This is a genomic window from Thermodesulfobacteriota bacterium (genome assembly GCA_035559815.1).
In the GTDB taxonomy this organism is placed as follows: Bacteria; Desulfobacterota_D; UBA1144; order Nemesobacterales; family CSP1-2; genus DATMAT01.
Genome location: DATMAT010000010.1, coordinates 1 through 57,671 on the forward strand (window position 1 = coordinate 1; position 57,671 = coordinate 57,671).

General features: G+C 45.6%; 58 protein-coding genes (1 of these 58 running past the window's edge). 38 read left to right on the forward strand and 20 right to left on the reverse strand.

Going from position 1 to position 57,671, the window contains the following annotated elements; translation table 11 throughout:
- Positions 1-146: 146 nt before the first annotated feature.
- The 3 genes from VNN20_01890 to VNN20_01900 all read left to right on the forward strand — a co-directional run bounded on the left by VNN20_01890 (position 147) and on the right by VNN20_01900 (position 3,360).
- The gene (locus VNN20_01890) at positions 147-1,691 is read left to right on the forward strand and encodes a DUF262 domain-containing protein (GenBank protein HWP90935.1); all 1,545 of its coding nucleotides are present in this window, start codon (positions 147-149) and stop codon (positions 1,689-1,691) included.
- 343 nt (positions 1,692-2,034) lie between these two features.
- Positions 2,035-2,301 (forward strand): hypothetical protein, encoded by a 267-nt coding sequence (locus VNN20_01895; GenBank protein ID HWP90936.1) that lies wholly within the window; start codon positions 2,035-2,037, stop codon positions 2,299-2,301.
- Positions 2,302-2,715: 414 nt separating this feature from the next.
- Positions 2,716-3,360, forward strand: coding sequence for a CAP domain-containing protein (locus tag VNN20_01900; protein HWP90937.1), 645 nt, complete (start codon positions 2,716-2,718; stop codon positions 3,358-3,360).
- A 338-nt stretch (positions 3,361-3,698) separates the two neighbouring features.
- On the opposite strand, the gene VNN20_01905 is transcribed toward VNN20_01900, so the two are convergent.
- On the reverse strand, positions 3,699-3,959 hold the full coding sequence (locus tag VNN20_01905) for a hypothetical protein (GenBank protein HWP90938.1): 261 nt from the start codon (positions 3,957-3,959) through the stop codon (positions 3,699-3,701).
- 110 nt (positions 3,960-4,069) lie between these two features.
- On the opposite strand from VNN20_01905, the gene VNN20_01910 reads away from it, so the two are divergent.
- The 7 genes from VNN20_01910 to VNN20_01940 all read left to right on the forward strand — a co-directional run bounded on the left by VNN20_01910 (position 4,070) and on the right by VNN20_01940 (position 9,351).
- Positions 4,070-4,456 (forward strand): hypothetical protein, encoded by a 387-nt coding sequence (locus VNN20_01910; GenBank protein ID HWP90939.1) that lies wholly within the window; start codon positions 4,070-4,072, stop codon positions 4,454-4,456.
- A 203-nt stretch (positions 4,457-4,659) separates the two neighbouring features.
- Entirely contained in the window at positions 4,660-4,896 is a 237-nt protein-coding gene (locus VNN20_01915; protein ID HWP90940.1) for a ribbon-helix-helix domain-containing protein, read from the forward strand.
- Complete coding sequence (locus VNN20_01920) at positions 4,896-5,234, forward strand: type II toxin-antitoxin system PemK/MazF family toxin (GenBank protein ID HWP90941.1); 339 nt, start codon at positions 4,896-4,898, stop codon at positions 5,232-5,234. The genes VNN20_01915 and VNN20_01920 overlap by 1 nt, the downstream gene beginning before the upstream one ends.
- A gap of 96 nt (positions 5,235-5,330) precedes the next feature.
- Positions 5,331-6,104, forward strand: coding sequence for an ADP-ribosylglycohydrolase family protein (locus VNN20_01925; GenBank protein ID HWP90942.1), 774 nt, complete (start codon positions 5,331-5,333; stop codon positions 6,102-6,104).
- Positions 6,105-6,217: 113 nt separating this feature from the next.
- Positions 6,218-8,284: a TonB-dependent receptor gene (locus VNN20_01930; protein HWP90943.1), complete on the forward strand. Its 2,067-nt coding sequence runs from the start codon at positions 6,218-6,220 to the stop codon at positions 8,282-8,284.
- An 83-nt stretch (positions 8,285-8,367) separates the two neighbouring features.
- The gene (locus VNN20_01935; protein ID HWP90944.1) at positions 8,368-8,994 is read left to right on the forward strand and encodes a class I SAM-dependent methyltransferase; all 627 of its coding nucleotides are present in this window, start codon (positions 8,368-8,370) and stop codon (positions 8,992-8,994) included.
- 75 nt (positions 8,995-9,069) lie between these two features.
- Positions 9,070-9,351, forward strand: coding sequence for a hypothetical protein (locus VNN20_01940; protein ID HWP90945.1), 282 nt, complete (start codon positions 9,070-9,072; stop codon positions 9,349-9,351).
- Between the two features lie 402 nt (positions 9,352-9,753).
- Here VNN20_01940 and VNN20_01945 read toward each other — a convergent pair whose 3' ends face one another.
- Complete coding sequence (locus tag VNN20_01945) at positions 9,754-10,377, reverse strand: DUF924 family protein (GenBank protein HWP90946.1); 624 nt, start codon at positions 10,375-10,377, stop codon at positions 9,754-9,756.
- 327 nt (positions 10,378-10,704) lie between these two features.
- Between VNN20_01945 and VNN20_01950 the strand changes: the two genes are divergently transcribed.
- Positions 10,705-11,151 carry a hypothetical protein gene (locus VNN20_01950; GenBank protein ID HWP90947.1) on the forward strand — a complete coding sequence of 149 codons (447 nt, stop codon included), beginning with the start codon at positions 10,705-10,707 and terminating at the stop codon, positions 11,149-11,151.
- A gap of 33 nt (positions 11,152-11,184) precedes the next feature.
- Here VNN20_01950 and VNN20_01955 read toward each other — a convergent pair whose 3' ends face one another.
- The 4 genes from VNN20_01955 to VNN20_01970 all read right to left on the reverse strand — a co-directional run bounded on the left by VNN20_01955 (position 11,185) and on the right by VNN20_01970 (position 14,272).
- The gene (locus VNN20_01955) at positions 11,185-11,961 is read right to left on the reverse strand and encodes an ABC transporter permease (GenBank protein HWP90948.1); all 777 of its coding nucleotides are present in this window, start codon (positions 11,959-11,961) and stop codon (positions 11,185-11,187) included.
- Positions 11,962-11,967: 6 nt separating this feature from the next.
- Positions 11,968-12,513: a hypothetical protein gene (locus VNN20_01960; protein ID HWP90949.1), complete on the reverse strand. Its 546-nt coding sequence runs from the start codon at positions 12,511-12,513 to the stop codon at positions 11,968-11,970.
- A 153-nt stretch (positions 12,514-12,666) separates the two neighbouring features.
- Positions 12,667-13,656 carry an inorganic phosphate transporter gene (locus tag VNN20_01965; GenBank protein HWP90950.1) on the reverse strand — a complete coding sequence of 330 codons (990 nt, stop codon included), beginning with the start codon at positions 13,654-13,656 and terminating at the stop codon, positions 12,667-12,669.
- Entirely contained in the window at positions 13,649-14,272 is a 624-nt protein-coding gene (locus VNN20_01970; protein HWP90951.1) for a DUF47 family protein, read from the reverse strand. Before VNN20_01970 ends, VNN20_01965 begins: the two co-directional genes overlap by 8 nt.
- Positions 14,273-14,403: 131 nt before the next feature.
- Here VNN20_01970 and VNN20_01975 point away from each other — a divergent pair, with 131 nt between their 5' ends.
- On the forward strand, positions 14,404-14,655 hold the full coding sequence (locus VNN20_01975; GenBank protein HWP90952.1) for a glutaredoxin domain-containing protein: 252 nt from the start codon (positions 14,404-14,406) through the stop codon (positions 14,653-14,655).
- A 111-nt stretch (positions 14,656-14,766) separates the two neighbouring features.
- Positions 14,767-16,167, forward strand: coding sequence for a glutamate--tRNA ligase (gene gltX / locus VNN20_01980; GenBank protein HWP90953.1), 1,401 nt, complete (start codon positions 14,767-14,769; stop codon positions 16,165-16,167).
- A gap of 73 nt (positions 16,168-16,240) precedes the next feature.
- On the opposite strand, the gene VNN20_01985 is transcribed toward gltX, so the two are convergent.
- The 3 genes from VNN20_01985 to VNN20_01995 all read right to left on the reverse strand — a co-directional run bounded on the left by VNN20_01985 (position 16,241) and on the right by VNN20_01995 (position 19,500).
- Positions 16,241-17,251, reverse strand: a complete 1,011-nt coding sequence (locus tag VNN20_01985) for a tetratricopeptide repeat protein (GenBank protein HWP90954.1) — start codon at positions 17,249-17,251, stop codon at positions 16,241-16,243.
- A gap of 250 nt (positions 17,252-17,501) precedes the next feature.
- Positions 17,502-18,344 (reverse strand): 3-hydroxybutyryl-CoA dehydrogenase, encoded by an 843-nt coding sequence (locus tag VNN20_01990; protein ID HWP90955.1) that lies wholly within the window; start codon positions 18,342-18,344, stop codon positions 17,502-17,504.
- 529 nt (positions 18,345-18,873) lie between these two features.
- Positions 18,874-19,500: a hypothetical protein gene (locus VNN20_01995; GenBank protein HWP90956.1), complete on the reverse strand. Its 627-nt coding sequence runs from the start codon at positions 19,498-19,500 to the stop codon at positions 18,874-18,876.
- Between the two features lie 259 nt (positions 19,501-19,759).
- On the opposite strand from VNN20_01995, the gene coaE reads away from it, so the two are divergent.
- The 5 genes from coaE to VNN20_02020 all read left to right on the forward strand — a co-directional run bounded on the left by coaE (position 19,760) and on the right by VNN20_02020 (position 25,577).
- Complete coding sequence (gene coaE / locus VNN20_02000) at positions 19,760-20,356, forward strand: dephospho-CoA kinase (GenBank protein ID HWP90957.1); 597 nt, start codon at positions 19,760-19,762, stop codon at positions 20,354-20,356.
- A 414-nt stretch (positions 20,357-20,770) separates the two neighbouring features.
- Positions 20,771-22,315: a carboxyl transferase domain-containing protein gene (locus VNN20_02005; GenBank protein ID HWP90958.1), complete on the forward strand. Its 1,545-nt coding sequence runs from the start codon at positions 20,771-20,773 to the stop codon at positions 22,313-22,315.
- Positions 22,316-22,489: 174 nt separating this feature from the next.
- Positions 22,490-23,986 carry an acetyl-CoA carboxylase biotin carboxylase subunit gene (gene accC, locus VNN20_02010; GenBank protein HWP90959.1) on the forward strand — a complete coding sequence of 499 codons (1,497 nt, stop codon included), beginning with the start codon at positions 22,490-22,492 and terminating at the stop codon, positions 23,984-23,986.
- Entirely contained in the window at positions 23,983-24,474 is a 492-nt protein-coding gene (locus VNN20_02015) for a biotin/lipoyl-containing protein (protein ID HWP90960.1), read from the forward strand. Before accC ends, VNN20_02015 begins: the two co-directional genes overlap by 4 nt.
- Before the next feature lie 401 nt (positions 24,475-24,875).
- A complete protein-coding gene (locus tag VNN20_02020) occupies positions 24,876-25,577 on the forward strand; it encodes a hypothetical protein (protein HWP90961.1) in 702 nt (233 codons plus the stop codon).
- Here VNN20_02020 and VNN20_02025 read toward each other — a convergent pair.
- Entirely contained in the window at positions 25,574-26,248 is a 675-nt protein-coding gene (locus VNN20_02025) for a nitroreductase family protein (protein ID HWP90962.1), read from the reverse strand. The genes VNN20_02020 and VNN20_02025 overlap by 4 nt on opposite strands.
- Positions 26,249-26,323: 75 nt before the next feature.
- Between VNN20_02025 and VNN20_02030 the strand changes: the two genes are divergently transcribed.
- From VNN20_02030 to VNN20_02040, 3 genes are all read left to right on the forward strand, one after another.
- On the forward strand, positions 26,324-26,593 hold the full coding sequence (locus VNN20_02030; GenBank protein HWP90963.1) for a DUF2191 domain-containing protein: 270 nt from the start codon (positions 26,324-26,326) through the stop codon (positions 26,591-26,593).
- Positions 26,590-27,021: a type II toxin-antitoxin system VapC family toxin gene (locus VNN20_02035; GenBank protein ID HWP90964.1), complete on the forward strand. Its 432-nt coding sequence runs from the start codon at positions 26,590-26,592 to the stop codon at positions 27,019-27,021. The genes VNN20_02030 and VNN20_02035 overlap by 4 nt, the downstream gene beginning before the upstream one ends.
- Before the next feature lie 188 nt (positions 27,022-27,209).
- The gene (locus tag VNN20_02040) at positions 27,210-28,676 is read left to right on the forward strand and encodes an NAD(P)/FAD-dependent oxidoreductase (protein ID HWP90965.1); all 1,467 of its coding nucleotides are present in this window, start codon (positions 27,210-27,212) and stop codon (positions 28,674-28,676) included.
- A gap of 591 nt (positions 28,677-29,267) precedes the next feature.
- On the opposite strand, the gene rraA is transcribed toward VNN20_02040, so the two are convergent.
- Positions 29,268-29,756 (reverse strand): ribonuclease E activity regulator RraA, encoded by a 489-nt coding sequence (gene rraA / locus VNN20_02045; GenBank protein ID HWP90966.1) that lies wholly within the window; start codon positions 29,754-29,756, stop codon positions 29,268-29,270.
- A 476-nt stretch (positions 29,757-30,232) separates the two neighbouring features.
- Between rraA and VNN20_02050 the strand changes: the two genes are divergently transcribed.
- The 3 genes from VNN20_02050 (at position 30,233) to VNN20_02060 (ending at position 31,688) form a co-directional block, all read left to right on the forward strand.
- Positions 30,233-30,706 (forward strand): hypothetical protein, encoded by a 474-nt coding sequence (locus VNN20_02050; GenBank protein ID HWP90967.1) that lies wholly within the window; start codon positions 30,233-30,235, stop codon positions 30,704-30,706.
- Entirely contained in the window at positions 30,685-31,101 is a 417-nt protein-coding gene (locus tag VNN20_02055; GenBank protein ID HWP90968.1) for a hypothetical protein, read from the forward strand. The genes VNN20_02050 and VNN20_02055 overlap by 22 nt, the downstream gene beginning before the upstream one ends.
- Positions 31,102-31,478: 377 nt before the next feature.
- Positions 31,479-31,688: a cold-shock protein gene (locus VNN20_02060; GenBank protein HWP90969.1), complete on the forward strand. Its 210-nt coding sequence runs from the start codon at positions 31,479-31,481 to the stop codon at positions 31,686-31,688.
- Between the two features lie 137 nt (positions 31,689-31,825).
- Here VNN20_02060 and VNN20_02065 read toward each other — a convergent pair whose 3' ends face one another.
- Positions 31,826-32,104 carry a 4a-hydroxytetrahydrobiopterin dehydratase gene (locus VNN20_02065; protein HWP90970.1) on the reverse strand — a complete coding sequence of 93 codons (279 nt, stop codon included), beginning with the start codon at positions 32,102-32,104 and terminating at the stop codon, positions 31,826-31,828.
- Positions 32,105-32,383: 279 nt separating this feature from the next.
- Between VNN20_02065 and folK the strand changes: the two genes are divergently transcribed.
- Positions 32,384-32,884, forward strand: a complete 501-nt coding sequence (gene folK / locus VNN20_02070; protein ID HWP90971.1) for a 2-amino-4-hydroxy-6-hydroxymethyldihydropteridine diphosphokinase — start codon at positions 32,384-32,386, stop codon at positions 32,882-32,884.
- 567 nt (positions 32,885-33,451) lie between these two features.
- On the opposite strand, the gene VNN20_02075 is transcribed toward folK, so the two are convergent.
- Positions 33,452-35,278 (reverse strand): hypothetical protein, encoded by a 1,827-nt coding sequence (locus tag VNN20_02075; GenBank protein ID HWP90972.1) that lies wholly within the window; start codon positions 35,276-35,278, stop codon positions 33,452-33,454.
- A gap of 224 nt (positions 35,279-35,502) precedes the next feature.
- On the opposite strand from VNN20_02075, the gene VNN20_02080 reads away from it, so the two are divergent.
- The 6 genes from VNN20_02080 (at position 35,503) to VNN20_02105 (ending at position 41,969) form a co-directional block, all read left to right on the forward strand.
- On the forward strand, positions 35,503-36,021 hold the full coding sequence (locus tag VNN20_02080; protein HWP90973.1) for a hypothetical protein: 519 nt from the start codon (positions 35,503-35,505) through the stop codon (positions 36,019-36,021).
- A 427-nt stretch (positions 36,022-36,448) separates the two neighbouring features.
- Positions 36,449-37,936, forward strand: a complete 1,488-nt coding sequence (locus tag VNN20_02085; protein ID HWP90974.1) for an FAD-linked oxidase C-terminal domain-containing protein — start codon at positions 36,449-36,451, stop codon at positions 37,934-37,936.
- 376 nt (positions 37,937-38,312) lie between these two features.
- On the forward strand, positions 38,313-39,098 hold the full coding sequence (locus VNN20_02090; GenBank protein ID HWP90975.1) for a glucose 1-dehydrogenase: 786 nt from the start codon (positions 38,313-38,315) through the stop codon (positions 39,096-39,098).
- A gap of 36 nt (positions 39,099-39,134) precedes the next feature.
- Entirely contained in the window at positions 39,135-40,463 is a 1,329-nt protein-coding gene (locus tag VNN20_02095) for an FAD-binding oxidoreductase (GenBank protein HWP90976.1), read from the forward strand.
- Between the two features lie 11 nt (positions 40,464-40,474).
- Entirely contained in the window at positions 40,475-41,245 is a 771-nt protein-coding gene (locus VNN20_02100) for a DUF3891 family protein (GenBank protein ID HWP90977.1), read from the forward strand.
- 502 nt (positions 41,246-41,747) lie between these two features.
- Entirely contained in the window at positions 41,748-41,969 is a 222-nt protein-coding gene (locus tag VNN20_02105) for a type II toxin-antitoxin system HicB family antitoxin (GenBank protein HWP90978.1), read from the forward strand.
- Between the two features lie 269 nt (positions 41,970-42,238).
- On the opposite strand, the gene VNN20_02110 is transcribed toward VNN20_02105, so the two are convergent.
- A complete protein-coding gene (locus VNN20_02110) occupies positions 42,239-43,312 on the reverse strand; it encodes a glycosyltransferase family protein (GenBank protein ID HWP90979.1) in 1,074 nt (357 codons plus the stop codon).
- A gap of 9 nt (positions 43,313-43,321) precedes the next feature.
- On the reverse strand, positions 43,322-43,999 hold the full coding sequence (locus VNN20_02115) for a UDP-2,3-diacylglucosamine diphosphatase (GenBank protein ID HWP90980.1): 678 nt from the start codon (positions 43,997-43,999) through the stop codon (positions 43,322-43,324).
- A gap of 255 nt (positions 44,000-44,254) precedes the next feature.
- Here VNN20_02115 and VNN20_02120 point away from each other — a divergent pair, with 255 nt between their 5' ends.
- The 7 genes from VNN20_02120 (at position 44,255) to VNN20_02150 (ending at position 52,853) form a co-directional block, all read left to right on the forward strand.
- Positions 44,255-45,115 carry a GNAT family N-acyltransferase gene (locus VNN20_02120; protein HWP90981.1) on the forward strand — a complete coding sequence of 287 codons (861 nt, stop codon included), beginning with the start codon at positions 44,255-44,257 and terminating at the stop codon, positions 45,113-45,115.
- Positions 45,108-45,878: a lysophospholipid acyltransferase family protein gene (locus VNN20_02125; protein HWP90982.1), complete on the forward strand. Its 771-nt coding sequence runs from the start codon at positions 45,108-45,110 to the stop codon at positions 45,876-45,878. Before VNN20_02120 ends, VNN20_02125 begins: the two co-directional genes overlap by 8 nt.
- 736 nt (positions 45,879-46,614) lie before the next feature.
- Complete coding sequence (locus VNN20_02130) at positions 46,615-47,781, forward strand: LL-diaminopimelate aminotransferase (GenBank protein ID HWP90983.1); 1,167 nt, start codon at positions 46,615-46,617, stop codon at positions 47,779-47,781.
- A 47-nt stretch (positions 47,782-47,828) separates the two neighbouring features.
- Complete coding sequence (locus VNN20_02135) at positions 47,829-49,358, forward strand: cellulose synthase family protein (GenBank protein HWP90984.1); 1,530 nt, start codon at positions 47,829-47,831, stop codon at positions 49,356-49,358.
- 539 nt (positions 49,359-49,897) lie between these two features.
- A complete protein-coding gene (locus VNN20_02140) occupies positions 49,898-50,587 on the forward strand; it encodes a TetR/AcrR family transcriptional regulator (protein ID HWP90985.1) in 690 nt (229 codons plus the stop codon).
- Between the two features lie 31 nt (positions 50,588-50,618).
- On the forward strand, positions 50,619-51,800 hold the full coding sequence (locus VNN20_02145) for a pyridoxal phosphate-dependent aminotransferase (protein ID HWP90986.1): 1,182 nt from the start codon (positions 50,619-50,621) through the stop codon (positions 51,798-51,800).
- A 165-nt stretch (positions 51,801-51,965) separates the two neighbouring features.
- Positions 51,966-52,853, forward strand: a complete 888-nt coding sequence (locus VNN20_02150; protein ID HWP90987.1) for a M48 family metallopeptidase — start codon at positions 51,966-51,968, stop codon at positions 52,851-52,853.
- A gap of 742 nt (positions 52,854-53,595) precedes the next feature.
- On the opposite strand, the gene phoU is transcribed toward VNN20_02150, so the two are convergent.
- From phoU to VNN20_02175, 5 genes are all read right to left on the reverse strand, one after another.
- Complete coding sequence (gene phoU, locus VNN20_02155) at positions 53,596-54,264, reverse strand: phosphate signaling complex protein PhoU (GenBank protein HWP90988.1); 669 nt, start codon at positions 54,262-54,264, stop codon at positions 53,596-53,598.
- A 57-nt stretch (positions 54,265-54,321) separates the two neighbouring features.
- Positions 54,322-55,101 (reverse strand): phosphate ABC transporter ATP-binding protein PstB, encoded by a 780-nt coding sequence (gene pstB, locus VNN20_02160; GenBank protein HWP90989.1) that lies wholly within the window; start codon positions 55,099-55,101, stop codon positions 54,322-54,324.
- Between the two features lie 86 nt (positions 55,102-55,187).
- Positions 55,188-56,078: a phosphate ABC transporter permease PstA gene (gene pstA / locus VNN20_02165; protein HWP90990.1), complete on the reverse strand. Its 891-nt coding sequence runs from the start codon at positions 56,076-56,078 to the stop codon at positions 55,188-55,190.
- A 51-nt stretch (positions 56,079-56,129) separates the two neighbouring features.
- A complete protein-coding gene (gene pstC, locus VNN20_02170; protein HWP90991.1) occupies positions 56,130-57,026 on the reverse strand; it encodes a phosphate ABC transporter permease subunit PstC in 897 nt (298 codons plus the stop codon).
- Between the two features lie 23 nt (positions 57,027-57,049).
- Positions 57,050-57,671, reverse strand: partial view of a PstS family phosphate ABC transporter substrate-binding protein gene (locus VNN20_02175; protein ID HWP90992.1) — the 3' portion only. It continues 344 nt past the right edge of the window; 622 of the gene's 966 nt are visible here — the last part of the coding sequence; the start codon falls outside the window, past its right edge — the gene reads right to left on this strand; the stop codon is at positions 57,050-57,052.

Sequence of the window (57,671 nt, forward strand, 5' to 3'; positions counted from 1 at the left end):
TTATTCGTAACATTTGACCAAAAATACTGCTATACTTGTTCACGGGATGCCTCCTTCAGGTGGTTGTTTTGTTGTTGCAAATAAATCAATTCTACCTGTTGGAGCTCCCTTCCCTTAAAACCTATTTTGGACAGATATGAGGTTCAATAGTAGTTTATAAAGATAAGAATGACACTTTTGGAATCGTTGATGGACAGCAACGCCTAACAACCATCACCATGATGCTATGTGCTTTAAGAAATATTTTAAGAAAGGAAGGTTTTGAGGATCTTGCTCAAGGGATACACAATCGAATAGAAAGGCGAGATATTAATAATAAGGCACAATTTGTTCTTCAGTCAGAAACCTCTTATCCATATTTACAGGAACACATTCAGAAATTTGGACCACCAGAAGTCGAACCCGATGTGGGACAAGAGGAAGCTGACTTAAAGAATGCGTATGAATTTATAAACGAAAGCATCCAAAGTGCAGTTAATGCCATACATACTGACCGTTCCATCTCCAAAGAAAAGGCAAAGACAAAAATTCATGACAAATTATTAGATATTCGTGATCGTATTCTTCAATTAAAGCTTATCTTTATCGAACTTGATGACGAAGATGATGCTTACTTCATATTTGAAACCCTCAACACACGTGGAAAGGATTTGAGAGTGTCAGACTTGGTTAAAAACCACCTGACGAAATTACTGAAACCAAAGAATGCGAATGTAGATCTAACAAAAGAAAATTGGAATAAAACCGTAGATCTGATTGAACAATCAGATGAGACCCTCTCAATGGATAGTTTTCTGCATCATCTATGGCTTTCACAGTATGAGTACATAACAGCCAAGAAACTCTTCAAAGCAATCAAGCGACAAGTGAATAGGAATAACGCAAAACAGTTCCTTGAAGCTTTGATTACAGATGCCCGGATTTATAGAGAAATTCATGAAACATCGTTCAGAAAATGGACCAGACAGGAGATTAAAATAAAACAATCTATCGATGCTCTAAACATTTTCCGGGTCAAACAAGATTTACCTATGATCATCTCCGCTATGCGTGAATATAGAGAAAAAAAACTTAAGAATAAGCATGTTCAGAAAATTTTGACAGCTATTGAAAACTTTCACTTTATGTTTACAGCCATCACATCACAGCGTTCATCGGGTGGCATATCTCTTATGTATGCCTCTCATGCTAGAGAGTTGCATACCGCTCAAACTCTTGAGAATAAACTAGAAGTAATAAATGAACTTATAAAGAAACTGCGAAATAAGCGTCCCTCTTACCCAGAGTTTGAAGCTAATTTTTTAGAAATTTTGTATTCTAAGAAGTACACGAAACATAAGAATCTGGTTCGGTACATTTTAGAGAAGATTGATCAGTCCCATCGGCAAAGAGGGGTTTCTATTGATTATAATCAGATGACAATAGAACATATTGCATCTCAAAATCCCCACACTCAAAACGCTATGTCTGATAATCTCATAGCCCAAATTGGGAATCTCATTTTGGTCAATGAGAATCTTAACAACAAGTTAGCAAACAAGGAATTCAACGAAAAGAAATCGATACTTTTAAACTCCGGCGTATGGCTAGATGATGTTCTGAGAAACGCTTCTAGTTGGGGTCAACAACAAATTGAATCAAGATCAAAGGCTCTCGCCAAACTTGCCTATGACAAAGTTTGGAGAATATAAGAATTGATAAATATTGGTTCTTACCTTTGATTAAAACATTTCACTACACTAAAATACCGTCAGATCTTCTAACAACTACCGTTACAACTTTTGCCAAAAACTGTTCAAGAAGAACCAAAACCATAATTTCTTTATTTTCTCCAACTAGGTTGTGACTTTATACTTGTTAAGATGGCTTAATTTGTGACGTGAAAATAAAACTCAGGATTGTATGAGGAATCCCTCTGATAATTGGAGTGGTTTGGAGAAACCCTTTTGATTGTACTCTCCAAGTAGCGTATGCTTTCAAAAGTAATGGGGCTTAAGTTAGGGGGTATCGCCCCACTTAAAAAGGAGAGGAGAAATGCAGATAGTAAAGATTGAAGATTGTGAAGTAAGGGAAAATCCTAACTTTGAGAAAATGAATGAGGGTAAAGAATATGTTAGTGTGGTTTTTAGAACAGATGATGACAATCGTATTCTTGTTGATGTAGCTTATACTATGAACGGGACAATAAAAATTCACGTCTTGCCACTTCCCAATGAGAACACAAAGACTTACGATAAGACAGTTGAAATTAAATTGAGCGACGGCACCACGGTTTTGGATGACCTGCAGGCGCTTGATTAAGCCACAGCAAACACTCAATAACCCATCCTTCGACCAGGATCCAGGATGATGCTTCGACAAGCTCAGCATGAGCGGATACATATATCCACTAAAATGATTAATGGAATAAAAACCGTTCATTCTGAGCATAGTCGAAAAATGAACACCTCAAGAGATTCCATCTTTCGATTGACAATTGGATAAACTTAGAGCAAGCTCAGAGCCTGTCCTCAGTGCATTCGTGGAGCCTGAACTGAGAGATGGGAATAGACTCTGCCAGGACTCTATGCACTTTTTTCTGTCATTCTATCCCTCTTTCTAACCATCCCGATAAACTACTCTCGGCTTAGTGCTCTGAATAAATCGGTATAATTTTGATTATATCTTCTGGCCAGCTTGTGACCTTATGCTCTTTAAGATGGTTTAATTAACAGCGTGAAAATATATCTCGGAATTCTATTGGCTATCTGTCTTATTGTGGTTGCTGGTTGCGGAAAGCTGCTTTCTCCGTTCACCGGGGATGGGCGCATGTCTTCCTTGGAAGACGATATAGTGCGGGAGATGAACCTGGCCAGGACGAACCCCCGTATGTACGCTTCATTCCTGGAAGAAAGGAAGAGATATTACGACGGAAAACTATACTATCGCTCGTATGATACCGTTGTCAGGACAAGGGAAGGTGTGAGTGCGGTGAACGAAGCTGTAAGCTTTCTATATTCGGTGAACCCATTACCACCCTTGAGCGTTTCGAGGGGTATGTCTTTAGCGGCTAAGGACCATGCCAGCGATATTGGTCCCAGAGGGGCTATGAGACATGAAGGGCGAGATAGAAGCACCCCCGGTATCCGGCTTAGTCGGTACGGCACCTGGCAAGGGGAGGTAGCAGAAAACATTTACTACAGCGGTGAGAATGCTCGCGACATCGTTATAGGGTTGATCGTTGATGATGGGGTTTACAGTCGGGGGCATAGAAAAAACATCTTCAACCCGGGTTTCCGGGTGGTTGGTGTTGGCTGTGACCGCCACGCAACATACCGGATTGTGTGCGTTACCACATTCGCCATGGGTTATGTGGAGTAGGATAGCAACCGAGATTTGCTCACATATTATCTTAGTCAGATCAGACGGAACTCAATTTAACCTTTTTCACACTGTTGTCCAAAATAATTAGAAACCAGCGGTTCACACTCGTAAGAAAAGGCCTTTAGATAGATAAAAACGTCCTTTTAAAATCAGGTTCCCTTTTTTATGTCTGCTGTGCAACGCCATCCTAACTATTCGTTCAAATAATCTTTCTACTACCTCTGTGTCTACTCCTGCTTCTACTTAGCTCAGTAAGACCCTTCGACCATGCTGGGCAGGCTTGCTGAGAGGTATGAAACAGGAGTTGCATTCCCTTTCTCTTGTTTAATTTCCTCTCACTTCCTCACTGCTTCTATGGCGTTCGTGATGAATCCTGAGCTTGCCGAAGGATCGAACCATAAACACCCTTCGACTGGCCTGCCCTGAGCCTGCCGCTCTCCTTCGACGGGCTCAGGATGAGCGGCAGAGTAGAACCCTGTCCTGAACGGGCCGAAAAGCTTGCTCTGAGCAACGTCGAAGGGGCTCAGGGCGAATGGATTTCCATCAGTTCTCCTTTCCGTGAAGTGGAGAAAGGGAAAATCTTTATATGCCGCCATTGCTAGCCCCCTTCTTTTAGCAACGAAGCAATCTCTTGTTTTGGACAAGTTTGCCTTTTTGAGCAATTTACCACTTGCTCTGTCATTTGGTATAATGAAAGATTAGCAAGTTGAAAAACAAGGACACCGCAAGAAAATCATTAGAAAGGATGGCGCGAAAGCGCTTTCGCGGTTATCCAATCGCTACAGTCGCATACTATGGCCCGGATAATAAAGTGGCCTCGAAAGTAGCTGTGGGTATTGTCATAAAAAGGGATGAACCCCCTGAGTTTTTAAAAAGGTGGTTTTCAACAGACTCCGATGTCCGCTCTGATGAATTGATTAACGGAAAGATATTGGAGTTTATCAGGTACCACAAGGCTTTATCCGTGATTATTACTGATAAAATTATTGGCTGCCCTCATGAAGAGGGAATAGACTACCCAATCGGGGAAAGCTGTCCCAAGTGTCCATATTGGGCTAAAAGAGACAGGTGGGCAGGGAAAATCATCTACTGAGCAAAGAATGCTGGGCGCAATTGCCGGAGACGTTATCGGTTCCTTTTTGAATGCAGTCTAAAAATCAAACTTAATTTACCCTCTTTAGCCGTCGCCCAAGGTTTGTTGATGTTAAGATTCCAACCGTTGCAGCAGTTTATTATTTCCTGCAACAACACATAATTTTATTGACATTGGTATAACCATGGTTATACTTTATAACCATGAAGACAGCAATATCTATCCCCGACCCAATCTTCGAAGCCGCGGAAAAACTTTCACAACGTTTAGGTATATCCCGGAGCGAGTTGTACGCAAAAGCCATCTCTTCCTATGTTCAAAAACACCGTGAAGAAGGTATTACTGAAGCCTTGAACAAGGTGTATGATAAGGAGGAATCTTCTCTTGATCCGGTCATCGAGAATTTGCAGTTCAACTCTTTAAAGAGGAATGAGTGGTAGTGCTCCGAGGAGAAATTTGGTGGGCTTCTTTACCTGATCCTGCCGGGTCGGGACCAGGCTTTCGTCGACCTCTGGTCATAATCCAATCTGATGCCTTTAACCGCAGCCGAATCAACACGGTCATAGTTGCCGTAATAACATCTAATCTCAAGCTTGCCGAAGCACCGGGAAACGTATTTTTACCATTCAAAACGACTGGGTTGCCGAAAGATTCGGTTATAAACGTCTCTCAATTGGTCACTTTAGATAAATCGTTTTTTACCGAAAAGATAGGCAAGTTAGCAGGCAAACAGATGCGGCAACTGGAAGAAGGTCTACGCCTGGTGCTCTCACTCTAAGCCTAATATTTTATCCTCGGACCTAATTTTTTAAGATAATCTGTTTTATCAATCAAAAGTAGAATGATAGCCAAACCGTGCTAACATAGTTTTATAATGCTGGGTGCGATTGCCGGAGACGTTATCGGTTCCGTTTTTGAAAGCAGTCCAATCAAATCAACCGACTTTCCCCTTTTCAGCCTACACTCCAGGTTTACCGATGATACCGTTCTCACCGTAGCAGTGGCCTACTCTATCTTGAAGGGAGTCGATTATGCATCCTCTTTCAAGATATTCGGGAGAAAATATCCAAATGCCGGCTACGGACTTTCCTTCTATAATTGGATTTTCTCACCGGAAAGAAAGCCTTATGGCAGTTGGGGAAACGGCTCTGCCATGAGGGTAAGCCCAATCGGGTTTGCTTTTGACACGGTCGAGGATGTACTCAAAGAAGCTAAAAAGAGCGCGGAGGTTACCCACAATCACCCGGAGGGCATAAAGGGGGCGCAGGCTACCGCCTTGGCGGTATTTCTGGCCAGCCGGGGAAAGAGTAAAGAAGAAATAAAAGCAGAAATTAGCAAGCGCTTTGGTTACAACCTTGACCGAACCGTGGATGAAATAAGGCCGTCTTACCGGTTTGACGTATCGTGCCAGGGCTCGGTACCCGAGGCCATAATTTCCTTTCTGGAGTCTCAAAACTTTGAAGATGCCGTAAGGAAGGGGATCTCGCTCGGCGGGGATAGCGACACTATAGCATGCATAGCCGGCGCCATAGCCCATTCGTTTTATAAAGACCTGCCCAGAGAGATCGTCTCAAACGTCAAAGATAGATTGCCCGAAGAATTCCTTTCCATTATCGAAGAGTTTAAATCCAGATACAGCTTGGAATAGGATATGGATACGCCGGAGTTAATCATTTGCTCTTGCCACCTACACGAGTATAATTCGGGCTAAAACATAATAGTATTATTTCCTATATCATTCCCCGGTCGGAAAAGTCAAAATTGCAGAGAATCTTCCTGGCTTTATTCATCTTTTTCTACTCGAATATTCCCCATCTGTCCTCTCAAGAAATGGATGAAGAGGATGAACTAATATTACTCGAACCGGTAGAGGTTACCGCACCACGGGTGGAAAAACTTCTTAACAAGGTCCCGTTTTCCGTCGGTGTTTTAGAGGAAGAAGACATACAACTGGGAAGGCCTATGATTGGGCTCGATGAATCCCTTAACGAAATACCCGGCGTCTATGCCCAGAACCGATACAACTTTGCTCAGGACACCCGCATATCCATAAGGGGTTTTGGCGCCAGGGCGGCGTTCGGAGTTAGAGGCATAAAGATTTTGGTAGATGGAATACCGTTAACCCTTCCCGACGGCCAGAGCCAGATAGACAGCGTTGACCTAGGTTCTACGGAAAGGATCGAGGTGATACGCGGCCCGGTCTCTGCCCTCTATGGAAACGCCTCCGGGGGAGTGATAAGCATAATCACCGAGGATGGGCCGGAAGAGCCCTTTATCGGGGCGAGGATGGTCCTGGGTTCCTTCGGTTTACAAAAATATCAGGCTAAAGCGGGCGGGCAGGTAAAAAACCTTAACTATCTTTTAAACCTGTCCCGACTCGATCTAGACGGATTCAGAGAGCAAAGTGAAACCGAGAATGTTTTATTCAACAGCAAGCTTCGCTACACCATAAATGAGAACTCCGATTTGACCATTCTACTTAATTATCTTGATGCGCCCGTTGCCGAGGACCCCGGGGCGCTGACCAAAGAAGAGCTTGAGCAAGATAGAGAACAGGCCGCTCCCGCAAATCTTCTGCGTGATGCGGGCGAGTCCGTAAAGGAAGGCCGGTCGGGGATTGTCTACCGTAATTACCTTTCCCAAAACCAGGAGGTTAATTTAAGCGTCTACGGGTCGGTCAGGGATTTCAGTCAGAGGCTTCCTTTTGGAATAGTCTCTTTTGATAGGTTGGTCTTGGGAGGAGGGGCAAAATACGTTTGGGACAGCTCCCTTTGGAGTAGAGCTAACCGCCTGATTGCCGGGGTCGATGTGGAATACCAAAACGACGACAGGAAGAATTTTGATTACGCGGATGGAAAGGAAAGGGGCGAGCTGACCCTTGACCAAAAAGAGGAGGTGGCTAATATCGGGGTATTTGTGCAGAATGAATTTCAAATCTTAGATAACCTGGAGCTTACCCTGGGACTACGCTACGACTACATCCGTTTCTCCGTGGATGATTCCTTCACCATTGAAGACGACCCAGACGATTCCGGCTCCATTACTTTTAAGGAGCTAAGCCCCAAAGTCGGCCTGTTGTATAGCCCGTTATCTTTTCTTAACATTTATGGAAACTTTTCCACCTCCTTTGAAACCCCCACCACCACCGAGCTTGCCAATAGCCCGAGCGAGGCGGGCGGGTTTAACCCGGACCTCAAGCCCCAGAAAGCAATCAGTTACGAGGCAGGTTTAAAGGGGTTGATCTGGAATCGTCTGACCTATGACCTGGCCGTTTTTTATGCGGACGTAAAGGATGAGCTAATTCCGTTTCAGGTGCCCGATGTTCCGGGGAGGGAATTCTTCAGGAACGCCGGAAAGTCCAGGCACTACGGACTGGAGCTTGGTCTCAGCCTGGAAGTTATAGATGGTTTAAAGCTCACCGTTGCCTATACCTACCTTAACTTCAAGTTCAAGGACTTTGAAACCGAGGAGGGAAATTTTGACGGCAACCGTGTGCCCGGGATTCCACCCAATCAACTATATGCCGAGGTCTTCTATAATAGTCCCTACGGTTTTTATGGCGGAGCTGAGTTATTCTATGTCGACGGTTACTTCGTCAACGATTCCAACACGGAAAAAAATGGCAGCTATGTGGTAACCAGCATAAGATTGGGATATCAAAAGAGGTTATTCCGTCACTGGGAGGTTTCTCCTTTTCTCGGCTTTAATAATATCTTTGATGAAAAATATAACTCCTCGGTAAGGGTGAATGCGGTAGCAGGAAGGTTCTTCGAACCCGCTCCCGGGTTTAATGTTTACGGCGGCGCATCGCTGTCCTACGTGTTTTGAGCTGAGGAGTAACAACCACTCCGCTTTTGATTGCGTGCTCTGACCTGCGTATAATTTTTTATCACTCAGGTTTACAGGATGCTATGTCCTCCACGGAACACAAATCACATTGGGAAAAGGTCTATGCCCAAAAGCTCCCCACCGAGGTGAGCTGGTACCAGGATCACCTTCAGATGTCCCTTCAATTTATCCAGCGGACGGGGGTCGGTAAATTGGCATCGATAATCGATGTCGGCGGCGGGGCTTCTACACTTGTTGATGACCTATTAGCCAGGGGCTTCGAGCGCCTGACGGTCCTTGACATTTCTTCTAAGGCTATTGACCTTGCACAATCGAGGCTCGGTTTCAATGCAGGTAAGATAACATGGATTGAAGCCGATATTACCAAAGTATCGCTGCCGGAGAATCATTATGACCTCTGGCATGACCGTGCGGTATTTCATTTTCTTACCGGTACCGAGGATCGCCAAAAATATGTGGAACTGGTGAAGGATTCATTGAAGCCAGGTGGCCACGTTATTATCGCTGCCTTTGCCCTTGATGGCCCGCCCCGGTGCAGCGGTTTGGATGTTGTAAGATACAGTCCGGACAGCCTCCTCGAAGAGTTTGGCAATGATTTCGAGTTGATCGAAAGCGCCGGAGAAGAACACCTTACACCCTCCGGAGTAAAACAAAGGTTTATTTACTGCTATTTGAGAAAGGTTGAATGAGGTATGCATGAGAGTTCACCGCTGCCTTAATGCTTTTAAAGCTATAAATACAATTAAAATTTGGGAGAAAGCATTATGACCGACATGGAGGTTGCAGACCAACTTGAAGAGCTATTTCGTAAAGCCGGAAGCGAGCACCACAAGGCATTCATAAAAACAAATGGAGAGGATTCTGACTGGCCCATATGGTATGCGGATTATCTGCTAGAGAAACTAAAGAAATTGCTCAAGTCCGATTTTACAAAGAGCGAATTGATATATTTGATGGTTATGGTGGAAAAAGAAAGAGCGATGATGGCACCCGGATCTGATTGGGCCAGATATTATGCCAATTTCTTCATCGAGCGGTATCTATAGTTTGTTAAGCTGACGCTGGTGTAATTAATTCAGTAAGACCTGCGATTTATTTACAATGTAGCGACCTTACGGTTGCCACTACACCGGATTTATTACCATTCGTCATTCCCGCATGTGGTTAGCGGGAATCCAATCTTTAATTATAGATTCCCGATTAAAAGATTTCGGGAATGACAAGGGGGGATAGACCCTATTAAGCTTGTTCCCGACCATGATCGGGATTGGGATTCCCCCGACCGGTCATTCCTGCGCAAGCGGGAATCCAGTTTTTCAACAGATGAATCCCCGATTAATGCATTCGGGGATGACATGCGGTGTGGATCCTCGATTGATCCTCCGGTTTAACCGGGGATGGGCATGACGGTGCTAGATGGATGCAGACTTTAGACCCATATCTGTAACCTAAAACGAAGAACCGGGTTGTTTTAAAAATTCAACCTCCTCCGGTGTGGACTTACGCCCCAGCACTTGGTTTCGGTGGGGGAATCTGCCGAATCTCTCGATAATGACGTAGTGCATATCCGCATATTTCTTGAATTCCGATACCATGTATGACAGATTATGAGGAGAGGGAAATAGTTCTTCCATCATGGAAAAAAGCTCAACCGATTTCTTCTGCATCTCCAGGTCTTCCGAATGTTCCAAGGGCATGTAGAAGAATAGCCTTTCTACCGGATGGAGTTTCATATCAAACCCTTTTTCAATCCCTTTCAGGCAAAGTTCGAGCGCTAAATGGTCCTGAGTAAATGCCCTCGGCAAACCTCGATATATATTTCGAGAAAACTGGTCGAGCAGTATTATCAGTGCCAATGCGCCACGGGGCGCCTCCTCCCAGCTCCTTAAGTGGCCATCTATAGCCCGCTGCAGGTCACTTTCAAAGTTTGTCTTTATGAAATGGTCGACCCGCTCATCTTTTGCAAACCACTTTTTATAATATTCGTTCGAAGGCCCTTCGTTTTCCTTCAACTGGCCAAACCAGTAATTTAAAATGTCCTCCTGTCTACGGCTTTCGGGTTTTGCAGTCATTGGGTGTTCACCACTTGAACTTATCCTATCACAACCTACAAGTCAAAAAAGAGTATCACGAACTATTTATCGGCAGGAGATGTGCAATTTCCTTCCCCCGGATTGCAAATTTTGACACTATAGCCTTTTAATGTCGCAACAATATTCAATGATTCCAGATAATTATGTTTCGAGCATCAATGGCATGTACATTGCTAAAATACATGCAGAGCCTTTATTATTATGAACTTCGAGTACTAAAAGAGTTCTTTGTATGATGCCTGCTTACTTCTATTTCACCTCTCTATTATAAATAAAGGTTTTGATTTTTAGGCAGGAGGGGAAATAATGGAAACAGTTGGAAAGATATTAAGCTTAACCCTTTTCGCCATATTTGGCGCGGCGGGCACAGTTATCTACTTTACCGACCACAATCCCCATACACCGATAATATCTATATCTCGAAATCAAGAAGTTCAGTCTGAAAGCAATATAGATTATTCAGCCTATAGAAAGAAGCTTAGAAAGAGTTATGTTCAGTCTGAAACACCGATCAAAACAACCCTCGAATCCCCGGAAGCTAAATCGCTATGGACAAACAGCTATCATTATCCTTCAGAAACAGCAAAAAGACTAGCGGAAGCAAATTCACTAGCTGAGCTTCGTGATAAGATGAACTTCTGGAATAGCCAGTATCATAAGGCCCTACAATCCGGAAACACCCAGCAAGCAAACGAAGCCTACATCAAGTATAAAGACTATAAAGAGGCTCTAGATATCAAGGGAGTTTTCTGATAGGGAAGATGTTTCGTCCGGTCCCGCCCGGTATCAAAGCATCAAAAAAAGCTTAGTGAGAAAGAAATCCCCGATTATTATCAACACCAGTGAAACTACTACGGTAAGCGTTGTAGCCCTTCCTACCCCTTGCGTTCCACCCTCTGTGTTCATACCGACATAGCAACCGATTATTGCCACAATAGAGCCAAAAAAGACAGTCTTTAAAATTCCGCTAAGCAGGTCGGAGATGAAAACCAAACCAACCATCCCGGAAATAAAAAGCCTGGGCGTTACTCCGAGCTCGATCTCCGCCATGATTATAGCGCCGACGATGCCCGAAAGGTTGGCAATTATGGTGAGAAATGGAAAACAAATTACTGCCGCAATAAACCTGGGCACGACCAGCTTCTTTATGGGGTCGGCACCAAGGGTTCTCAACGCATCTATCTGTTCGGTTACCTTCATCGACCCTATTTCCGCGGTGATCCCGGAACCGACCCTGCCCCCGACCAGGAGGGAAGCGAGCACCGGCCCCAGTTCTCTCACTATTGCCAGTGAAACGACCGAGCCCACCAGGCTTTTAGCGCCAAACCGGCCGAATCCGTAGGCAAGTTGAACCACCATGACCATCCCTATGGCCATAGCAGAAATAATGACTATGGGAACCGATTTAAAGCCTATTTCATCTATTTGCTCTAAAATCAGGCGGAAATTAAATGGTGGCCTTAAACAGCCATATATGGTCCTGTAAAGGAGAATCCCTAGCTCGCCTACGTGTTCCAGGAGGGAGATGCTTAATGTGCCAAGCTGAATGATAAAATTTTTCATCTTCCCCTATATTACCTTGAACTGCAAGACAAACTCCCTGAATTCAAAGATTCCGGCCTCGAAACTATCCGGCGAAGAGGCATAGCTGAGGTCATAAAAGCAACTACCTTTTTTGAGGACGACAGTGCCTATTTTAACCGAGGTCTTATCCAACTTTCCCCGGTATACGCTCTCCAGGGCATTTTCCCCGCCCACCACTATTTCTTCTCTATGAATTAGCTCTTTATCGCTAATACCCAAAATAAGGGAGTCGGAAAGTGCCTTCAAGCTGTACTTAACCTCTTTATTATCTTTATTGCAGGTTGAATTAACCGTTATCGTTGACCCCAGCTTCTCATTCCAGAATGCTAGGTCTCCCCCCTTTATGTTTATCCTCTTCCATCCGTCTGCCAGCTCCCCGATCTCGTAGCTGGTGCGGTCGGTTTGATATATGCGCCCTTTAAGTACCCCTTTCGAGGAGTCGGCCGCGGCATAGTAACGGGCAAATTTTACCACCGAGCAGGAGTTAAAAAAAAAGGTAAATAGAAGTGATACAAGAAAAAGCCTCTTCATATTCAGCCGGAATATAACGATGCAAGATGTACGACAAATAAATGATGCATGATTCATGATGCATGATAAAAAAATAAATCGTGCATCTTGTATCTAGATTAATTTTATTCGTTAATACTTCACTGCAACTTGATGTCACAGGTTACTTCATGATTATATTAAACCAATCAACTGAAAGAGCAATCCAGCTACGATAGCACATACCGGGAGGGTAAAAATCCAGGCTAATATGATATCCCTAGCGATTCCCCACCTAACCGCAGAAAATCTTATGGAAGAGCCTACGCCCATTATCGAGGATGCAATCACGTGTGTCGTGCTCACCGGCATTCCCAGTGATGCGGCCCCTAGAAGCACGATCGATGCCGAAGTCTCCGCGGCAAAGCCGTGAATGGGCTTCAGTTTCAGGAGGTTGACTCCAAGGGTTCTTATCACCTTCCACCCGCCTAAAGCGGTTCCCAGAGCCATCACCGTGGCACATGCGGTTATTACCCAGAATGGCACCTCTATCTTATCGAGAAAACCCCCGCTCACCAGGGCTATAGTTATCACTCCCATAACCTTTTGTGCATCGTTAGTGCCGTGGCTTAACGCCATGAATCCGGCAGAAACCAACTGGAGCTTTCCGAAATATCTATTGATCTTGTATGGAGAGGAGCGGTGGAAAAGCCAGGTAAGACAATACATCAAGAAAGCCCCCACCAAAAAACCGAGGACAGGAGAGATAATAAGAGCAAGGAGTATTTTGAAGACACCGTCAAGTTTAAGTGCCGCAAAACCTTTTGCTGAGACGGTAGCCCCGATGATCCCGCCGATCAACGAATGAGATGCGCTGATCGGAAGCCCCAGCCTAGTCATAAGCGCCGTCCACCCGGCAGCAGTGATCATGGCAGTTAAAACTGCGGTTTGAGTGATGGTAGCGGGGTCGGTGATATCACCGCCTATTGTTTTTGCCACCCTGGTGCTCAAGTATGCACCTAAAAAGTTCAAAACCGCGGCGAACATCACCGCTTGAAAGGGGGAAAGAACCCTCGTCGATACCACCGTGGCAATTGCATTAGCCGAGTCGTTCCAACCGTTTGTGAAGTCAAATAAAAGGGCGACTGCTACAACCAATGCAGTCAATAAAAGCACATCAGGCATGCTCAAGCACTATTCCTTCCAGTATGTTTGCCACATCTTCGCAGATGTCTATGGCATCTTCGAGCGTCTCGTAGATATCCTTCCATTTGATTATCTCTATAGGTTCGGAGGTTGAATTAAATAAAATTGATAGCGCATTCCTGAAGGTTCTATCCCCCTCGTTTTCGAGCCGGTTGATTTCTATACAGATGTCCAGGATGGTGCGGGGGTTTTTTATATTCCGTAGTTCGCCCACTCCTTTTGCCACCTGTGCTATAGCCCTCTCTAGTATGCCAATTAAAGCCAAAGCTTCCGGTGTAGAGCTCTTTATCTTGTAGAGGAAAACCCTCTCACAGGCAGAATCGATCAGATCAAGAATATCGTCTAGCCTGGTTATAAGGTTGTAAATGGACTCGCGGTCGATAGGAGTGACAAACGTGGTGTGTAATTTGGACACGGTCTCATGGGTTATATGATCCGCTTCGTGCTCAACGTCTTTTATAGCCCTGGCCTTTTCTTCGGCATGAGATAAATCCTGCATCATATTTTTAAAAAGCCCTACTCCATTCACTATCTTTTCCGATGCCTGGTCGAAATAGTCGAAGAACTTCTCCTCTTTTGGGAAAAATCTAACCATAATGACCCCTTAGCATGTTTTTTTAGAGATATAGTGGACTAAGTTGAACGGGTTTCAATCTTACTTGAAACCACAGCCAAAAACAAGCATGATAACTTTAACTTCAGAGCTAACGTTGGAGTCAGTAGAAATTGAGCAGAGTTCGAGTTTTTACGACAGCCTATTGTTCCTTTTGCTATGCGGCAAAAGCCCTTCTCGACCGTAAGGGAATAAGATATGAAGAAATTGACGTCTCGAAAGACCCAGCCATGAAAAGAAAAGTGATGGATGAAATAGGCTGGAAGACAGTGCCGATCATTCTTATTGACGGCAAACTAATCGGCGGCTTTCAAGACCTGAAGGCCCTGGATATAGAGAAAAAACTGGATGAAATGCTTAAATAATTAAGTGGTCCGTGTTCTGGGTTTCGGGTTTAAAGTTTTTAACTCGGAACTCGAAACTCTAAACTGTAATTAAGTTTGACTCACTATTGACTCTAATTTAACCTAACTCCCATGGAAGTAAGAGCAAGATTTGCCCCGAGCCCCACCGGGGCGCTTCATATCGGCGGTGCCCGGACGGCCATATTCAACTGGCTCTTTGCCAGGCATTATCAGGGGAAATTCATCCTCAGGATAGAAGATACCGACCGCACCCGCTCTACTGAAGAGTCCATCGCCGAAATACTGGACGCCATGACCTGGCTTGGTCTTGACTGGGATGAGGGGCCGTTCAGGCAATCGGATAGGTTATCCATTTATCAAGGCTACGTTAATGAGCTTCTTCAGTCGGGTAAAGCCTACAGATGTTATTGCACCCCGGAGGAGCTTGAAGCCAGGAGAAAAGAGGCACAGAGCCAGGGAAGGGTATATAGGTACGAGGGAAAATGTAGGGGTCTAGAGTCCCATCCTTCCGACAAGCCATTCGCCATTCGACTCCTAGTACCGGAAGAAGGAATTATAAAAGTAGAAGATTTAATAAGAGGCACTATTACCTTCGATGCCAAAGAGATTGACGATTTCGTCATCCAAAAAACGGACGGGTTTCCCACCTATAATTTCGCCGTGGTCATCGATGACGTAACCATGAAAATAACCCATGTCCTACGGGGAGACGACCACATAGCCAATACCCCGAAGCAGATTCTTATCTACCAGGCTCTTGGTTATGAAGCTCCTAAGTTTGCCCACGTCTCTATGATTCTCGGGCCAGATAAAACCAAACTGAGCAAAAGGCACGGTGCTACTTCGACCATTGCCTATAGAGAAATGGGGTATCTTCCGGAGGCACTGGTGAATTATTTAGCCCGCCTCGGCTGGTCCCACGGAGACCAGGAAATTTTTTCTAAAGAGGAGTTAGTCGAGAAATTCACGCTTGAAAATGTGGGGAAATCCCCAGCAGTTTTTAACCCGGAGAAACTCCTCTGGCTGAACGGTTGGTACATAAGAAATAAACCCGCAGAGGAGATTGCTAAGCTGGTTATTCCTTTCCTCGATAAGAAGGGATTTAAGGTCACACAAGATAAAAAGCTTATAAAAATCGTGGAGAGCTTAAGGGAAAGAGCTAAGACCCTCGTCGACCTGGCCGACTCTGCAGACTACTTCTTCTTAGAGGAAGTTAAATACGAGGAAGCAGCCAGGAAGAAGTTTCTCACGCCTGAAGTAATTCCGCTTTTTGAAATCCTGATAGATAAACTCTCTTCTCTCAACGACTTTACCGCTCCCGAATTACAAAAGATATTTGGAGAGATTATCGAAAAGAAAGAACTAAAGATGGTTCAGCTTGCCCAGCCGGTAAGGGTCGCCCTAACCGGAGGAACGGTAAGTCCCGGAATATTTGAAGTCATGGAGATTCTGGGGAAAGAGAAGGTCATAGGAAGATTAAAAAGCGCCGTCCAGGCTATTTCCCGTTGCTGAGCCTGTAACAGCATCATTAGCCCCACAGGACAAAATGATTTATATAGCGCTGATGAATTAAACAACCAGCAGGCTATGACTTAAGCCTTTTAATGATTTCTTGCACCTGCTGATAACCCTCCTCATTACCCTCTTTCTTATACAGGATTGCTGCTATTTCCAGGTCATCGAAACCGGATGAATCTTTATTGGCAAGGCGGGCCACACCCCGGTAACGATAAGCCACTGCATTATCCGGTTCCATAAGGATGACCTGGCTGTAATCCTGTATGGCTCCGTTAAGATCACCAAGCTCAAATCTGGTGTAACCTCTAATCAGATATGTGTTTACCAGCTTGGGATTGATGAGAAGGGCTTCATTCAGGTCCTCAAGAGCTCCTTTAAAATCACCTTTTGAGTAGCGAAAAGCCCCACGGGCGGAGTAGGCATTGGCAAGCTTGTCCAGGGTGAGATTGTAGTTATCTATATCGCCTTTTTCTAAATAAACTTCCGCTTGTTTACTGTATTCTTCCACTTTGTCCGCTTCCCCGAAGATGGTGGTTTGCTTTCCTTCTTTTCTTTTCGGGGCTGTAGGCGCATAGATTTCAAACGAGCCGGTTGCGACCTGTGCACCCTCGATGTATAAATCCACCCGGTAAGTACCGGTGGACCATTTCCCGGGCTCTTTCCAGCCATAGCCATGATAGAGATAAGACCCGGACCAGCCCGGTTCTACGAAACTATTGAAATTCTGTGTGGTGATGACTTTGTTGTCAGGTCCATACCAAACCTCCACTATGGTAAAGTTGATGCGTCGGCTAGGAGGGGGCGTGTGTTCGAGAGCGAGTTCCCAGAATATGTATCTGGTCTTCGATTTTTCGAAGAGGTTTTCATAAACCCTTTGTCCTTGTGGAAGCGAAGTATAAGGCCCTTCAAAGAAACGGAATGACGTCACCTTTGCATTGAGCGAAGGTATGTAGACGGACGAGTTCTGAGCTTTAGCCTCCGGGTGGGAAAGCGGAATTGTCAGGATTATCAGAGAACTGGCAAGCACTTTTGGTAAAAATGACATTTTATTCATAAGTAATCTTGGAAAAGTTATCATTCTCGTTCCTCCAAAATTAGGATTTCCTTTTATCTCATCGAAAAAACTCATTCGATATTAAACCCATGCATTCTTTTAAGAAACTAATATAACCGATTAAAGGGTGAGCAATATCAAGGCCGACAGCATACTCGGTAAACGAGTCAATACCGACTGCGGGCAAAACCCTCAATGGTTGAATCCAGCTTATATCTGCTGAAGTCTTTATGTTTAAGCTAAGACAGGTTCGATTTGCCTATGAGTTACAAGCTCAGTATTTATAGAACCCTCTACCCGTCTTCCTTCCCAGCCATCCGGCGCGAACCATCTGGCGTAAAAGGGGAGCGGCGCGGAACTTCGGGTCCCGGAACTCCTTGTATAAAACGTCTATCACATCCAGTGTTACATCGAGCCCGATGAGGTCGATGAGCGCAAGCGGACCGAGCGGTTGATTTGTCCCGAGCTTCATAGCCTTATCTATATCTTCGGCACTGCCCACCCCGTCCTGAAGGGCAAACACGGCCTCGTTGAGCATAGGCATGAGAACCCGGTTTACGATGAACCCGGGTACGTCCTTGGTCTTAACTGATTCCTTCCCCAGGGATTTTGCAAACTCGCAAGCAAACTCGAAAGTCTCGTCGGATGTGGTGAGGGCTTTTATTACCTCTACCAGCTTCATAACAGGCGCAGGATTAAAGAAGTGCATCCCTACTACTTTATCCGGTCTTTTGGTGCTTACCGCTATCTCCACTATAGAAAGCGAGGAGGTATTGGTAGCCAGGACAATCTCCGGCCGGGTAGAGGCGTCCAGACTGGTAAAGGTCTCTTTCTTTATCTCCAAGTTCTCAAAAATAGCCTCTATTACCAAATCCACATCGGATAAATCGCTATACATCTTGGTAACGTAAATCCTGGAGAGAATAGACTTGCTGTCCTCTTCGCTCATCTCACCCTTTTTTACGAACCTGGCCATGCTGTTCTTTATGGCGGTCATTCCCCGGTCGAGCGCGGAATCGGAAACGTCCAATAAAACGACCTCCCTGCCGGACGAAGCCACCACCTGAGCGATTCCAGAACCCATTGTTCCTGCTCCGACGACGCCAACCCTTTTCACATCCTCAACCTTTAAAACCATGACTACCTCCTTTAACTTGAGAATTCCCTGTGGCTTGCCCATACAATTCTCCTCCCCCCTTGCGGGGGAGGATTAAAGGTGGGGGGAGCTTAAAATTACCTTATTCACCCTCCCCTTCATCCCTCCCATCAAGAAAGGGGAAATTTTCGGATACCCTGCAGCTCACTGCAGGGTGGTTCATTCTCAATATCGATTTTAAAAAGGTATTATACCCAACAAATACATGATTACTTGCCACAAAGACATAAAGATGGAATATGGAATACGGAAGTCAGGAGTCAGAATACAGAATTCGGAGGAAAACTAATCCGCTGACTCTTGACTCCTAAATTCCTTCTTCGCGTCTTTGTGCCTTAGTGGTGATTGACACCTCAGGACCAAGCCCGTCCTGAGCGGAGTCAAAGGGCCTCTACGGATTAAAAAAACGAATGGCGCTTCTACATCGTTGATTGTATCGAATGGGTGCCACTATAGAGTAAGCTTTAAACCTAATTCCCTCGTTTAACAATCAAGGAACGATAAGATTTTGTACCCTGATGAAATCAACGGGTTGGTCTATTCTTGGCACGGAAACAATATGGAACGGAAAACCGGGAGCCGGCGGGGGTGGGTCGCTCTCATCATCTCTTACGATAACAGCCAATTCCGAATCAAATTCAAGAACAGCCTCTATTTCCGTTCCTAAAGCGTCTATATCCTGCATGGAAACCATTACCATCTGAGTTGAGAAATCTATATCGGGTAAAGGAGTTCCTGTTTCAGAGGAATAAACAGAGAAAAAGCAGCTGTCCCTAAATCTATCCCAATCTTCCTCGGTTTTGATAACTATTTGGTTCACTCCCCAAGCTTCTATGCATTTATCGCTCAAAGAATCGGGAGGAATCCCCACAAAAGCTCTATCCATAACAATATTTGTTATCTCTAACTCTCCTACAAAATCATCCCGGCTTTCTTGCTCGCTTATGACCTCGTCAACCGTTTGATCCGTAACAGTAGTTGTACTCCCGCCCACATTAAGGTCGAAACAGGGATTGGATGACATTTCGGAGAAGCAGATATTTATGGTTCCCCCACCGTCGTCGTTACAGCTTAGAATAAAAATGAACAAAGGAATCAAGATAAGCCACTTTCTCATTATATTGCCTCCTAAGATGATTCTCAGAATTTAAAACTACAATTAAGGACATTATCTGAAGAGAAAACCAATTCTACAGCTTGCTTTATTACCCATACTCGGGATTAGTGATAACTTATTTTATCAAAAAATGTCAATAGGTTATTTTAACTTCACATTATATTTGCATTCGCATGATTCAGGGGCACATGGATAAGCCCCATTAATGGCTCAATTCGCTGGTTGAAAGCAATTAGCGGACAAATTAAAATACCCAAGAATGAAAGTGATAGGGCTTACCGGGAATATTGCCTGCGGGAAGAGCGTCGTAGCTAGAATGTTCGAGGAGCTTGGAGCCAAAATCATCGATGCCGACCGGATAGCCCGGTTGGTTGTCGAGCCGGGCGAACCTGCCTGGAAAGAAATAGTGGAGAAATTTGGGGAAGGAATTCTAAATACCGACAGAACTATCGACCGGAACAAGCTCGGAGAAATCGTCTTTAATGACGATGAAAAAAGAGAAGAGCTTAACCGGATTACCCATCCTAGGATCATTGAAAGAATAAAGGGAAAAATAGAAGAATACAGAGGAGAAAAGGCCAAGGTGGTGATGATTGAAGCGGCGCTGATAGTGGAAAAAGGGGGCATGAAGCCGCTTATTAGTGACCTAATAGTGGTTACCGCGGACGAGGAGACACAGATAAAGAGGTTAACCGAAAGGAGCGGGCTTTCCAGAGAAGAGGCGCTTTCGCGAATCAGGTCTCAGATGCCCATATCGGAGAAGGTAAAGCATGCAACCTACGTGATCGACAATTCAGGCAGTTTGGAGCATACCAGGCAACAGGTCGAAGCGATCTGGAAAAGGATAAAACCGTAATTTTATTGCCACTAAGGCACCAAGGCACGAAGTAGTAGAGACGCAAAACTTTGCGTCTCTACCATTTCTTGGCTTCTGAATTCCGGATTCTAAATTCCTGGTCTTAAATCTGTATTAACCTCTTCTTATTATTCCTTCGTGTCTTAGTGTCTTTGTGGTTAATTAATTGTGTTTTGATTAGGATTTATTTGTCTGGTATAGTTCACACCATTTTTATGGATGAAATTCAAGGGGTTAACCCCTCTGGTCTTCTAAAACCTTTGTGTTAATCTAAGCTGTCTCAAATGGATAAGATAACACTATGGCAAGCACTGGGAATTCTCAAGTTAATGGAGCCTTAAGACATGGCTGGTCATGTTTAGGGTTCAAGAGTACATATTCGTCGAGCCTAAACAGAGGGAAGGAGTATAGAACATGAAGGACAAAATAGCACTTCTTGAGGAAAAAGAGAGGGAAGCGGAGTTAGGCGGAGGAGAAGAGAGAATCAAGAAGCAGCACGAGATGGGCAAACTCACGGCCAGGGAGCGGATAGACCTCCTTCTCGATAAGGGCACGTTTGTAGAGCTGGATAAGTTCGTGGTTCACCGCTGCACCGACTTTGATATGCACAAGAAGAAATACCTTGGCGACGGTGTAGTAACCGGGTATGGCAAGATCGACGGGCGTCAGGTGTTTGTCTTCGCTCAGGATTTTACCGTTTTTGGTGGTTCCCTGGGAATAGCCTACGCAAAGAAGATATCCAAGATCATGGACCTGGCCATGGAAGTGGGCGCCCCGGTAATCGGACTCAACGATTCCGGTGGCGCAAGGATACAAGAAGGCGTGGAAAGCCTGGCCGGGTATGCCGATATATTCTTAAGAAACGTCCTCAGCTCCGGTGTAGTTCCTCAAATCTCGGCTATCCTCGGCCCATGCGCCGGGGGAGCGGTCTATTCTCCGGCTATGACTGACTTCATTCTAATGGTTAAGGATACGAGCTATATGTTCATCACCGGGCCCGACGTTATCAAAGCGGTTACCCACGAAGAGGTAAGCAGGGAAGAACTAGGCGGGGCAATGGTTCACAATTCCACGAGCGGCGTAGCCCACTTTGCAGCAACGGACGACCGAGAGTGCCTTCTGCTGATTCGGGAGCTTTTGAGCTTCCTCCCCTCGAACAACATGGAAGACCCACCCAGAATCCGAAGCGACGACCCGGCGGACAGGCGTGATACCCGGCTTAGGGGGATAGTCCCCGAAAATCCGAACAAGCCCTATGACATCAAGGAGCTAATTAGAGGTGTAGTTGACGACGGATTCTTTTTTGAGATTCAAGAGCACTTCGCCCAAAACATAGTGATCGGCTTTGCCAGAATGGGCGGCCGGGTGGTGGGAATCGTGGGAAACCAGCCTAACGTGCTGGCCGGTTGTCTCGATATAAACGCCTCCATAAAGGGCGCCCGGTTCGTTAGATTTTGCGATTGCTTCAACATCCCCCTGCTCACCTTTGTCGACGTTCCCGGTTTTCTCCCGGGCACGGCCCAGGAATGGGGCGGGATCATCAAGCACGGCGCAAAGATTCTCTATGCCTACTGCGAAGCCACCGTGCCCAAGGTTACGGTCATAACCAGGAAGGCTTATGGCGGGGCTTACGACGTGATGTCGTCGAAACATTTAAGGGGTGATATCAACTTTGCTTATCCCACGGCGGAGATCGCCGTGATGGGCCCCGAAGGCGCGGTCAACATAATCGCCAGAAGAGAGATCGAGCAGGCTGAAGACCCTGCCGCGGAAAGGGCAAGACTGGCCGCGGAGTACAGAGAAACCTTCGCTAATCCTTATAGAGCGGCTGAACTGGGATATATCGACGAGATTATAAGGCCGGAGGATACAAGACCGCGGGTAATAGCGGCTTTAGAGATGCTTGAGGGGAAAAGGCAAACCAATCCCCCGAAAAAGCACGGGAATATACCGTTGTAAATTAGAGCAGCGAGCCACGAATTGACACTAATACTCACGAATGAAGATTATAATTGTTCTCTGGTTTACGTGTTAACTCGTTAACGCGATAACACTTTAACTCGACAACCGAATATCTATTAGTGTAAATTCGTGTTCATTTGTGGCTAAAAAGAACTCATGAGGAATAAAAAGATGTTCAAAAAGATTCTCATCGCTAACAGAGGGGAAATCGCCATCCGGATTATCCGGGCATGTCGGGAATTAGGAATTAAGACCGTGGCGGTATACTCCGATGCCGACCGCCGTTCCCTTCATGTGGCCATGGCGGACGAGGCCTATCATATCGGCCCTCCCGCTCCGGGAGAAAGCTACTTGGTGATAGAAAAGATAATCGATGTAGCAAAGCGCTCCGGTGCAGAGGCCATTCACCCGGGATACGGCTTTCTCTCGGAGAAGGAAGCCTTTGCCGAGGCGTGCGAAAGGGAAGGAATCATATTCATAGGTCCTTCTTCCGAGGCCATACGGCTTATGGGAGATAAAATAACGGCGAGAAAAATAGCACAAAAGGCAAAAGTGCCACTGGTTCCGGGCTCGGATGGAGCAGTAACCGATGTCGAAGCCAAGGGTGTTGCCAAAAGGATAGGCTTTCCGGTGATGATAAAGGCCTCCGCCGGTGGAGGCGGAAAGGGGATGAGGCTTGTACGAAAACAGGAGGAATTCGAGAGTGCCCTGCGTATGGCTAGAAGCGAAGCCCATTCTGCATTTGGAGACGACTCGGTTTACATAGAAAAATTCGTCGAGCAGCCTCGTCACGTCGAGATTCAGGTGATAGGCGACTCACATGGCAATATTTTGCACCTCTTCGAGCGCGAATGCTCGGTTCAAAGGAGACACCAAAAGGTAATCGAAGAAGCCCCTTCCCCGGCTATAAGTCCTAAGACCAGAAAGAAGATGGGGGAGGTCGCGGTCAGAATAGCCAAGGCCGTTTCCTACCGCGGCGCTGGCACGATTGAGTTCATCATGGACCAAAAGGAGAATTTCTATTTCCTGGAGATGAACACCCGCGTGCAGGTAGAGCATCCGGTGACGGAGATGATCACCGCGTTTGACATCGTAAAGTGGATGATCAGGATTGCCGCCGGTGAAAAACTGCCTTTCAAACAAAAGGACATATCCATGAAGGGCCACGCGCTCGAATGCCGGGTATATGCGGAGGATCCCAAGACTAAGTTCCTTCCCTCCCCGGGAAAGCTGGAATATGTAAAAGCCCCCAGCGGACCGGGCATAAGGGACGATTCGGCCATATATAGCGGGTACGAGGTTACCCCTTTTTATGACCCCATGTTGTCAAAGCTGGTCGTTTGGGCGGACACCAGGAAAGAAGCGATAAATAAAATGAGAAACGCACTCAGAGAATACGTGGTACTGGGGGTGAAGACCAACATCGGCTTTCTGGGAAGGGTAATGGAGAACGACGAGTTCATCCAGGGTAAGATCGACACCGGTTTTATAGACCGCCATCCCGAACTCCTGGAGTCCAACGGAAATAACCTACAATACGCCCTCATTGCCGCGGCCATTGCCATGAGGAATTCGACAAAGGAAGTGGAGTCATCAAAAGACACACCGGTGTCTAACTGGAAGCTTTTTGCCAGAAAATTAGCCGTATCCGGGAACTCACTGCTATGATATACACATTCAAATTTCAAGACCAGGTCCACAGGATCGACCTGGATGAAGGGAAAAATACGGAAGTGGAAATAGACGGGAGAAGGATGCCCGTAGAGTTTCAGAAGATAGATGAAAGGTTTTATTCGATCATTATAGACGGTAAATCCATCTCGGCGGGGATATTAAAAAAAGGAAAGAAGGTGGAAGTCTTTCTGGATGGTGACCTCTACGAGTTTGAATCCATCTCAGAAAGAGAAAGACAAAGCGGCTCTGCGCTCATATCCGGCATTCAGGATATAAAGTCTCCTATGCCCAGCCGTGTGGTCAAAATTCTAAAAGAGGAAGATGAGGAAGTGAAAGAAGGAGAGGGTGTTATAGTTATTGAGGCGATGAAGATGGAGAGCGAGCTCAAATCTCCGATCGACGGAAAGGTAAAACAGGTCAAAGTCCAAGAAGGGAGCGCCGTGGAGGGTGGAACGGTGCTTCTGGTGATTTCGTCGGAGTAGAATTTGGCTTAAGAGTAAGTCTCCAATCCGGCGCTGGTTGGCTTTTGAGGGAATGGTATTGAGACTCTGCACTCCGATTTTCATTTGACGAATGCAGACACAGATATGATAAACCCATCCCAACATTTTTCATTGCGTTTTGGGTGATCAATTTTAACAAGCCTGGATAAACCCCCCTTTAGGAAGAAAAACGTCAAATATGAGATCTAACCCCTTATTCTTCGTTCTAAGAATGGATTTGTGTATTACTACACAGAAAAGCCTGTGTAAATATACACAGACTTATTTTTTTAAAATGTTTTCTACTTATAACTTGTTGTAAAAACTAATGATTAAAAACACAGGTGGTGGTATAGATATTGCCCTGGACTTCTTATCCTCGAGCTTAGGAGGGTAAAGCCATGCGGAATCGATTAAAAAGTAGGTTTCTCATATTTTCCTTTATCACTGCGATCACGTTTGTAATTGGGTGGGGATGCGATGACAATCCTTTTGATGAGGATGCGTTTGATGTGGGTCCTGAAGACGAGCCTAATTTTAGGGCTTTTGCTGCCGGCATAGAGGGCGATGTGAGCATAGAAGTTACAGCAACAAGGGACGAAAGGGAACCGGGCGGGGACGGATTTTTGCTTATAGGGGATGATGAGTTCGACTTCGGTATAGCGGATGCAATACTCTCGACCGATTCCGACATAGGGACTCTTATACCGCAGTCGGATGAGGATACAGGAGATTTCGTACTCTGCACTCCTTCATTTGCAAGGTTTACCGTTGATATAGACGGTACACAAACCACACTCCAGCTTAATGAGTGTGAAGAGGATAATCCCGAGAATCCGCTTTTCATAGAGGACGGAGTATTAATCAACCCATGTACCGGAGATGAGGTTACCGATATAGAGGCCTTTAAGGGGGAGTGCTTGCCCGAGGAGAGTGGAGGCGAGCCCGGAAAAGATAGCATAGTGCTCCGTGAGTTTAATGGAAACTGCACTGCCGATGACCCCTGTATTGTTAATATCGATGTAGTAATCTTTGTGCCGCTCTTTAATCCGGATATTGACCCAGACATCGATTTAGATGACATCGTTGCTGATATCTTCTAAAGATAGTTTTCAGTAAGCTGCTTGCCATCCCAACGCTCCAGCACCGCAAATGATGAAACCGGTTTACGCCTTAGTTTTGTGAGGTTTCTGGTCGGCTTCCCCATCGGTATAACCGCACACACCGCAAAGTGTTTGGGAATGCCCAGAAGTTCCTGCAGTTTGGGCTCCTGGGCTATGGGCATTGTGGTAATGGTTCCGCCATACCCTTCGTGACGGGCCGCAAGCAATATGTTCCAGACAAAGGGGTAAACGGAAGCACCGCTCACCACACCGATGCGCTTTAAATCTTGGTCCATCGATGCAACGACCTTAAGGTCAACACACACCACAAGAACAAGAGCCGCCCGTAAATATGTTTCTCTCATGTGTGACGGAACCGGAGTCTGCTCGATTGTCTCCGCATCGACGGACGTAGGGTCGATAGTGTTCCAAGGGTTTTCTCCCGCTTTCTTTTGCGCCGCATAGCGCCTTGCCGCCGGTTCAGCCAACTCCGCTAGGGTTTCCTTGGTATTATGATCCCGTATGACAATCACCCGCCATCCCTGCCTGTTCCCACCGCTCGGGGCAAAACGGGCATTGTCCAGAATCCGGTAGAGAATAGAATCGGGCAAAGGATCGTTAGTAAATTCTCTTGCCGAAAAGGTTGTGCGCATGATATCGTAGAGCTCCATAAGCTTTCCTCCATAATTGTGTCTCGTTAATTTTAACTAATTTAATTCAAAATTTTTTAGCCAGCATTTGACATCATGATGCTTTTACACTATCATCATGATATGAGAACAACGTTAACGTTAGATGACGATGTAGTTGCCAAGCTAAAAGAAGAAATGAGGCGCAGTGGTCAATCTTTCAAAGAAACTGTGAATACGGTTTTACGAAAGGGATTAAACGTTCCAAAGAAAAACAAATTTGAACCTTTCAAGGTTAATCCCAAGAATTTAAAACCTCGAATTACAATTGATTACGATAATATCGGCGAACTCCTAGAGCAAATTGAAGGCCCTTTGCATAGATGATACTCATTGATGCCAATCTCTTGCTTTATGCTTATGATAGCTCAAGCGAGCATCATAACAGGGCGCGTAGCTGGTTGGAAAATATTCTTTCTGAGCCTCAACCCATTAGATTAGCCTGGGTCACCATATTGGCATTTTTGAGGATATCCACTAACCGTAAAATTTTTGAAAACCCCTTCACCATGTCAGAAGCAACTTCTATAGTTCAAAAATGGCTTGAGCATCAAACGGTTGACCTGTTACATCCCTCAGAACGACATTGGACAATCCTTTCAAAGCTGCTAAAAGACGGACAAGCAAACGGTCCATTAGTAATGGATGCTCATCTGGCCGCCTTGGCAATCGAACACGGAGCCAAGCTCTATACTACGGATAGAGATTTTTCTCGTTTTGACAATCTTCAGGTAGTTAACCCGTTATTGAAATAAACCGAAAAGAGCCCGCCTTTGTTTTTATCAATATGAAATACAGATTGTGTTTGATTGATTAAATAGAATTAACATAAATGCGTAATTTGCTCTTCAAGATGGTATGATTTACGTCGAGATTATAAGCTCCTATTGGCTTTAAGGAATACGATTACAATTAGCCCTCGAAATCATGATCGACAACTAATATGGCCAGAACCTATGAATATGATGCAGTTGTGGTCGGTTCGGGACCGAATGGCCTCGCCGCCGCGATTACGCTGGCTCAGGCAGGCTTTTCTGTGCTGGTGTATGAGGCTAAGAGCACCGTAGGCGGGGGTACTCGCTCGGCCGAGCTGACCCTGCCTGGATTTGTCCACGACGTATGCTCCGCAATACACCCCCTAGGAGTGGGCTCCCCTTTTTTCAGGTCCCTGCCACTTTCGCAGTACGGCCTTGAGTGGATTCATCCCATCGTTCCGCTCGCCCATCCCTTCGATGACGGTAGAGCGGCGGTGCTCGAACGCTCGATTGACAAAACTTGTGAGACCTTAGACCAGGACGCCAATGCCTACCGAGACCTAATGGAGCCGCTCGTATCCGACTGGGATAAGCTTGCCGATGGGTTACTTGGTCCGTTGCAGCTTCCGCATCATCCGATAGCGATGGTTCGCTTCGGCTTGAATGCGATCCAGTCAGCGAACGGCTTGGCAAGGAGGCTATTCAAGGGAAAACGAGCTCGTGGGCTTTTTGCCGGGTTGGCCGCGCATTCCATCATGCCGCTAGACCATATGATAACTGCCGCAATCGGGCTTGTTCTCGGAATCCTGGGACACGCCGTCGGCTGGCCTATGCCCCGGGGAGGGTCGCAGAAAATCGCAGATGCGCTTTCCGGATACCTACGTTCCCTCGGCGGAGAAATCATTACTAATACCTTAATCGAATCGATTGACGACTTACCGACTGCTCGTGCCATCCTACTCGACGTAACACCCCGCCAGTTGCTTAGGATGACCGGCCATCGCCTGCCGGCCGGATATCGTCGCAGGCTCGAGAGTTATCGCTACGGCCCGGGTGTATTCAAGGTTGATTTGGCACTAGACGGCCCTATTCCCTGGAAGGCAAAGGAATGTGCCGGTGCCGGAACCGTGCACTTGGGCGGGACGATTGATGAGATTGCAGCCGGTGAGCGCATGATGTGGGAAGGAAGGTATCCAGAGAGACCATACGTGTTAGTAGCCCAGCATAGCCTTTTTGACCCGTCCCGCGCCCCGGAGGGAAAGCACACCGTTTGGGCTTACTGTCACGTTCCCAACGGCTCTACATTTGATATGACCGAGCGAATCGAAGCACAAATTGAACGGTTTGCACCAGGGTTTCGGGACCTTATACTGGCAAGAAGCACCAAGTCGCCGATAGAGTTTGAAGAATACAATCCCAATTATATAGGCGGCGACATAAATGGCGGTATACAGGACCTGAGGCAGCTTTTTACCCGGCCGGTAGCCCGGCTGGTACCCTATTCCACTCCCATCAAGGGACTCTACATCTGTTCCTCATCCACGCCTCCGGGCGGCGGTGTACACGGTATGTGCGGCTATCATGCTGCGCGGGCCGCCCTTCGTGACGTTTTTCAGCATCGTGATTATAGAGCGTTAAAATTTTTCTCTTTGTGACGATTTCCAAATTGTTACTCCGTTGTTAAAATAAATCGGGAAAAGGGTCTGTTGTCCTAGTTCTTATCAATATGAAATGTAAATTGTGTTTAAACGAAAAATCCTTAAATAAACAACTGTTCCTTTTAAGATTTCTCACTACGTTCGAAATGACAATTCATATAGGTATGTTCCGAGATTTAAGCTGAGTTCTTTGTTATCATTCCTAGCGGATGAGAATCCGCTCATCCTGAGTCTAATCGAAGGATGGATAAATATGCCGAGTTCGCCCTTTGACTCCGCTCAGGACGAACGTGGTTATTGAATTGTTGCCCATTCATCCCGAGTTCCGAGCTTTAATGAAGTGTCTTTCCAGAACTAACTTGAGTGAGCTTCAGAGGAATCTTAACTCTGGGCATAAGTAAGGTTTCTGCATTCGAATCAAGGATGACAGAATATCTCTGGGCAAAACTCGTCCCAACATTGTCTGAAGCCTTAAATTTTGACTGTTACAGATTGACCTTTTTAATACTAGCCAGGATTTTGGCTATTTTAATCCTAAGCTCTATTGGAGCATTATAATTAGAACTCTCTCTGTTATAGCAAACTATTTCACCTAGGCAATTTGAGCGGTTTGGGGGACACAACGATACCGTTATTATCGGCGTAGACGAACTCGCCCGGATGGAAAGTAACACCGCCAAAGGCAACCGGGATATTAAACTCTCCAACCCCGCGTTTTTCGGTTTTTAAGGGAATGGCATTAAGCGCCTTGACGCCAATATTCATTCCACGAATAGCATCCACATCGCGGATGCAGCCGTAGATTATAAACCCTTCCCAGCCGTTTTTTACTGCGGCTTCGGCGATCAAATCGCCCAAAAGAGCGCGCCGCAAAGAGCCTCCTCCGTCAACCACCATCACTTTGCCATGGCCAGGGGTAGAAGCGGTTTCCTTGACGACGGAGTTATCCTCGTAGCATTTAACGGTAACGACCTCTCCGCCAAAAGAGGCTTTACCGCCATAGTTGTTGAAGAGCGGCTCTACCACTCGCACCAGGCCGGGATAGGCGTCGCATAGGTCGGGGGTTTGATACTCCATTTATTTTCCTTACCTCATTTTTATGAATGGCTAGTTCGGGATAAAGAGTCTACGACGACGAACGGATTAACAGTATTAACGAAATCCATTTTATTACAAGTGTGACTACCTTACAGAATAATTAGAAAGCAATAAATTCACTCCTGTAAAACAAGGCTTTTAGGCAGGTAAGAACGGTTTTTCCAAATCGAGTTTCCCCCTTTTATGTTTGCTGTGTAGGCGCTGTCCTAACCCTATTCATTCAAACAGGTATTCTACCCCCCTTGTATTTCCACCCTTACAAAGGGGGGAATCAAAGAGGGGTTGCTTCCTCTTTAATCTTTCATGAAGTCCCTTGATTTACCTCAGGTGAACCCCGCTAATCAATCTCTTATTTTGGACGAATTTGGCCCTGATTTTTTAAATAATCCGTTCAACGTAATTGCTGATTGTGAGAGCTCGGAACGCTATACTATTACTCAAGCTACGTTTAAACAATGATAAGAAGCCCGAATCCCTTACTCCTAGCACTGTTTTCAGTCATGCTTACCATAATGGGGTTAAATATCTCATCCGCAAAAGACATCCGGGATAAGGTTATTAACGAAACAATTCTGGATGAAGAGATCACCCGATTCTGTATTCAGTACTGCCAAGGAAACGAGCGGAAGGGTTATCTGGAGAGTTTAGTGATAGAGCCGATGAATGATAGCGGCCGATACCGGGTTGTGGGAAGAGCCTCTCTTCAAAACCGCCACGTCATTCGAGACCCGTTCGAGTTCGTGCTATACGACCATACCGTTATAGTGAATGCATTTGGAACGCTCGACCCGGATAATTGTGAATTACGCATTGATAATGCCTTTGTGGAGAACGACTTTCACGATATTTTTAAGACTTTGCTTCGAAATCATACCGACGTCATCGGAAGGGTGGAGAAAATTCCCGATTGCCGCCGGTTTCTGGAGTAAACACTTTAACAGCAATGCTCAGAAAAGACTTCGGCAATAACAATAGCGAATCAAATAAGTTAAGGGAAAACACGGTATTCCCGATAATTCAAAGAATCGTCACAGACTTGGAACAAGCGGGCTGGTATTGCGTCGTGGGCGATGAAATTCCTAACAAGGTTAAGCAAGGATTAGAGAATTCAACACACGCGGATTCACCATATTGTTTCACCTCTCTGCAAATAGTGGACATAGAACACCGGCTGGTTCAATACGTTTATGTGTTTTTTCGGGATGAAACCATCCGCGTTATGGGCGATGAAAATTCTAGGATTAAAGAATTAATCGTCGAATTAAACCGGGCAAATGAAGAGTTAGAAAATGCGATAAGAGGGGTAATAGACCTGGGTGTCTGAATGTATTGATATTTGGAGTTTGGGCTTAATCCAGAACCCACTTCCCCCTGTCATCCCCGAATTATTTTTCGGGGATCCAGAATTAAATACTGGATTCCCCCTTGCCCGGGAATGACCGGTCGGGGGATTCTCACTCCCGGATCAAGGTCGAGGACAAGCTTCGTGGGAATGACTAACCAATTTGTTCAATAAAGCAGATGGGAAAAGAATGTGCCGCCTTCTACCTAAAGTTTGTTTCGTCTTAAAATTGACAGAATCAGAAATTAGTGCTAAGTTTTCTTTAGTTTGCAGTAGTTCCAGTCTAATGAAGATGTCAATCTGAAATTAATCTTGAACCACTCGCATAACCAATACCACACAAAGGAGGTTGCTGAATCATGGCAGAACGCGAAATTGGCACTGTAAAGTGGTTCAATTCTACCAAGGGCTTTGGTTTTATTGAGCGCGCTAACAACAAAGACGTTTTCGTTCACTACAGTGAGATTAATGCTGCCGGCTATCGTTCCCTGGAAGAGGGACAGCGGGTAGAATTCACCGTCGTTGACGGCCCAAAGGGTCCGCAAGCACAAAACGTCGTTAAAGCTTAGTGAACAAAAAGTGCGTTGTGTCTTTTCAGCGCACTTTTCCCTTCCTCTTTTTTTCCTGCTTAAAAAAATTAGAGATTACATTTGTCCCAGGATTTTCAGCTTGATTAATCTAAGGCAGGCAATCCGAACCGGAGGATCTACTTTGTCTTGTCTATATTCTTCGCCAGATTAATGTCGTTATCGGTTACTCCGCCCTGGCTGTGTGTGGAAAGGCTGAGAGTTACTTTGTTGTATTTAATCAAAATATCCGGATGGTGGTCCGCCTTTTCGGCAAGGATGGCAACCTTGTTCACAAAGGCCATAGCATCTACAAAATCTTTATGGGTATAGGTCTTGGCAATCTCATTCCCCTTCAACTGCCAGCCTTCTAGGTCCTTTAGTTTTTCCTTAATCTCTTTTTCCGATAGTACAGCCATTTGCGACCTCCTTTTAACTTGAGAATTCTCTATGGCATGCACCGGGTTACCGCTACATTGTCATTGCGAACGTCAGAAGGATGTGAAGAAATCTCTCTTTTTGCCATTGTTCACGAGATTGCTTCGTCACCATGCCTGTCCTGAGTTTATCGAAGGGTTCCTCGCAATGACACTTGAGGCAATATTATTACAAGTGCATACCCCCCTTGCCGCGGGGTTTTCGATTAGGTTAAATAAACGCCTTTGTATAGTCAAACTTTTATTCTTAAAATATTAGCAATGGCATCGGCATTCATAGGAATAGGCTCGAACCTGGGAAACAGGGTGGAGAACTGCCTCAAGGCCGTTCATGAAATTTCCGCCTTTGCCGGCATCTCCTCCGTATCCTCCTTGTATGAGACCGAGCCGGTAGGCCGGGAAAACCAAGCTGATTTCATTAACTGTGTGGTAAAAGCCGAGACCGACCTCTCCCCTTCCGGTCTTCTGGTTTATCTTCAATCTATCGAGCATAAGTTTGGCAGGGCACCGGAAGAAAAATGGGGGCCCAGGATAATTGACCTCGATATTCTCCTTTATGATGACTCGATAATCGAGACCGAGGAATTAACCATACCTCATCCGATGATGCATCTAAGAAGATTTGTCCTTTTACCCCTGAGCGAGGTCGCCCGAGACCTGGTTCACCCGGTTTTAAATGTTCCTGTCTCGAAGCTACTGGACGACCTGAAAGACACAAAGCGTGTGGTAAGGCTGGGAGAGTTCGCCATAAAAAACGAATAGGTATCCATCAGGTTTCGATTCCAGGCCTGAGTAGCAATCAACATAAGCTAATCACAAAAACACGATTAGTTGTTTTTAGATTCCCCACAGTTATTTCACACAAATCCACAGCTTGTCCACAAATCTAGGGCGTCTGCCCACAATTCTATTCACATGAAATAAAATAACGGCTCCGCATAGATTACAGTGATAACAATAGGTTAAGCATAAAACCTAGCATGGACATTAAATTAAGTGGGTAAGTCCTTGCTACCGGGTTTGATGTTTATCCACAGGGCACTAACCAAAGTTAAAAACTGTAATAATCAAAATTTAATTTGTCAGACAGGGTTGGAATAAATTAGGGTTTCCCGATAGATTCCTAATGCTGTCATTCTGAACCGAAGGTGAAGAATCTCAAAAGTATAGACTCTTCGCTCCAGAGTGACGGTTAGACAGCTAACATTGTCCGTTAGATGTGACTAGCTGAGGCAGTGTCTTTTTGGTTAAATACTGGTTATTACAGTTTAAACAAGTTTATCTTTTATAGATCGAGGACGGAAGTTTTATCTGGCCGGTACCATAGCTCTAATTAGTTATTTTTAAGATAAACTGTGCATCCTTAACCATAGGTTCACTAAGAGAGGTTCTGAGGGCCTTTTGGGCGTTTTCCCTGGCTTTGTCCCTCTCCCCGAAGCGCATGTATAGCTTTGCCAGCACCAGATATGCCCTTCCAAACTTAGGATAAATCCTCACTGTTCTTTGGAGATATTGCTCCGCCTTTTTGTAGGCGGAAGGATCCCCGTTATCCCCTCTTATTACATAAATCACCCCTAGGTGATAGTATGACCTCCAATAGCTTGGGTCAAGATTTATAGCTTTGATGAACCATCTTTCGGCATTCACAAGGTCTCCTTTGATCCCATATACAATACCGATGTTACTGGAGGCTCGAGCTTTCTGTCTCCTATTGTTGCTTTCTTTGGCATTAAGGGCCAGTATATATTCACCGAGCGCTTCATCTAGCTTCCCGGCCTCTTGTAGGGCTGCTCCATAGTTCAGATGGGGAAGAAATTCATCCGGAGAGCTTTTTGTAGCATCTTCCCAAAGACTCAGGTTATCTCTCCAGACGCTTTGTCTGTCTACCGTGTAAAACAGATAGGAAAGAAGGATAACCGTGCTAATCACCCAGACTACTCTTTGATCCTTAAACCATTTACCTCCAAGGAATATTAAATATCCCAGCAGCATGCAGTAGCCTGCTGAGGGAACGTACAGATATCTCTCAGCAAGGGGCGTAGCGGCGATGAAGGAGACGGCGATGATTAAAGAGGGGGCGATAGTGATAAAAATCCACAAGAGGGAGAAGGCAATCAGTCCCTTTTTCCTCTTTATGGATATATAGCTTGCCACACCGGAAAGGAAAAAGATAAGAACTGAGGAGAATAAATATTTAAACCCACCCGGCACCTTCCCAATAAATGCATTAAAGTCAAAGGGGAAAACCAGCTCCTTTATGTAGAAGGCATAAGAATTTAGCAGGATTTTTAAAACTCCCCAATAATGAAAACCGTGGTCGACTGTGTCCTGTATTCTCCCCGCAGATATTTGGGGGATGGTTACGAAGCCCCTTCCCCTCAGGTATACGAAGGCAAAGACCAGTATCAGACATAGGGCGTATTTCAATAAATTGACCCGGCTTTTATACCTGCCGCTAACCAGGTCAAAGGCTAGTGCAGCGACCGGAAAGGCAACGGCTACTTCCTTGGAAAACAGGGAAAGAACGAGGGAAAGTATCACCAATACCAAGAATCCCAATTTCCGATAAGAAAGCATGTAGAAAATAAACGCCAAGAAAAAAAACAGGCCGCATAAGACATCTGTCCTACCGGCTACCCAGGAGACAGACTCTACATGCATTGGGTGAAAGGCAAAAAGAAGGGATGATAAAAAGGCAATGCTTTCTTTTCTCTCTACCCCGAATTCCTTGAGAAGAAGAAGAGCCATAAAATAAAATAGCACCGTGGCAGTCGAGTTGAACACAAGGTTGCTCAGGTGAAAGCCAAATGGTGATAAACCCCACACATTTCTATCCACATACATCGACGTATAAACCATCGGACGAAAATATCCGACCCTTTTTACCTTTCTATCTTTGGGGATGAGGAGTGAGGAGGGATGAAATCTCTTAAAGGCATTATAGTTTTGCTGTATAACCACCACATCGTCCCAGACAAACCCGTTCTTAAGAGACGGGAGGAATACCAGGAACGAGACGAAAAAGAGAAAAATCGCCACAAACCCCTTGTGATTCAATATAGATTTAATTCTTCCGACCCTTTCCTGGTTGGGAGTTAGCTCGGCTTCGGGGGATACTGGCTTTCTGACATGCTTCGATTTCTTATTCTTACCCATTGTCAAGCGAACAAGACAAGTCTATATCATATTAAAATAGGCACTGCAACCTTCATAAATTTCACTGTAAGGTTCCATATCTAGCCCCGCTCTCCTTTTAAAACATTTTGATACCTCGCCCCTTTGCCCAGGCCGTAGAAACGCCTAAGCCCCAGATAGCACAAAAGTACTATAGATTCCTGGTTTCAGCAGTAGAGATAATTGCGTTCAAGGAGATGAAAACAATGAGAAAAATAATTTTACATCTCATCCTTTTTTGCATCATGATTCCGCCTTTCACCGGAATTAGCAGAGCGGGAAACTCGGAATCAAAATGCAACTCGGAACACGAGCAATGCACAGAATCCTGTGAGCGGAAGCATAGCACGCCTAAATACGACGTATGGGGAAAATCGAGGAAAGAATCGGAGATAACCAGGGGGAGAAGAGAAAAATGCAAGGATCAATGTCTAGCTCTCAAGGATTTTTGCCTGGAACGGAAAAGAAAGCTCGAGGATGCCGAGAAGGTGCAGAAAGAACTGGAAAATGAAATCGAGGAAACAGAGGAGTATCCCGGCGATGATACATTTTCTGAATATCCTGTGCACTCATCCGATACTAATATCTACAAATGGACGGACAAGGATGGAGTGATTCATATAACAAATAAAATTGATTCCATCCCTACTGAGTACCTAGAGCAAGTTGAGCACGGCACAAATGAGGAAAGTAAGATTATTAAGGGCGAAAGTGAATCGGATTAATCGTATACCCCATTCATGAGAGCTAACAACCTATAAACAAGATTGAGTAACCTAGATTTGTTATCATTCCCACAAAGCTTGTCCTCACGCACGTAGGGAGTGAGAATCCCCAGACCTGTCATTCCCACGAAAGGGGAATCATTTCTTTGTAGAGACGCATTGCAATGCGTCTCTACCAGTTGATACTCGATAAGCCTGTCCTCACATGTATGACAATAAAGTTAGAGCCTAAATTTAACGTATTACTCCGGCATTAACCGGGGCGTTTAGCATACCAACTCATTTCCCGATCCTGGCTGTTGTTTTAAATCCTGACCTTTGCGTGTAGAGCTTTACACCAAATACGGCTTAGTTCATAATGAAGGTAATATAACCTTTTTGCTAAAGTTATATCAGTCCTTACTCACGAACCATGGGTCGGTTTAATATGAGTGAGCATCCCCGAGCCAAACCACAAAACTGGAAAAGAAGTTTTGCCGATAGATTACTCCGGATTTTGGACCCAGACGGGGTTATCTCTTCTCCCGATGAACTCATAGTGTACGAGTGCGATGCACTCACCGGTTACCGAATAAAGCCTATTTTTGTGGTGCTACCCAAATCGGCTAGGGAAGTTTCTGAAATCATAAAGCTCTGTAACCAAGAAAATATCCCATTCGTCCCCAGGGGCGCGGGGACCGGGCTCTCTGGCGGGGCGCTACCCACCGAAGAAGGGATCGTGATTTCCCTTTCGCGCATGAACCGAATTCTGGAAATCGACGTCCCCAATCAAAGAGTGGTGGTCGAGCCGGGGGTGGTAAATCTATGGGTTACGAATGCGGTGAGCGACAGCGGATACTATTACGCTCCCGACCCGTCGAGCCAGCTTGTTTGTACCATCGGCGGTAACGTTGCCGAGAACTCGGGCGGCTTACATTGTCTGAAATACGGCGTTACAACAAACCACGTTTTAGGGCTGGAGGTAGTCCTTCCCGACGGGGAAATAGTAACGCTAGGAGGAAAAACCCAGGACCATCCCGGATACGACCTGGTGGGGATATTCGTAGGATCGGAGGGGCTTTTGGGAATTGTGACTAAAGTGGTCTTAAGAATTATAAGGAAGCCGGAGATGGTAAAAACGTTCCTAGCGGCGTTTGAGAAGGTTGAGCACGCCGGAGCCGCCGTGGCCGCAATTACGGCCAGGGGGATCATCCCTGCCGGCATGGAGATCATGGACAGCTTGAGCATTATTGCCGTAGAAAAAGCCGTTCAGGCCGGTTATCCGGTGGATGCCGGGGCCATACTACTGGTCGAGCTGGACGGGCCGACTGCCGAAGTACAAGCACAGTCCCCACTGGTGGTGGAAACGCTAAAAGAATGTAAAGCCGCCGAGATAAGATTGGCCAGGGATGCCGAGGAAAGGGCGCTATTCTGGAAGGGGAGAAAAAGCGCATTCGCAGCGATGGGACGGATGAGTCATAACTACTACGTCCAGGACGGAGTCATTCCCAGGACCAAGCTGGCCGAGGTCTTGGGGGAGATAGAAGACCTGAGTAAAAAATTTGGCCTTCGGGTGGCCAATGTTTTTCACGCCGGCGACGGCAATCTTCACCCTCTCGTGTTATATGACTCCTCTAAACCCGGGGAGGCGGAAAAGGCCGAAGAGTTGGCCGGGGAGATTCTCAAGGTATGCGTGTATGTAGGCGGGAGCATAACCGGAGAGCATGGCGTAGGACATGATAAAAAGCGTTTTATGTCCCTCATGTTCGACGAGCAGGCTTTAGATACGATGAATATGATTCGATGCACCTTTGACCCCAAGGGACTCTGCAACCCGGGCAAGGTATTTCCTACGCCCCGATCATGCATCGAAGCAGGGGCAACATCCTATAGAGAGCATCCGGTCGAAAAAGCCGGCTTGGGAGAAAGATTTTGAGTATAGCCTAACCGGATTGAATTAATGATCATGCAGCAGCCTGCAGAGGATATTAAGATTTCTCCTCCCTTGATAGGAGGAGATGAAGGAGAGAGTGAAAGAATTTATTTCCGATACACCTTCCCCCCTTAGTGGGGTGCCTTATTTGATACGCAGTGGGATCTGAGGTCGCTATTGAGAGGGAGGTTTTTCAGGGAACCACATGCATCAAATGGAAATAAAAATTAGGATGGGGGAAAAAAGATACAACTTTAATCCTCACCCGCAAGGGGGGAGGAGAAAGAGGGAAATCCTATAGCAAGTTACAGGGAAATATCGAGTTAAAATTAAATTTCTTTCGTTGCTGTAAAACGATAGTAAATTAGGAGAATATCCCATGAGATTAGAAAACAAGGTAGCGATTGTTACCGGGGGCTCTTCGGGTATAGGTCGAGCAATAGTTCATGCCTACGCCAAAGAAGGCGCCAAGGTGGTCATAGCCGCTCTGGATGAGCAAAAATGCAGGGAAACGGTAGAAGAGGTAAAAAGTGCTGGTGGAAACGCCATCTACGTGGTTACCGATGTCGGAAACCTGGATGACCACGACCGTTTGCTGACGAGGGCTGTAGAGGAGTTTGGCAAGGTCGATATCCTGGTCAACGATGCGGCCTATTCCGCGCGGGAGGAGTTATTGGAAGTAACGCCGGAGAGCTGGGACAAACACATGAATATCGACTTGCGAGGCCTTTTTTTCCTTTCTCAGAGCTTCGCAAAACGTATAATTGCCCAGGGAACCAGCGGACGCATAATAAACATCGGTTCGGTAGCCGGAGTTATGGACTTTCACCCTGTTTCTGCTGCCTACCAGGTAGCAAAAGCAGGGGTGATACACATTACGCGGGTAATGGGTGCAGACCTGGCGCCATACAAAATCACCGTAAATTGCATCGCACCGGGGTCAACGGTAACCCCGATGTCTTCCTCTTCAAAAAAGTCTGAATATGAAAATTACATGACAAAGGGAATTCCGGAAGGACGGCTGGCCAAGCCGGAAGATATGGTGCCCCCGGCTATCATGTTCGCATCGGATGAGGCGGAGTACATAACCGGTCAGACGTTATTCGTGGAAGGTGGCGCCCTCTCTCTTTACCTTGGACGGCCTGCCCCTACTTTTAACCCTTAACATCGAGGAAAAGAGCAGAATTCTCCATCCGAAAAGATGAAAAGCGCAATAAAGGAAATAATCGACATCGTAGGTGAGAATAATGCACTATTAAAACCGCCTGAACTGGAACGTTACTCCGTCGAGGGTAAAACGCCAAGTATGGTAGTGCTTCCTAAAACTGTAGAGGAAATCTCAGAGATTGTGAAACTAGCTTTTGCTGAATCGCTGGCGATTATCCCCTGGGGAGGAGGAACTAAAATAGGCCTGGGAAGAGAACCGCGCAGTATAGACATTGTGCTCTCCACCAGGCGTATTAACCGTGTTATTGAGCATGAGTCATCAGACCTGGTGGCAATTACCGAGTGCGGCATCTCCCTAGAGGAATTCCAGAAGGCCCTTCGAGATAAAAACCAGTTCGTAGCCATTGACCCGCCGCATCTCGACAGCGGTGCAACGGTGGGGGGAATAATCGCCACAAACGACAGCGGGCCCAGAAGGCTTAGATATGGAACGATTAGAGAGTTTCTCATCGGGATCAAGGTGGTTCGCTCCAACGGGAGTATCGTAAAGGGCGGGGCCAAGGTGGTCAAAAACGTCGCCGGATATGATTTACCCAAGCTATACGTCGGATCTCTCGGAACCTTGGGAATCATGGTGGAAGCCACTTTTCGACTTTACCCTGTACCTGAATTTTCTCAAACATTCATAGCAACTTTTTCAACCCGGGAAGGGCTTCAACAAGCCGTGAACACCGTCTTAAACTCCTCCCTCGTGCCCACCTGCCTGGAGGCTCTAAATCCAAACCTGGCGGGTATCATCTCCGATAAATTAAACCTAAACTTGAGCAAAGATAGATACGCACTTGCCGTGAGAATGGAGAGTGTGGAAAAAGCGGTTAGAGAACAGATTGCCAGGGTAAAAGATATTTGTGAGTTGGATGGAATCTTAGTGGATGGCAACACTGAAAAAGACATTTGGCATGAGGTAAGGGACTTTCCCTGGAGCGAGGCAACCGTAAGCAGTAAAGCCGTGTGTAAAGCAAGCGTCTTAATTACCGATGTTCCCAGGGTCTTTCAAGAATTGGAAGAGCTGTCTAGAAACACCGGGCTTAGGGTTTTAGCATCGGCAAGGGCGGGTAACGGAGTTATAATCTCTTCCCTGGAGGGCGAAATACCGGCACTAGTAGAAGCCGTCGGTTCTCTTCGTAACCTGGTAAATTCCCTGGACGGCACACTGGTCGTCCAATACGCCTCTCCCGATTTAAAATCGCAGGTAGATGTTTGGGGTGAGGTAGGGACATCACTCCGTATAATGAAGAGGTTGAAATCCCTTTTTGACCCGAATAATATTTTCAATCCCGGAAGATTCGTCGGGGGCATCTGAGGAGTTCTATAGTGATCAGGAGAGAAGGAAAAAAGGGCTGGATTCTTATCAATCAGCACGACCATGCCCAGCTGGCCGGGGATATCATGAAATACTGGGGCGATGATTCATTCGCCAGGCCCAACCCATACGACGAGGTTTTATTCGCCATAAGGGAACACGACAACGGCTGGAGAGAATGGGACTCCTCTCCCAAAGTGAACCCAGAAAACAAATACCCCATGAACTTTCTGGAGATGAGCTCTTCCGACCAGGCGGAAATATGGCGGCGCTGTTTTAAAAGGCATTCGCTGGAGCACCCTTACGCCTCGGTACTCATTGCGCTCCATTTTGGGAAGCTCAACGAGAAGTCGCTCAATAACAACTCAAACAAAACAACGGCAAGGACTTCACACGATGAAATAATTGATTTTGTCTCCGATATGCTCAAGGTTAATATCTCGAATCTAGACCTCAAATCCCTCCCCGGGGACGTTCGGGTTAACCTCAGGCTCGTCCAGATCGGGGATGTAATCTCACTAGCGCTTTGCCATGGTTGGAATTCGATCAAGATCAAGGACGTACCCCTCGAGTATAACGGCAGTGTAACCACGCTTAACCTGAAATCAGGGAACGGCTCTAACTACACAATCGACCCCTATCCTTTCACCGAACCTCTTATTAATCTTCGGCTGCGCAGCCGAAGGCTAAACCAAAAGAAGTTCTCCCGAGACGAGGAGCTTAGAGAAGCGTTGAGACAGTCGAAATACGAAACGCTTGAGTTTTCGATAAGAAAAAGATAGATGATTCGTATTTAAAGCTGAAGCATTAGTCGTTTGGAGTCTCACTTTTCTCTTACTGATATGTAATTAGAAGAGGCCATATGGAGTAAATGTTAGAGTCAACAAGGAAATGTTGAATATCTATATTATTATTAGGATCTACATATTGCGGCAAATAAGAAGGTTTTATAAAATTTATAGCATATATTAAGAAGAAGTAGATTTTCACTTGAAAAGGATAGCAAGAGAAGGAAACTTTAATGACAATTGATTTTTCAGGGGTTGAGAGATTCTACACACACTTTCTTGGTCGTGACCTCGCATATCTTTTTGCTGGCGGACTCTTTATCAGTGCGTTTCAATACTCATTTTTTGAAGAGGTTTCATATCCTACTTTGGACATGCCCCTCGAACTAGTTGGTTTCTTGTTAGAGGGGCAATAAAGGAAGTTATAACACCATAAATCCGAAAGGTTTAAAAAGAAAAATACGGAGAATAGACTTAAAGAGCATGGGAGGTAGATATGAGATATAAGGTCAACCTCAAAGAAACCGAAGAAGGTTATGCTGTCTGGTGTCCTGGCTTACCCGGTTGTTGGTCTCAGGGACAGACAGAAGATGAGGCGCAAGAGAATATCAAAGACGCCATACAATCTTACTTACAGACATTGGAGGAAGGGATTAGAAGCTCCTTCACGTTAGTTCGGGAAGACCCTTTATCAAAGTTTAAGACTGAGAATGAGTAGAGAACTATTCAATAATCCCGTTCGCCCTGAGCAGGGTCGAAGGGCGAACTCCGTCTATCAATCTCATCCTTCGATTAGACTCAGGATGAGCTGATTCTTATCCGCTAGGAAAAATAACAAGAAATAAAGCTAGCCTACCTATAATCCCGGAACATAACTTGTGAATTGTCGTTTAGAGCGCAGGGAGAAATCTTAGAAGGTACAGTTTATTCCTACGTTAATTTAGTTGCCCTCTTGAACATGACAACGTCTGTTTGATCAAATCCAGATTAATACAGATTAATGGACTGATCCCGCTCTACTATAGTTTCCTTTCTCCGTAAAGTGTGGGAAAGAGTTTGTCCACGAAATTTATTACTCTCCGCTATCTCTAAGACAGACTCAATTATCGTAGGCAAGTTATTTTTATAATCGGCATAATAAATAAAAGAAGAACCAACCCATTCTTTTAAAACCTTATCGAAATCCTTTCCCAGCTTTTTTACGACGGGAATACCCAGTCTTCTCAAAGCCTCGGCGTTGCAGTGCTGTTCGTATTGTCCCTTCATCGGCACTATCATCAGTTTCTTCCCTAAATAAAGGGCCTCGGCCGGGGTGTCAAACCCCCCGCCGCACAAAAGGCCTTCACAGGTGGTCATGCTCTTGACGAACTCCTCATTACTCACCGGAAATACCTTCACATTATCCTCGCTGTAGGGCAAGCCTCTATGATGCTTAGAGAATATCTCCCATTTTACCCTGACCTTCTTCAAGAACCTCATCAAGTAATTGGCATCGTATGCCGGGAGATAGACAGAATAATGGCCGTTATTCTTCACATCCGCGTTTCTTATTTCATCCCTAATAACCGGCGTGTGAATAAACGTGTCATACCTGTCGAAATGAAAGCCGATGGGAACCCTGCACGGGGCATACCACCTCATAATGAATTCCACAAAGTAGTTCTTCCTTTTCGGTCTTGGCGTCTTTGGGGAAAGGAAAGAGGCGTGATGAGATAGCGACAAGCTGGGAACCCCTTTCGTCTTTGATGCCCAGGCAGTGATGGGCTCGAAGTCGCTTATGACTAAATCATATTTTTCCACGGGCAGATTGGATATGTCCGATATGAATTTGCTGAACCTGGCGTTTTTTACAGAATTCCAGTAATCTATCCCCCCGCGCTTCCCAAACACATAACCGAGGCCGCTCAAGTTATATTTGACGTCAAAGCCTACGTCTACTTCGTGCTGACTTTCGCTGACCAGTATATCCACGTCTGCATGCTTGACCAGATGCCTTATCACTTCTTTGGAGCGGCTTATGTGTCCGTTACCGGTCCCCTGTATCCCGAATAAAATCTTCATGTATATCTCCTATTCCAGTACGTGTAGTCGAACACACTGTCCGTCTATTGATACGTAGCTGGCCGGTCTGTCGGTCCAACAACCGGTATTGTAGTAATGGATGTCGTCAACCCGCATGGACATAGCCTGATGCGTGTGGCCGCAAAAAACATAGCTGACCCCTTTGGCCAAGGCATAGTGTATGGCGTCATGGGCGACCTTCTTCGATAAACGAAGCAAAGTGGTAGAATGCCTCTGGAGAAACCGGCTCAGGATAAACCTGTTCGTATCTATTCTCTCTATCAACCGATGAAAGAAGCATGCCAGGCTGGTGATTTTACCGTTGTTTGTCACGAAATCATCGAACTGATGCCCGTGCATGGCCAGATATCTTTTTCCGTTGTAGTCCCAAGTGTACTCCCGGCATGCTCGGATACCGAGAAGATAAGGAACGACGTGGACGAGCCCTTGGTCGTGATTTCCCTCTATCCATACCACTTCTTTCTGTGAGGCTATGTGTTTAACGTAAGAAAGAAAATTCCAGTGGATTTTGTTCAGCCTGTTAAGATTGAGGTTATCAAAAATATCACCGAGAAGAATCAACCTCTCGTAAGTCCAAGAGTCAAGGACCTTTATCAGCTCGGGAACCCGGCTGAGCTCAGAGCCTAGGTGGATGTCAGAAACGATAATGGTATTAGCCGAAGACATTTGCCCTTTCAGATTTAAAGACCAGATGTGAAAGTTTACCAGTTTGGTTAGCCATATATATCAATGAAATCACTTATATCTAATATATATGATTGTATCGATATATTATACCAGTATTAAAGATCTATTAAGAACAAATTAAGAAATATAGAGACGACCCATTCAAAAACGTTAAACGAGAATTAATAAACCTTTAATAATAACTGAACAATCGTCCCTTAATCTTCCATACATATAAATCAAGGAGATCAAGGTATGATTGCAGAAAAAGTCGTACACCTAAGAAACACCGTCGCCAGCTCGAACGTGCTTTTAAAGGCATATCTATGGAAGCTCAGGTACTTCAAGCCCAAGGTCTCATTTTCACTTGACACCAGCAGATTCGTGATAAAGACAGTGGAAAACGGCTGCGAACTGGAAAAAGCCTTAAACCTGAGATACGAGGTGTTTTATGAAGAGCTTCTCAACAGGAAGGCCTTTCTAAACATAGACGTCGATAAATTCGACCCCATATGCGACCATCTGGTCATATTGGACAAAAGGTCGGAAAGGGCGGTCGGCACATACAGGCTTATTTCATCCACCTACTCCAACCGCTTTTACTCCGAGACAGAATTCCTGATCCAGAACCTGAAGAGTGCCCCGGGCAACAAACTCGAGCTGGGGAGGGCCTGCGTCCACAGGGATTACCGGAACGGGATTACCCTGGCTCTTCTGTGGAAGGGCATATCCGAGTATATGAGGAGAATTGACGCCAGGTACCTATTCGGTTGTTCCAGTATAAACACTACTAACATCGTGGAGATAAGCCTCATATACCGGTATCTGAAGGAGCATCATCTTTCTTCCGACGATTTCCGGGTATATCCCCGGGAGAGACACATAATAAAACAGATAAACCAGCACTTGCAGACGTTCGACCGCTTCGAAATAAAAACGGAAACGATTGAAGAGCTGATACCGCCCCTCCTAAAGAGCTATATAAAGGCTGGAGCCAAGGTCTGTGGGGAGCCCGCCTTAGACCGGAAGTTCAAATGTGCAGATTTTTTGACCGTCCTGGACATCGAGCTACTGAACGACTCCTATGAAAAAAGGTATAGGACTGCAAATGGCTAGAAAATTAATAAAAATTTGCCTGCTTTCTCTCTTGGTCTCATTCTCCGTGCTGGTAGCCTCGTTAACCGACCTTTTCATACAAGACAGAAAGAGAAAGCTGTTTTGCCTATCCCGGATTACTTCCCTATTTTCCAAAGCCCTACTCAAAATACTGGGGGTCAGGGTTTACGTGAAAAACCTCGAGAATTCACTCAAAAGCAATAATAATCATTTCATCGTCTCCAACCACCTTTCCTACATCGATATCTTCGTGATATCGTCGGTAATCCCCTCCCTCTTTGTGGCCAGCATCGACCAGGTCAGGGACAGATTCTTACTGGGCACGATGGCCAAGCTCGGCGGGAGCATCTTCGTAGACAGAAGGAGCAGAGCCAAGCTCTCGGAAGAAATAGATAACATATCCGAGCTACTAAAGGATGGACTCAACGTCGTATTGTTCCCGGAAGGGACTACGTCTAACGGGGAATGTGTGCTCTCTTTCAAAGCCCCTTTCCTGACCCCGGCCATTAAAACCAAAAGAGACATACTCCCGATTTGTTTGAGATACCGGAGAATAAATGGTGAGGGCGTAAATTCTGATAACCGAGATTTTGTGTTCTATTACGGCAACATGGATTTTTTCGGGCACTTTGTGGAGCTTCTGTCGCTTAGGTCTATCGATGTCGAGCTTATCGGCCTCGAAAACATCAGGGTAGATTCCGGCGTTTCCAGAAAAGAAGTAACAAAATTAGCCTTTGATTTCATCAAACTGGCTTATCAGTGATATTAACCCAATCCCCGGGTCTCGGCTGATAAATACAAGGGGCTGATCACTTTGTCTCCGCTGTTGCTGATTGCTATAGGCGCATGGACTCCGCCCGCTGTCATTCCCACGGAAGTGGGAATCCAGTTTTCAATTATGGATCCCCGATTAATGCACTCGGGGATGACATAAAGACTGGAGCCCAGATTAATCCTGTCCCCAAATGTTTTTATTGGGGAACATTCGGAAATGACATGCGGAGGAAACCCCCGATTGATCCCCGGTTCAAACGGGGACTGGATGACTATAGAATGAAACTCAATTAATCAACCCAGTTTAACTAAGGCGGGATGTAGCTCAAATAATTTAGGGAAAAGAAAAACTATTTATATCTCTGTGCATTTTTACACACTTCTTACTGTGCATTTTTACACAATTTAATATAATCATATCATTAAATCAATGCTTCTTCCCGATAAGTAGCGCCAACAGTTAAATATTTTAAAAATGGAAAATTAAAGGTATGGAGATTGCTTTTGCTCTTTAAAGGAGGTTTTGTGAGGAGATACGGACTTAATCCGACCTTGACAAGAACCTGAAAATTCTTCACAAAATAGAAATTACTAAGGTGAACCCACGATTGCTTGTTTGGTAATCGGTGATTTGAAGGTCTTATCGCGTTCCCTTGCCGTCAGAAAACTCATAAGTTATGATTAGCAATCCCCAGGAAACCAGCCGTTATCGAGGAGAGTCCCCGATGGAAATCAAATGGGCAAAGAGGATCGAACAGCTACCGCCATACCTTTTCGCCGAGATCGATGCAAAGAAACAGGAGATGAAAGCAAAGGGCGTTGACATCATTGACCTGGGGGTTGGAGACCCGGATATCCCAACTCCTTCCCACATTATTAATGCGTTGAAAGCGGCCGCTGAAGACCCGTCAAACCATAGATACCCTTCTTACGAAGGCATGCTGTCCTTCAGAAAATCGGCAGCAGACTGGTATGCGGAGCGCTTTGGGGTCAGGGTAGACCCCAAAACCGAGGTGGTCACTCTTATCGGGTCAAAAGAGGGAATTGCCCATACTCCCCTTGCCTTTGTCGACCCCGGTGACGTTGTCCTGATTCCTGACCCCGGGTATCCGGTTTATCCTGTCGCTACGAGCTTCGCCGGCGGCATCCCCTATTCCATGCCCCTAAGGAAGGAGAACGGTTTTCTCCCCGACCTCGGCTCTATCCCGGAAGACATCAGGAAAAAGGCCAAACTTATGTTCCTCAACTATCCCAATAACCCCACATCAGCGGTTACGGAAAGGGCTTTTTTCAGGGAGGTAATAGACTTCGCCTCAAAATATAACATTCTTGTCTGCCACGATGCGGCATACACCGAGGTCTCATTCGACGGCTTCAATCCGCCCAGCTTTCTGGAGTTGGACGGAGCAGAGGAAGTGGGGATGGAGTTCCACTCCCTTTCTAAAACCTTCAACATGACCGGATGGAGGCTCGGCTTCGCCGCCGGGAATAAGAAGGCTATCGCCGGGCTTGGAAAGGTAAAGACGAACATAGACTCCGGTGCCTTCCAGGCCATTCAACTCGCCGGTATCGAAGCCTTGAGGAACTATTCCCTGGGGATTCAGGAGAGAAAGAAGATTTATGAGGAGAGAAGGAATATATTCTGTAGAGGGCTCGATGAGATTGGATTGAGCTATCATCCACCCAAAGCGACCTTTTATGTTTGGTTTGAGACCCCCAAGGGAATCTCATCAAAGGATTTTACCGCCAGGCTCCTCAGCGAGGCCGGCATTGTGGTCACGCCTGGAAACGGATTCGGAGAATACGGAGAAGGATATATTCGCGTGTCGATCACCATCGGTAAAGAGAGGCTCGCCGAAGCGGTGGAGAGGCTCAAGAATTTAAGATTCTAATAATAAACAAGAACCTGAGTTCGGACTGCCTAACTGCCTTGGAAAGCTTGACTGTAGTCGCCAAAGTAATCGTAACTTCGATATATGTGACCGCCCTTGCACTCCTGTGCGTGTTCGGGATTCATAGGTATTATCTGGCTTATCTTTTCAATAAATACAAAAGACAGCCACCAAAGCCCCGGGAGAAATTTACAAATTTACCAACGGTTACCGTACAACTCCCCATTTACAATGAGATGTACGTTGCAGAAAGGCTGATATCCTCGGTTTGCCGGATTAACTATCCGAAGGAACTCCTGGAAATCCAGGTGCTCGACGACTCCACCGACCCGACCAGGGAAATTGCCCGAGAGTGTGTCGAAAACTACCGGTCCCTGGGCTTCGACATACACTACATCCACAGAGAAAACAGAGTCGGGTTTAAGGCGGGAGCTCTGGCCGAAGGCCTCGAGACCGCCCGCGGAGAGCTAATCGCCATATTCGATGCCGACTTTATTCCGCCGGAGGATTTCCTCACAAAAACGGTAGATTACTTCACTGACCCCCGGGTGGGCATGGTTCAGGTGAGATGGGGACACGTAAATCTCGATTACTCCCCGCTCACTAAGGCCCAGTCCATTCTCCTCGACGGACACTTCGTCATAGAGCAGGCCTCCAGATTTCATGCGGGCAGGTTTTTTAACTTCAATGGAACCGCAGGCGTTTTGAGAAGATCGTGCATCGAATCATCCGGGGGCTGGCAGCATGACACGCTTACCGAAGACCTGGACCTCAGTTACCGGGCGCAACTAAAGGGATGGAAGTTCGTTTACCTGAAGGATTGGGCGGTTGATGCGGAACTGCCGGTTGACATGAATGCCTTTAAATCACAGCAGCACCGCTGGGCTAAGGGAGCAATACAAACGGCAATAAAGCTCCTGCCCCAAATTCTGAGAGCAAAAGAACTTCCCCTGAGCATAAAGGTCGAAGCCTGTTTTCACCTGCTCGGGAATTTTGCCTATGTTTTACTTTTGATCCTTCTCTCCCTGATGCTGCCAATATCCTATTTCTGGCACTCTTTCGGATGGGAGAAAGTGGTCTTTTTCAACCTATTCATCGTATCCGCCTGTACTCTGAGCGTTATAAGGTTCTATGTGCTCACCACTAGAGAGGTTCACGGCAAGGAATGGACCAAATACTTAAAATATGTACCCCTATCCATTGCCCTTGGAACCGGCATCGCCATAAACAATTCAAAAGCGGTGTTTGAAGCCATCCTTGGTAAGAAGTCCGAATTTAAACGCACCCCCAAATTTGCCGTAACCTCCAAAGGCGACAACTGGCGCACCAGAAGCTATACCTCTTCTAAAGAGATAACCAGCCTGATAGAACTGATAGTGGGTATTCTTTTCGTGCTCCAGACCGCCTACGGCGCTTTTATCGGCTATGTCGGATGGATACCGTTCCTCCTGCTCATTCAATTCGGCTTCATATACACCGGGCTGCTCTCCATCATCCACGGCTCGCAAAGACAGTCGGCAAAAGTAAGTTCATTTATTTCCAAGCCGGTGCTCCAGAAGGAAATAAAGAATCTATAGTAAACTTGAGAATTCCCTGATTTACCACAGGATTTCCGCTGTCGAGGCGATGTAGTCCCTCGACTTCCTCGGCGGGGATCTCCTCTTCATGTCATGCCCGTCCCTCGGTTGAACCTGGGGATCAGTCGGGCATCTATAATTAAATACTGGATTCCCGCTCCCCGCTTGCGCGAGGACATGTTTCACGGGAATGACTGGTTACAGAGACTCAGAAGGGCTTTTAGGGTAAAAACAAAATAGTGGAAGTAAGGATTATAAAAGTAAAGCGTAATCACCATCCAATCCAGGCATTGCTACGTAATGAATTGACAAGTTTGATAACAATTGATTTAAATTGTCCGACAATAGCACAAATGGAATGTGATGCAGTTCCTTTTGACCTTTCCGTAGGGGCGACCCGGCGGGTCGCCCCTACATTTTCATCAAGAATTAGCAGGCTCCATACCACTCCACACGAGCGTTAAAAAAAGGCACTTGACAAACCGTATAATATATACTACATTGGTGACTGACTAGTCAGTTCACCGGGGTATAGCAATATGGCAAAAGCAAAAGAAGCAATAGGGAAAAGGCTGGCAAGGGTTAATTTCCGCAGTAAGAGAACCGGCCGGAGGGATGAGATTATACATACTGCCGCCCAGTTGTTCTCCGAAAAAAGCTATCATGACGTAACTATGGATGAGATAGCGGAGAAGGTAGGCGTTGCCAAGGGCACCATCTATCTTTACTTTGAGTCTAAGGAAAAGCTGTACTTAGAAATTCTGGAAGAAGGGTTTGAATCCATCGAGTCCCTGATCGAAAAAGAGGTAGAAAAGGGCGAGTCCGCTCCGCAGAAGATGAAAAAGGTCTTAAAGCTTATTTTTTCCTTCTATCGCCAAAACCTGGACGTGCTTCGCATCCTGAGCCGGGATGAAACCCATCTCATTCGAGAGCACTTTGAGTTCACCGAACACTGGAGACACAGAAGGGTGAAGCTTTACAAAAAAATCCTGGAGAAGGGCGTCAAGGAGGGCTCCTTCCGTCCAATAAACACGGAGCTTACGTCATTAATAATCTTCGGCCTGGTAAGGTCGGTGATGTTTTTCTACGAGACGGATAAGAGCGCCGAGGAAACGGCCGATGAGGTATTTTCGGTAATTGAAAAAGGGATTCTGGCCCCGGCCGAAAAGAAATTACATACACAAGAAAAAACGGAAAAGGATCAACAAGCGACGGATGATGGGGATTAAGATAATAACCTAACAAAAGGAGGTACAGTCCATGTCCATAAGATATCCATTCAGTAAAAGGATACATCATTTTGTCCCGCCAAAACAATGGGCCAGTATGAGAATAGCCAAGGAGCTTGAGAAAAACACTGGCAAGAAAGTAATCCACTTTGAAAAGGGTGATTATCAGGGGCCCGATTTTGAGACGCCGGAACACGTTCTTGAGGCCACGGTGAAAGCACTCAAAGATGGTTATGTAAGGTATGACCCGGGACCCGGTCTTCCCGAGCTTAGAGAGGCCATAGCCGAAGAGATGAACCGTAGAGGAAGGCCGACCACGCCCGACGAAGTTATAGTAACAGCCGGAGCTAAGCAATCCCTTAATATGGCCCTTTTAACATTCCTGGAAGACGGTGATGAAGTAATCTTTCCAAACCCGGGGTATCCTCCAGATGAGGTTTGGGCGAAATATGCCAACGCACACATAAAGCACACACCGTTGACAAAGCCGGACTGGCAGTTTGACCTGGACAAGCTCGAACGCATGATTACTCCGAAAACAAAGCTCTTGATCATAAACACCCCGCAAAGGCCCAACGGTCACTTGGTGCAGAACCCGGAAGAGATCGCCGAGCTTTGTTTAAGGCACAAACAGCTTATGGTTATCTCCGACGAGATATTCTCACACATAGTGTATGACGGTAAACAACATAAGACCATAGCCGCCGTGCCCGGTATGGCCGAGAGGACCATAGTAATCGATACATTCTCCAAGACCTATGCTATGACCGGATGGAGGATAGGCTGGTCGGTCGCTCCTAAGCCGGTCATCGAGAAGCTATCCATATTTTTACAGGACACCATTACCAACGTGGCCGCATTTATTCAAAAAGCCGCTTACGCCGCAATGGTCGGCCCCCAAGACTGGGTGGATAGGAAACTGGAAATTCTGCAAAGGAAGAGAAATAAAATGGTAGCGGGGTTAAACTCGATTCCCGGTATAAAATGCGATACTCCCGACGGTGCTTTCTACGCTTTTCCGGACATCAGCGGAACCGGTCTGACTTCACAGGAGTTCACCAACAGGCTGATGGAAACTGCCGGGGTTGCAGTAGTAGCGGGAACGGCCTTCGGAAGCCAGGGAGAGGGCTACGTCAGAGTGACTTATGCCGTATCCGACGACGATATCGATGAGGGAATCAAGAGAATAAGCCAAACAAACCTCAAGGCTTAGTTTGTAGGACGGGCTTTCATCTCGGTGTTTTTAACAGCCAAAGCACCGTGGGTGAAAGCCCGTGCCTATTGCAAATCGGCCGTATCAATCTAATCAAATACCCGATGCACCTTTTTTCCGGGGTATAATATTTTTTACAATAAGAATAAAGAGAAGGTTTCTTCCATGTATAGGTCTGCAAGAAAATCTAATTGGATATTAAAACCTTTTATTGTTTTATCTCTTGCAATCACCTTCGTTTTTCTCTTTATAACCTGTTATAAGGCTCCGGTCACCGGGAGGTCCCAGTTGATTCTAATCTCCCCGGAGATGGCCGCTCAGATGGGGGCGACTGCCTTTCAGGATTTGCTCAGCAAAGAAGAGTTATCCGATGACCCAAACTTTAATGAGGCTGTCAGACGGGTGGGCACGAGAATAGCCGGAGTTTCCAATACCCCCAATCAAAGCTGGGATTACAAAGTGATCAAGGACGATAATACGATTAACGCCTTTGCCCTTCCCGGAGGAAAAGTAGGCGTATACACCGGGATACTCCCAATCGCTGAGACCGAAGCAGGGCTGGCGACAGTAATCGGACACGAAGTAGCGCATGTCGCCGCTCGTCACGGCGCAGAGAGAATGTCAGCCGGAATCCTGGCCGAGCTAGGAGCCGTCGGCCTTAGCGCTGCTCTCAGAAACAGCGACCCCACCGTTCTTAATGCAATAATGCAAGCTTACGGTATTGGAGTAACGGTGGGAGGGATATTACCTTTTAGTCGCTCTCAGGAATCGGAGGCCGATAGAATAGGCCTGATCTACATGGCCCAGGCAGGGTATGACCCTAGAGAATCGGTCGCCTTCTGGCAAAGGATGGGCGAGGCCACTAAGAATAGGCCGTCCCCGCCGGAGTTCCTGGCTACTCACCCCAGCTACGGTACAAGAATAAATAACCTGAATAGATGGCTTCCCGAAGCGATGTACTATTATGAGCGTTCTAATAAAGCTCCCGACAATCCGATTGTCGCCGATAAAAAAGGGGAAGAAGAAGTCAACATAAGCTCGAATGCAGAATAGAGTGCAGATAGAAATCACGAGCTAGAATTAAACACAGTTGTAATTTCAAGTTGTAATAATCAAGATTTGATTTGCTGGACAGTGTCGGGATAGGTTACATTTTCAGCAGATGTAAGTACGCTCGTTCGTTCATGGAATTTACACTGAGTTTATCAAAAGATGAAGTCTCTTCGGGTGTTCATTCTTCGACTGCGCTCAGAATGAACGGTTTTTGTTTCATTAATCATCTTAGCGGATATACATCCGCTCATCCTGAGACCGGTCGAAGGATGAGTTATTGAGGTGTTTGTCCTTACAACCTACTCCAGAGTGACAGTTAAACAAGTAAAATGCCCCATTAGATGCTATTAGCTAAGGCAGTGTCCGTTTGATTAAACCCTAGCTATTACATTTCAGTATATGTTCTGAATTAACCTTGTTATATCAAATCCCGCTAGATACCACTTATACCCTTCAAACTCATTTTACTTTTTTGGCTTCCCCCGGTTAAACCAGGGAATCAACCGGGTGTCCACATTTTCTGTCATCCCCGAAGTCTTTTATCGGGGGTCCATAGTTGACTGGATTCCCACTCCCCGCATACGCGAGGACAAGCTTCGTGGGAATGACAAGAAGGGGAGAATCCCCCAAACCGAATAAGATTCCTCACATTCGTCCGGAATTGTGAGCCGCTTTTTTGGCGGCGAAGCAATCTCTTATTTTGGACAGGTTTAGTACTAACTAATAACTTATAGGATCTCTATTAAGAAATCCCCTCTTCCATGGCATGATGCTTTAAGACCTTGCCGCTGGCTATATAAAACGTATCTTCGGCTATGTTCGTTGTCAGGTCTGCAACCCTTTCCAGGTCTCTTGCTAAAAGAATGAGATAAATAGCACGGTCGATAACCGTCGGGTCTGCTATCATGTAGGTGATAAGCTCCCTTATAACCTGGGTTTCAAGTAAATCCACTTCATCGTCTTTTTTACAGACCTGGACCGCCAGCTCCTCATTCTTATTCACGAAGGAATCCAGGCTTTCCCTAAGCATCTCCATTGCTTTTTCTGCCATTTTCGGTATATCGATGAGCGGTTTCACAGGGGGTTTATCGGCCAGGTAAATGGCCTTCTCAGATATGTTGACTGCGTGGTCGCCTATTCTCTCCAGGTCATTGTTTATTTTCATAATCATGGTAACAGTCCTTAAATCCTCGGCCTCGGGATGGAACAGTGCCAATATCTTTATACAGAGGTTATCTATCTCGATTTCCATCTTGTTTATCTTATCGTCGCTTTTTATTACCTCTTCGGCGAGAATCATATTTTTTTCTTTGAGTGCCTTTATGCTTTTAGCTATCATCTCTTCTACAGAAGTAGCCATTTCCAGGAGCAGCTTTTTTAAATTAGTTATTTCCTCTTGTAGCCTTTTCATGATGTGTTCCTTTTTCTCAAGTATTAATCAGTTATCGATATTTTTTCCAAACTCACCTCAACCGAACCGTCCACTTACATAGTCCTCGGTGAGTTTATTCTTGGGATTTGTAAATATAGTTTCCGTAATGTCGAATTCAACCAGCTCGCCAAGATGCATAAATGCAGTGTAATCAGCTATTCTTGCTGCCTGCTGCATATTATGTGTAACTATAACTATTGTGGTGTATTTTTTGAGTTCTATGGATAGCTCCTCAATCTTTGCGGTAGAAACGGGATCGAGTGCGGATGTTGGCTCATCGAAAAGAAGCACCTCTGGGTCAACTGCGATTGCACGGGCAATGCAAAGCCTTTGTTGCTGACCACCGGAAAGCGAATAAGCATTTTCTTTTAATCTGTCTTTAACTTCGTCCCAGAGTGCTGAGGCTTTGAGCGCCCATTCCACTTTTTCATTCAAAACCCTTTTGTCTTTCATTCCCTTAATTCTCAATCCGTAGGCAACATTCTCGTATATAGATTTCGGAAATGGGTTCGGTTTTTGGAAAACCATTCCTACTTTCATTCTTATTAAAATAGGATCAATACTTGTATCAATTATGTTAATTCCTTCGGGATGGAGTAATATTTCACCCCGGTAACCATTACCAGAATAAAGGTCATGCATCCTGTTGAGACAGCGGAGAAAGGTGGTCTTTCCGCAGCCAGAAGCACCTATTAATGCAGTGATTTGATTTATGGCAATTTTAACATTTACATTTTTTAAAGCCTGGACGTCTCCATAGTAGAAATCAAGGTTCTTCACTTCGACTTTAACATTCTTAGGTTCAGTATTAAGCATTATCTCATCTTTTTTGAGCTTATCATCTTCCTCACTTTCCGGCAATGCTCCATTATCCTCTAATAATACTTCTGTGGCCTTGCTTACTACCATTTTATACTCCTCCTTACTCGATAGCGAATGTATATGGCTAGGCTGCTCAAGATTAGGGTTAACATTATGAGAACTAAACCGGCGGCAGCGGCATTTTCGTGAAACCCTTTCTGAGGTCTCGAAACCCAGTTAAACATCTGTATAGGTAATACTGTGAAGGGAGTTTTTATCATTTCAATAAAGGATTCAAAAGAGAAGAATGGGAATTCAGCCTTAACGGGAGAAGGCGGAAGAAAAGCTATAAATGTTAAAGCCCCGATAGTTATCAGAGGCGCTGTCTCTCCTATGGCTCTTGATGCGGCAATTAATACCCCAGTCAAGATTCCACCAATTGAATATGGAATGATATGGTCTCTCACCGTTTCCCATTTTGTAGCACCCACCGAATACGCCGCTTCTCTGACGGATAATGGGATCCTTCTTATAGATTCTCTGGTGGCTACCACTATAATAGGGAGCATCAAAAGGGCTAGTGTAAGTCCCCCTGTAAGTATGCTTGTTCCAAAATCAAACCTATAAACGAAAAGCCCAAGTGCTAGGAGCCCATATATTATCGAGGGAACGGCCGCCAAATTATATATATTTATCTCTATGGCATTTGCTATCCAATTTTTAGTTGCGTATTCCTCTAGGTATACCCCTGCTGGAATTCCCAATAAGACCGACCAGAAAACTGCCCCAAGCATCACGTAAATTGTTCCAACCCATGCCGACAGTATGCCGGCTTTTTCCGGAAATCTCGACGGATATGAAGTAAGAAAATCTGGACTTAACCTACGATAACCATCTAAAAAGAGGTCCAGAATTATGGCAAAAAGAAAAGTCATAAGCAGAAAGACCAGTATAATCCCCAGTATCCTGAATACTAAATCGGAGATTCGCATTTTTTTTATTATTACATCGGGAACTTCTAATATTCCGATTTTTTCTTGCAATTAGTAGACCTCCCTGATTTTTGACTTAAGCCAGAAGGCAATCAAATTAAATATCAACGTTATTACAAATAGAGTAAATCCGACGGCGAATATAGAGAGGTATTCTATTGTACCGTAAGGAAGGTCTCCTAAACTAATCTGGACAATGTAAGCGGTGATTGTTTCTATAGGCTCGAGTGGATTTAAGGTTAAATTGGGATAAATACCGGCGGCTATAGCAACGACCATAGTTTCTCCCAATGCCCTCGATATACCTAAGATAAAACCAGCCATCACTCCAGAGATAGCTGCGGGCAGTACCACTTTGAATGCAGCGTTTAATCTAGAGTCTCCCAGAGCATACGCTGCTTCTCTCAGTTCCTTTGGTACACCTCTCAAAGCATCCTCACCGAGTGAGGCCGTATATGGAAGGACCATAATTCCAATTACTATGCCCGGAGCCAGCGCGTTAAGTCCCTGAAGTCCAGGTAGGATCTTCTGAAGAAGAGGTGTCAGGAATAAAAGCGCAAAGTATCCATAAACAACTGTTGGAATAGCTGCCAGAAACTCCATTATCGGCTTTAAAATTTCTTTTACGGTATCAGAAACATATTCGCTTATGTATATGGCGATTAGCAAGCCTATAGGAACTGATACCAGCGTCGCAATACCTGCGGTAAGAAAAGTCCCCGCGATTAAAGGCAAAACTCCAAACTTTTTGATTGCAAAAACAGGAGTCCATTCAGTTCCTGTTAAAAATTCAAATAAACTGACTTCAGGGTATTGAAAGAACTTGACTGTATCAGTCAAAAGAACGTAAACAATCCCTGCTGTAATAAATATGGTAAAAAAGGAGGCGGTAAACAAAAGTATCGTCACAAGTTTGTCTACCGCCTTTTTATAACTTATCTTGTTCATGTTCGTCCGTAGGGCCTATTTTATTAATGCTTTACCATATCTTCTATCTTTACCCCAACCGTAGAACCACCCGCAAACGTAGTCCCCTTCTTCATACTTTTAAATTTCTGGAGGCCAAGCTTATATGCTTCGTCCGGAAGAGCAACATATCCTACGGAGGTACAGTAATCACTTGCATTACTCAAATATAGCTCAACAAACTCCTTTACCTCCGGTTTTTCCGCTGACTTGGCATTCACATAGATAAAGATTGGCCTCGAAAGCGGCTGATAGCTACCGTTAATAACGTTTTCGGCAGAAGGCAATACGCACTCACCGGTTGTAGGATTCTTAACTTTTATCAGTTTTGCTTTATCTTTGTTTTCAAAATAGTAGGCATAGGGGAAAAAGCACAAAGCATTATCCTGGCTGTTAACAAACTGCACTAGGACGTTATCATCCTCACTTGCGGTAAAGTCCCCTCTGCTAGAATGTTCTTTCCCAACTATCGCCTCAGTATAATAGTCATAAGTTCCGGAGTCAACTCCTGCTCCACACAGCCTTAAATCTTTATCCGGCCACTCAGGTCTTATCTGATTCCACCTGGTAATCTTACCCTGAGCTTCGGGCTCCCAGATCTTCTTGAGCTCTTCAACCGTCATACAA

Excerpts from the sequence above, each read along its gene's own strand:
- VNN20_02005 (HWP90958.1), top strand. The coding sequence starts at position 20,771 with ATGAAGGACAAAATAGCACTTCTTGAGGAAAAAGAGAGGGAAGCGGAG.
- VNN20_01905 (HWP90938.1), bottom strand. The coding sequence starts at position 3,959 with ATGGCGGCATATAAAGATTTTCCCTTTCTCCACTTCACGGAAAGGAGA.
- coaE (HWP90957.1), top strand. The coding sequence starts at position 19,760 with ATGAAAGTGATAGGGCTTACCGGGAATATTGCCTGCGGGAAGAGCGTC.
- VNN20_02095 (HWP90976.1), top strand. The coding sequence starts at position 39,135 with ATGAAAAGCGCAATAAAGGAAATAATCGACATCGTAGGTGAGAATAAT.
- VNN20_02065 (HWP90970.1), bottom strand. The coding sequence starts at position 32,104 with ATGGCTGTACTATCGGAAAAAGAGATTAAGGAAAAACTAAAGGACCTA.
- VNN20_02150 (HWP90987.1), top strand. The coding sequence starts at position 51,966 with ATGTATAGGTCTGCAAGAAAATCTAATTGGATATTAAAACCTTTTATT.
- VNN20_02085 (HWP90974.1), top strand. The coding sequence starts at position 36,449 with ATGAGTGAGCATCCCCGAGCCAAACCACAAAACTGGAAAAGAAGTTTT.
- VNN20_02030 (HWP90963.1), top strand. The coding sequence starts at position 26,324 with ATGATGCTTTTACACTATCATCATGATATGAGAACAACGTTAACGTTA.
- VNN20_02080 (HWP90973.1), top strand. The coding sequence starts at position 35,503 with ATGAGAAAAATAATTTTACATCTCATCCTTTTTTGCATCATGATTCCG.
- VNN20_02130 (HWP90983.1), top strand. The coding sequence starts at position 46,615 with ATGGAAATCAAATGGGCAAAGAGGATCGAACAGCTACCGCCATACCTT.
- VNN20_02140 (HWP90985.1), top strand. The coding sequence starts at position 49,898 with ATGGCAAAAGCAAAAGAAGCAATAGGGAAAAGGCTGGCAAGGGTTAAT.
- VNN20_01895 (HWP90936.1), top strand. The coding sequence starts at position 2,035 with ATGCAGATAGTAAAGATTGAAGATTGTGAAGTAAGGGAAAATCCTAAC.
- VNN20_02110 (HWP90979.1), bottom strand. The coding sequence starts at position 43,312 with ATGAAGATTTTATTCGGGATACAGGGGACCGGTAACGGACACATAAGC.
- VNN20_01950 (HWP90947.1), top strand. The coding sequence starts at position 10,705 with ATGGAAACAGTTGGAAAGATATTAAGCTTAACCCTTTTCGCCATATTT.
- VNN20_01955 (HWP90948.1), bottom strand. The coding sequence starts at position 11,961 with ATGAAAAATTTTATCATTCAGCTTGGCACATTAAGCATCTCCCTCCTG.
- VNN20_01995 (HWP90956.1), bottom strand. The coding sequence starts at position 19,500 with ATGAGAAAGTGGCTTATCTTGATTCCTTTGTTCATTTTTATTCTAAGC.
- pstA (HWP90990.1), bottom strand. The coding sequence starts at position 56,078 with ATGCGAATCTCCGATTTAGTATTCAGGATACTGGGGATTATACTGGTC.
- VNN20_02050 (HWP90967.1), top strand. The coding sequence starts at position 30,233 with ATGATAAGAAGCCCGAATCCCTTACTCCTAGCACTGTTTTCAGTCATG.
- VNN20_02105 (HWP90978.1), top strand. The coding sequence starts at position 41,748 with ATGAGATATAAGGTCAACCTCAAAGAAACCGAAGAAGGTTATGCTGTC.
- VNN20_02020 (HWP90961.1), top strand. The coding sequence starts at position 24,876 with ATGCGGAATCGATTAAAAAGTAGGTTTCTCATATTTTCCTTTATCACT.
- VNN20_02075 (HWP90972.1), bottom strand. The coding sequence starts at position 35,278 with ATGGGTAAGAATAAGAAATCGAAGCATGTCAGAAAGCCAGTATCCCCC.
- VNN20_01945 (HWP90946.1), bottom strand. The coding sequence starts at position 10,377 with ATGACTGCAAAACCCGAAAGCCGTAGACAGGAGGACATTTTAAATTAC.
- VNN20_01965 (HWP90950.1), bottom strand. The coding sequence starts at position 13,656 with ATGCCTGATGTGCTTTTATTGACTGCATTGGTTGTAGCAGTCGCCCTT.
- pstC (HWP90991.1), bottom strand. The coding sequence starts at position 57,026 with ATGAACAAGATAAGTTATAAAAAGGCGGTAGACAAACTTGTGACGATA.
- VNN20_02040 (HWP90965.1), top strand. The coding sequence starts at position 27,210 with ATGGCCAGAACCTATGAATATGATGCAGTTGTGGTCGGTTCGGGACCG.
- pstB (HWP90989.1), bottom strand. The coding sequence starts at position 55,101 with ATGCTTAATACTGAACCTAAGAATGTTAAAGTCGAAGTGAAGAACCTT.
- VNN20_02115 (HWP90980.1), bottom strand. The coding sequence starts at position 43,999 with ATGTCTTCGGCTAATACCATTATCGTTTCTGACATCCACCTAGGCTCT.
- VNN20_02015 (HWP90960.1), top strand. The coding sequence starts at position 23,983 with ATGATATACACATTCAAATTTCAAGACCAGGTCCACAGGATCGACCTG.
- phoU (HWP90988.1), bottom strand. The coding sequence starts at position 54,264 with ATGAAAAGGCTACAAGAGGAAATAACTAATTTAAAAAAGCTGCTCCTG.
- VNN20_02035 (HWP90964.1), top strand. The coding sequence starts at position 26,590 with ATGATACTCATTGATGCCAATCTCTTGCTTTATGCTTATGATAGCTCA.
- VNN20_02025 (HWP90962.1), bottom strand. The coding sequence starts at position 26,248 with ATGGAGCTCTACGATATCATGCGCACAACCTTTTCGGCAAGAGAATTT.
- VNN20_01985 (HWP90954.1), bottom strand. The coding sequence starts at position 17,251 with ATGATAACTTTTCCAAGATTACTTATGAATAAAATGTCATTTTTACCA.
- VNN20_01925 (HWP90942.1), top strand. The coding sequence starts at position 5,331 with ATGCTGGGTGCGATTGCCGGAGACGTTATCGGTTCCGTTTTTGAAAGC.
- VNN20_02090 (HWP90975.1), top strand. The coding sequence starts at position 38,313 with ATGAGATTAGAAAACAAGGTAGCGATTGTTACCGGGGGCTCTTCGGGT.
- VNN20_01960 (HWP90949.1), bottom strand. The coding sequence starts at position 12,513 with ATGAAGAGGCTTTTTCTTGTATCACTTCTATTTACCTTTTTTTTTAAC.
- VNN20_02125 (HWP90982.1), top strand. The coding sequence starts at position 45,108 with ATGGCTAGAAAATTAATAAAAATTTGCCTGCTTTCTCTCTTGGTCTCA.
- VNN20_01970 (HWP90951.1), bottom strand. The coding sequence starts at position 14,272 with ATGGTTAGATTTTTCCCAAAAGAGGAGAAGTTCTTCGACTATTTCGAC.
- folK (HWP90971.1), top strand. The coding sequence starts at position 32,384 with ATGGCATCGGCATTCATAGGAATAGGCTCGAACCTGGGAAACAGGGTG.
- VNN20_01940 (HWP90945.1), top strand. The coding sequence starts at position 9,070 with ATGACCGACATGGAGGTTGCAGACCAACTTGAAGAGCTATTTCGTAAA.
- VNN20_02060 (HWP90969.1), top strand. The coding sequence starts at position 31,479 with ATGGCAGAACGCGAAATTGGCACTGTAAAGTGGTTCAATTCTACCAAG.
- VNN20_01915 (HWP90940.1), top strand. The coding sequence starts at position 4,660 with ATGAAGACAGCAATATCTATCCCCGACCCAATCTTCGAAGCCGCGGAA.
- rraA (HWP90966.1), bottom strand. The coding sequence starts at position 29,756 with ATGGAGTATCAAACCCCCGACCTATGCGACGCCTATCCCGGCCTGGTG.
- gltX (HWP90953.1), top strand. The coding sequence starts at position 14,767 with ATGGAAGTAAGAGCAAGATTTGCCCCGAGCCCCACCGGGGCGCTTCAT.
- VNN20_01935 (HWP90944.1), top strand. The coding sequence starts at position 8,368 with ATGTCCTCCACGGAACACAAATCACATTGGGAAAAGGTCTATGCCCAA.
- VNN20_02120 (HWP90981.1), top strand. The coding sequence starts at position 44,255 with ATGATTGCAGAAAAAGTCGTACACCTAAGAAACACCGTCGCCAGCTCG.
- accC (HWP90959.1), top strand. The coding sequence starts at position 22,490 with ATGTTCAAAAAGATTCTCATCGCTAACAGAGGGGAAATCGCCATCCGG.
- VNN20_02145 (HWP90986.1), top strand. The coding sequence starts at position 50,619 with ATGTCCATAAGATATCCATTCAGTAAAAGGATACATCATTTTGTCCCG.